The sequence below is a fragment of the Pseudomonas entomophila genome (genome assembly GCF_029193575.1).
Lineage (GTDB): Bacteria > Pseudomonadota > Gammaproteobacteria > Pseudomonadales > Pseudomonadaceae > Aquipseudomonas > Aquipseudomonas entomophila_G.
In genome coordinates, this window is record NZ_JARGCS010000015.1 from 1 (window position 1) to 56833 (window position 56833).

Sequence of the window (56833 nt, forward strand, 5' to 3'; positions counted from 1 at the left end):
GGATTCTCCGATCAAGTCAGCGCAGATCGTCTGACCTGTGCTGAAATAGCCCTCCGCCCAACTCTCACGCCCGAGCAAGCCTCCACCCCATGAGTCAGATGAGCTTTTCCGATTTCGAATACGCCGGTAAGCGCAAGCAAACCCGTCGTGAGCGTTTCCTGGCCGAGATGGAACAGGTCGTGCCGTGGAGCGGACTGGTCGCGTTGATCGAACCGCATTACCCAAAGGCAGGTGGCGGTCGCAAACCCTATCCATTGGAAACCATGCTGCGCATTCATCTACTGCAAAACTGGTTTTCACTGAGTGACCCGGCTATGGAAGAAGCGCTGTACGAGATCACTTCGATGCGCCAGTTTGCTCGACTGACGCTCAGCGCTCCAATCCCCGAAGACACGACGATCATGAATTTCCGGCACCTGCTGGAGAAGCACCAGTTGGCGGCAGGCATCCTGGAAACCATCAACGCCTACCTGCGAGACAAAGGCTTGTCGCTGCGCCAGGGCACAATCGTCGATGCCACGATCATCCACGCGCCCAGTTCGACCAAGAACAAGGAGGGCAAACGCGATCCGGAAATGCACCAGACGAAGAAGGGAAACCAGTACTTCTTCGGCATGAAAGCGCATATCGGAGCCGATGCTGAATCGGGTCTGGTACATCATGTCCATGGCACCGCCGCCAACGTGGCTGACGTGACGGAAGTTGCCCATCTGCTGCATGGTGACGAGAATGTTGTCTGTGCTGATGCGGGTTACACCGGCGTAGAGAAGCGGCCTGAACATGACGGTCGGCAGGTGATCTGGCAGATCGCAGCACGCCGCAGTACTTACAAGAAATTGAGTAAGCGCAGCGCCCTGTACAAGGCCAGGCGCAGGATTGAAAAGGTCAAAGCCCAGGCAAGGGCCAAGGTCGAACACCCATTTCGCGTCATCAAGCGGCAGTTCGGTTACGTGAAAACTCGTTTCCGCGGGTTGGCCAAGAACACGGCGCAACTGACCACGCTCTTTGCGTTGTCGAATCTGTGGATGGCCCGGCGGCAACTATTGAGCGTGACGGGAGAGGTGCGTCTGTGATGCAGAAAAACCAGAGGCGTCTCTGGTTTTTTGTGTAATGCGCGGCTGAAAAACCGGCTGAACCGACGCTGTCTGCGATCAGGGAGCGGATATCTGGTGACTTGTTCGGAGCATCCTTAGCGACACGCCCAAGGGCGCGACGCCCAGTGCGCAACTCTACAGCCTGGTCGAAACAGCCAAAGCCAACGGCAAGGAGCCTTATGCGTGGCTACGCGACGCACTGGAACGCCTGCCGCAGGCGTCCTCAGTGGAAGATTACGAAGCCCTGCGGCCTTGGAATGGCACGCCTTATCTGCATAGCGAAGCGCTCGCCCATCTTTGGATAGGTGGGGTTCATGGAGCGCTTACCCTTTTTCGTGATCAGGCCTGCAAATAAACAACATGTGTGTGGGTGTATTCGTACAAGCCGTGCTTGCCGTCGGCGCCGCCAATCCCTGATTTACGAACGCCTGCGTGAAAACCTTGCATGGCCTCGAAGTTCTCCCGGTTGACGTAAGTCTCGCCGAAATCGATCTCGCGAATCGCGTGCATGGCTTTGCTCAGGTCGCGTGTGTACAAGGATGACGTCAACCCGTATTCACAGTCGTTGGCCAACGCAATGGCTTCATCGAGGTCATCAACGATCTGGATGGGTAACACTGGCCCGAAGACTTCCTTGCGCATGATTTCCATGTCCGCACGGCAGCCTGCAAGTACGGTAGGTTGATAGTGAAAGCCCTGGCCAAGGTCTGCGAGGTTCCCGCCGGTAATGAGGGATGCGCCTTGTTCCCTGGCTTTCTTGACCTTGGCCGCGACGCTTTCCAGGCCCTGGCGATTGATCAACGGCCCCATCTCAACGGAGGCGTCTGCAAGTGGATCACCATAACGCGTCGCCGCCATCGCAGCGCTGATCTTCTCTATGAACTGATCGGCTACCTGACGCTCCACGTAGACGCGTTCCGCACAGTTGCAGACTTGGCCGGTGTTGATGATCCGCGAACCTCTGATCGCCTTGACGGCCAAATCCAGATCAGCATCAGCCAACACAATGGCAGGTGCTTTGCCCCCTAACTCAAGGTTGAGTTTGGTGATATTCGGCGCCGCTGCGCTCATGATCCGCGCGCCGGTTTCAACGCTGCCGGTGAAACTGATCAGGTTTACCTGCTCGTGCGCCGAGAGTGCTGCACCCACTTGACCGTCGCCGCTGACCACATTGAACACACCGGGAGGAAGGTCGACTTCAGCAACCAGCCGAGCGAACTCAAAGCAGTTGTTGGGCGTTTCTTCACTGGGTTTGATGACGATGGTATTGCCTGTGACCAAGGCTGGCGCCATCTTGCGAGCGATCAGAAAAAACGGGAAGTTCCACGGCAAGATACCGGCGACCACGCCCAGCGGCTTACGGAACATGAAGATATTTTCCCCAGGTCGGTCACTCGTGATGATCTCGCCCTCTATCCGTCTTGCCCACTCAGCCATGTAGTCGAGATAGTCGGCGGTGAAATTGACTTCAACCTCAGCAAGGCTCAAGGTCTTGCCTTGCTCCAGGGTGATGGTGCGGGCCAGGTGTGGAACGTTTTCTCGCAGTTTGTTGGCGATCTTGCGCAGGTAGCTTGCCCGCTCATTCGCGGGGCGGCGGGCCCAACCTGATTGCGCGGTCCGGGCTGCGGCCAGGGCGCGCTCAACCTGATCTGCATCTGAGGCAGGTACCTTGGCCAAAAGGGCACCGGTCGCCGGGTTCACCACCTCAAAATGTTCTGAGGACGACAAGAACTGGCCGTTGATGTAGTTCTGATAGACGGGTACTGAGGTCATGGTCTGTCTCCATCCTGATCAATAGGTTCTGGATTCGCTGCGCTGCTCGGTCTCACGGTACCGGGCAAGGTTGGTGAGGGCTGCTTGGCGCATCAGGCTGATGTCGATTGCGACAGCGATGAACTGGCAACCCCAACTTTGATATCGACGAGCGTCTTCTTCAGCCGGGGCCAGGATTCCGCTCACCTTGCCAGCGGCAAGGGTGGCGTCGATGGCATGCCTGATTTTTCCCTGCACCTCGGGATGGGAGGGATTACCAACGTGGCCCATACTGGTGGACAGGTCGGCCGGGCCGATGAAGATGGCATCGACACCGTCAACCGCTGCAATTTGCGCAACGTTATCGACTCCGGTGCGGGACTCTACCTGCACAATCAGGCAGAGCTCTTCATGGGCTGTGTTGATGTAGTCGGGTATGCCATCCCAGCGAGTCGCGCGGGTAAGTCCACCGCCTACGCCACGAATGCCATGTGGCGGATAACGGGTCGCCTTGACCAGCGCTTGCGCCTGCTCGGCAGTCTCGACCATCGGTATCATCAAGTTTTGTGTGCCGATATCCAGTAGTTGCTTGATCAACACGGGGTCGTGTCCAACTGCGCGCACGATGGGCGCGGTGGCGTAGGCGGCCACAGACTGCAACTGGGCCATGATCGATGGCACGCTATTTGGGGCGTGCTCACCGTCAATCAGCATCCAGTCATAACCGAAGCTTGCGGTGATTTCCGCAGCGTAGCCTGTGGCGAATCCCGCCCAGATGCCGTAGAGCGGTTCTTTTTTGGCTAGCGCAGCCTTGAAACTATTGCGGGGCAGTTTCATAGCAAACAATCCTGTCGAATTAGTAAGTCGCAATGACGGCCCGCCGAGATCGTTGGATCGGCGAGCGTCGACCCGATCAATGTTGATAAGGACGTTGCAGCTGGCATTCCGGATTCAAGGTCACGCCAAAGCCCGGCTGGTCGAGCCTCGAAAGACGCATACGGCCGTTCTCTGGCACTGGCTCACCCAGCAGTTGAGGATGGAACATGGGCACTACCTGGTCAGCCTTCGGCGCCATCATCAGGAATTCGGCGAACGGGCTATTGGTGCGCGTGGCGACGAAATGGTAGCTGTACACCGATGAACCGTGAGGCACGACCATTGCGCTGTGCGCGTCTGCCAGCGCCGAGATCTTGATCAGCTCGGTAATGCCTCCACACCAGCCGACATCGGGTTGGATAATGTCGCAGCAGCCCATCTCAAGCAGCATTCGAAAGCCCCAGCGAGTGGCTTCATGTTCACCCGTGGTCACCAGCATGCCGGTGGGTACGGCCTTCTTCAGGGCGGCGTAACCCCAGTAGTCGTCGGGCGACAGCGCCTCTTCGATCCATTTGAGGCCGAACTCTTGAGCACCATGGGCCAGCCGCGTTGCGTAGTTCAGATCCAGGCTCATCCAGCAATCGAGCATCAGCCAGAAATCCTTGCCGACCCGCTCGCGCATCACGGCCAGCTCTTCAAGATTCTTGCGAAGGCCTTCTTCGCCCTCGGCAGGGCCGTGATGCAGCGGCAACTTCCCACCGATGAAGCCCATCTTCTGCGCCAGATCCGGACGTGCGCCGGTGGCATAAAACTGGAGTTCATCACGCACTGCCCCACCGAGCAGCTGGTGCACTGGCTCCTGACGCACTTTCCCGAGCAAATCCCACAGCGCCAGGTCGACGCCCGAAATGGTGTTGATGACCAGACCCTTGCGGCCGTAGTACTGGGAGGCGAAGTACATCTGATCCCAGATACGTTCGATATCTGTGACTTTGGCGCCCTCAACGAAACGGGCCAGATGTTTTTCAACGATGTAGGCCGCTGGTTCGCCGCCGGTGGTCACGGCAAAGCCGATATTGCCATCAGAATCCTCGACCTCGACGACCAGAGTGCCGAGGACGTTGATGCCGAAACTGCGACGACTCTGGCGATACTCCGGGTACTTGCTCATTGGCGTGGCAATGTGATCGTCGATCCAGTGACCGTCGCCTTGATCGTGATAGTCAGCGCCACCCCCACGAAGGACAAAGGCACGAACATGTTTGATGGTTGGTGTGGCCATGGTTGATTCCTTTGGATCAGATCTGGACGGAGGGTTGCTTGCGAGGCGTGGCGACACGGGGAGGGCGAACGCCCATTACCAGCGCCGAAGAAACAAGGGTGGTGACGGCCAGCAAGTAGAGGCCCGCTGCGGGGGAGTGAAACGCGCCTTCAGCCCAGTTCTTGAGGATGGGGGCAATGAAACCGCCCAGCGCCCCAAATGAATTGATCAAGGCGATGGCTCCTGCAGCGGCAGATCCTGCGAGAAAACTGCCTGGAAACGTCCAGAAGACAGGCTGGACAGCAATGAAACCGGACGCGGCGAAGCACAGCGCCAGGATGCCAAGCAGGGGGCTTGCGAAGCTGACGGATGCTGCGATGCCTAGCCCGGAAACCACCAGTGTCAGGGCTGCCACTGCGCGTCGTCGGCCGGTACGATCGGCGATGGTCGGAACCTTCCAGGCGGCCAGAAGGGCGCATAGCCATGGCAGGGCGCTGACCAGGCCCACCATGAGCCCGACTTTAGTGCCCAGAAGGCTTGCCACCTGGCTTGGCAGGTAGAACACCACACCGTAGACGCTTGCCTGTATCAGCAGATAAATCAGGCACAAATACAGTACCGCAGGCTGTAAAAGCACCTTGAGGAGGCTCCCGTGCGACTGTTTTTGGCTATCCTCGGCATCCAGGGCGGCCTGAAGCTGGCTGCGCTCCTGAACGGTCAACCACTTCGCATCGCTCGGCCGATTGTCCAGGTAGAAGTAGGCCCAGACGCCCACCGCAGTAGCCATCAAGCCTTCGACGGCGAACAGCCACTGCCAGCCGTGGGTACTCAGGAAGCCGTCCAGCTCAAGCAGCAAACCAGAGAGGGGGCTGCCGAAGATAAAGGCCAGCGGCGCGCCGAAGTAGAAGAAACCCATGGCCTTGCCCCTGGCAGCGCTGGGGAACCAATAGGTCAGGTAAAGGATAACGCCTGGAAAGAAGCCGGCCTCCGCGACCCCCAGTAGAAAACGCAGTACGTAGAAACTGGTTTCGGTATATGCGAACACCATGGCCGCCGATATCAGGCCCCATGTCACCATGATCCGACACATCCACAACCGGGCACCGATCCTGTGCATGATCAGGTTGCTGGGGACTTCGAGTAATGCATATCCGGCAAAAAAGACGCCCGCGCCGAAGGCGAACGCAGCGTCGCCAATCCCGGTGTCGGCCTGGAACGCTTGCTTGGCAAAGCCCACGTTGGCCCTGTCCAAGAACGCCATGATGTACATCAGCAAGAGGAACGGCAGCAGCCGCCATGAAACCTTGGCCAGCAAGGACGGTGGGAGGGAGTTCACGTCAGTTTCCTCTTATTGGAATTATTGGGTTGACTATGTAAGTGCGATTCGGATGGGAAGGCCCGAACCTCAACAAGAATCAAACCGGGAAACGGCTGGCGAAGGGGCGCCCGGCTGCGTAGATCGGCGAGCGAGCAGAAGGGGCATGACGTCCACCTCGAGGGGTGTGAATTCTTGTTGCATCGACTGTACTGCGCGTCAGTGATGCGTGACTAATCGAATTAAGCTTATAGTTGATACCTTAAGGTAATCGATAGGAGTGGAGGTATGAGCGTCGAGCGATCGCCTCAGCAGCTGTTCAGCCGGTTGCGTTACAAGCATCTGCAGATGCTGGTCGTGCTTGGCTCGAGCCTGAACCTGCACCGGGCCTCACTGAGCATGAATATGTCTCAGCCTGCGGCGACACGTATGCTGCAGGAAATCGAGGGCATGTTTGATTGCGAGCTCTTCGAGCGACTGCCTCGGGGTATGCGGCCTACAGCGCTGGGTCGCGAACTTCTGCGCTTTGCGGAGGCGGCTCTCAGTGGTCTGGATCGGGCCGCCGCGGATTTGGCTGCGCGCAAGCTAGGCGGATACGGCTACCTGTCGATCGGTACGATCATGGGGGCCGCTCCGGATCTTGTGATGAATGCGGTGGCTGAAATCAAGGGACTTCACCCTCAGCTGCGCATTCGCATCATGGGTGACACGAGCGATCAAGTGGTGCAATTGCTGGAGCAAGGGCGTGTGGATATCGCAGTCACGCGGCGAAGTCCGAGCAATGATCGAGAGCACTACGTGTTCGAGCCCTTGGGCAACGAACGACTGATTGCCGTGGTTCACAACGGCCATCCTTTAGCCAAACGTCGCAAATTACAGTGGAAGGAGTTGGTGACGGATTGGCCGTGGATCCTTCAACCCGAAACCAGCCCTGCACGGATCGCAATCGAGCAGGCATTGCAGCGACTTGAATTGCCAATGCCAGCCGACATCATCGAGTGCAGTTCGGTTTATTCAATGCAGCAATTGGTACAACTCACGGACGCGCTGATGGTGCTCTCGGAGTCTGTAATGCGTGATTATCTGAAGATGGGACTGGTGAAGGCGCTGCCCGTCACGCTGGATGCACAGATGGCACCTTTCGGGTTGTTGCGTCGCAAGGATGAGCCGGTCAGTCGCGAGTTACAGCACTTCATCGAGCTGCTGAGAAAGCGTGCCGCCGATCCTCGGGCAGTTGAAAAGCTGGTTGGACAAGACGCACGCCCAAGTCACTCCGCAACGCGTGCTGGGTAAGGCCGTGCATTACCTGGCGAGTCACTGGAGCCGCTTGGAACGGTATGTCGAGGCCGGTCATTTGCCGGTGGGGTTCATGGATCGGATGCAGGGCATCCATGGCCGGGAGCCTCAGGAAAACTGCTTGCGGATCTTTAGGCGCAAGTGAGACTGCGCCTAAAGCCCCGCTCCTGGAAGGCAGCGGGGCTTTTCCACAGCCGTTTTCTTACTGCGCGATGGTCTTCACCGAAACCCCGCGCTCGATCGGCGTCGAGGTGCGCCCATACACATCCTCGAAGCGCTCGATGTCATCCTCGCCCAGGTAGCTGCCGGACTGCACCTCGATGATCTCCAGCGGGATCTTGCCCGGGTTGCGCAGGCGGTGGATCGAGGCGATGGGGATGTAGGTCGACTGGTTCTCGGTGAGCAGGAACACGTTCTCGTCGCAGGTCACCTCCGCCGTGCCGGACACCACGATCCAGTGCTCGGCGCGGTGGTGGTGCATCTGCAGCGACAGGCTGGCGCCAGGCTTGACGGTGATGTGCTTGACCTGGAAGCGCCCGCCCATGTCCACCGAGTCGTACGAGCCCCACGGGCGGTACACCTCCAGGTGGTTCTGGGTCTCGCTGCGGCCCTGCTGGTCGAGGGTGTTGACCAGTTGCTTGACGCCTTGGACCTTGTCCTTGTGGGCGATCATCATCGCGTCCTTGGTCTCGACCACCACGATGTTCTCCAGGCCGATCACCGACACCAGCTTGCCGTTGCCGTGGATCATGCAGTTGCGGCTGTCCTGTACCACCACGTCGCCCTTGGTGACGTTGCCGTCGGCGTCCTTCTCGTGCACTTCCCACAGCGACGACCAGCAGCCCACGTCGCTCCAGCCGGCGGAAAGCGGCACCACGCAGGCGCGCTGGGTCTTTTCCATCACCGCGTAGTCGATGGAGTTGTCCGGGCAGCAGGCGAAGGTGGCTTCGTCGATGCTCAGCACATCGGCGTCCTCGTCGCTGCGCTCCAGGGCCAGCAGGCAGGTGTCGTAGATGTCCGGGTCGTGCTTCTTCAACTCTTCGAGGAAGCGGCTGGCGCGGAACAGGAACATGCCGCTGTTCCAGAAGTAGCCGCCGGCGCGGACGAACTCGTTGGCGCGCTTTTCATCGGGCTTCTCGACGAACTGCGCGACCCGCGCCACGCCCTCGGGCAGCAGCGCGTCCTGGCTGGAGCGGATGTAGCCGTAGCCGGTCTCCGGCTTGGTCGCCGGCACGCCGAACAGCACCATCTCGCCGCGCTCGGCGGCCACGGTGGCCAAGGCCAGGGCGCGTTGCAGGGCCTTCTGGTCCTCGATCACGTGGTCGGCCGGCAGCACCAGCATCAGCTCGTCGCGGCCTTCGTTGACCAGCTTCATCGCGGCCATCGCCACCGCCGGGGCGGTGTTGCGGCCGAACGGCTCCATGAGGATCGCCTGGGTCTCCAGCTTCAGGCCGCTCAACTGCTCCTGGACGATGAACTTGTGGTCCTTGTTGCACACCACGATGGGGGTGTCCATGCCTTCGAACACCAGGCGTTGCAGGGTTTGCTGGAACAGCGTGTGCTCGCCGGTCAGGGCCAGGAACTGCTTGGGGAACTGCTTGCGCGACAGGGGCCACAGACGCGAACCGCTACCACCAGAAAGAATTACCGGGATCATGATGTTTCTCCAGAGTCGTTTAGAGGCAGGGGATCAGTGAGTGGCTACAGGACGGGTGACCCACACCGGCGACAGGCTGCTGCCGGAACCGGTCACGTACAGCACCGCGGCTTCGCCGCGTTCCAGGGCGACGGGTTTGACGTCGCTGACTTTCTTGTCTCCTTCGTAGAGCGCCAGGCTGACCTTCACCGGGTTGATCTCGCGCTCGCCACGGCCCTTGGCGGCCACCGGGGTGACCACTTCGGTCTTGCCGTCGGCGGTCTTCAGGGTCAGCGGTTTGTCGCTGAGGTTCTGCACCCGCACCAGGGCTTTCTGTTTGTTCTTGAACGGCGGTTCCTCGATCAGTTGCGGGTTGCCGCCGGCGTTGTTGACCAGGGTGTAGTACTTGTCCGAGGCCAGCTTGACCGGCACCGACTTGCCGCCGACCTGGGCGGTGTAGTCACCGCCGGGCAGGAAGCTGAAGTCGCTGCTGGCCTGGGCGCCGACCTGCTTGATCTGGGTGTTGCCGACGCTGGCGGCGGTCGGCGTGCCGGTGGCGTTGTACAGGCGCACGAAGGTCGAGCCCTTCGGCGCGCTCGGGCCGTACAGCGCCGCGTCGGCACCGGCCAGGGCCTGCAGCGAGAGCAGGCTCAGGCCGGCGGCGAGGGTGAAGGCTTTGGCAAAGGAAGGTTTGTTGGTCATGTGCATGTCCTCTATCAGTGATCCGTCCGATTGGACGACAGGGCCAGGTTTTCTTCGGTCTTGCGGGTGTTCTTCAGCTGCGCGATCCACTGCGGGTCGAAGGCGCTGAGGTCGTTCTTCATTGGCAGATATCGTTCGGGGAACTCCCACACCACCACCTGTGGCGGGTGGTCCTTGAAGGCGTCGCTTTGCAGGTACTTGAGCATCGGCAGCAGCGGGCCGTGGCCGTCTTCGGCGTAGTTGGCGACATCGCTGCGCAGGGCCTGCTGCAAGGCGCCGAGGAAGTTCCAGTGCGGGTTGGCGCTGTAGCTGGTGCCCACCAGCGCCACCGGGATCTGGCTGTCGGCGAACAGCGCGTCGCCGCTTTCGCCCTCGGCCTGGGCCGGGCGGGTGGTGCGTTGTTGCAGGGTGTCCGGGGGCGGCAGCAGGTTGCTGAACAGCGGGTCGAGCGGCAGGAAGTTGGTCAGGTCGCCCTTGTACGGCGCGCTGGCGCCGGCCTCGGTGATGTAGGCCTGGGGTTCGCCGCTGAGCAGGTTCTGTCGGCTCACCGCCTCGGCCAGGGCCTGGGCCACCGCTTCGGCGCCCATGGGCGTCCAGTGCGTGTCGGTGCGCAGGAACACCTGGCCGCGGGCCTTGGCCTGCTCCAGCGGGGCCAGCAGGTCGGGGGCGAACACGTTGGCCTGGCGGGCCTGTGCGTGGAATTGGTTGAACAGCTCGCCGTGCAGGCTGGCCGGTTGCTCCTTGCCCAGGTACTCGGGGTACAGCCGCGCCTTGGCCGGCACGATCGCCAGCACCAGCTGGGTGCCGTGGCGTTGCAGGGTGTCGCGCACCCCGCGCACCAAGGCGAGGTTTTCCTGCATCAGCTGTTCGGCGCCTGCGGTGGGCTTGAACTCCTCGTCGCTGAACAGCCACTGGTCGCGGCCCAGCACCACGCCGGGGCGGCCTTCGTCGAACAGCTTGAAGTCCAGCGCGGCCCACAGGTTGGTGCCGATGCGCTTGATCGGGAACTGCTCGTCGTAGTGGGTTTCGGCGGCCTTGGCCAGCTTGCCGTCGAGCAGGGTCATCTGCCCGGTGCGGTTGAAGCTGTCGAGCCCGCCCACGGACCATGCGCCCAGCCCGGTCAGCAGGCCGAGGAAGGTCATGGAGTAGGTGATGCGAAGTGTCCGGTTCATGGTCGGGGCCTCAGAACTGGAAGTAGAGGAACGGCGAGTAGCTTTGCGCCGAGAGCTTGAGCACCGAGGCGATGAACAGCAGCAGCACCAGCGCGCGGGTCATGATGCGTGCCCAGTCCAGGCCCACCGAGCCGTCGGCGTTGACCTGCACCGGGGTGCGCGGGGCTTGCTGCGGGGCGGCGTTGCGGTAGAAGTCGCGCAGGCCGAAGAACGCCAGGCTGGCGTAGGCCACGATCAGGGTCGCCACTTGCAGGCCGGTGAGGTTGGCGCGGTTGAGTTCCGACAGCTGCCAGTCGCCGAAGCTGAACATGGCGCCGTACATGCGTGCGGCCACGTGCAGGTTCTCGGCGCGGAAGATCACCCAGCCGACCACCACCAGCAGGAAGGTGAAGGCCCATTTCACCGGGTTGAAGCGCTGCGGGTTGGTGTCCAGGCCCAGCGCGCGCTCGATCGCCAGCCACATGCCGTGCCAGGCGCCCCAAATGATGTAGGTGAAGTTGGCGCCGTGCCACAGCCCGCCCAGCAGCATGGTCAGGAACAGGTTGCGGTAGGTGTTGAAGGTGCCTTTGCGGTTGCCGCCCAGGGTGATGTACAGGTAGTCGCGCAGCCAGGTCGACAGGCTGATGTGCCAGCGCCGCCAGAACTCGGTGATCGACTGGCTGATGTACGGCTGCTTGAAGTTCTCCATGAAGCGGAAGCCCATCATCAGACCTAAGCCGATGGCCATGTCGCTGTAGCCGGAGAAGTCGAAGTACAGCTGCGCGGTATAGGCCAGGGCGCCGAGCCAGGCATCGCCAGTGGTGGGGTTCTGCAGAGCGAAGCAGTGGTCGGCGACCACCGCCAGGGTGTCGGCGATGAACACTTTCTTGATGAAGCCCTGCATGAAGCGGGTGCAGCCTTCGGAGAACTTGTCCAGGGTGTGGGTGCGGTTGTTGAACTGGTCGACCAGGTCCTTGAAGCGCAGCACGGGGCCGGCGATCAGGTGCGGGAAGATCGCCACGAACGCGGCGAAGTCGATCAGGTTGCGGGTGGCCGGGGTGTCGCCGCGGTACACGTCGATGATGTAGCTGATCGACTCGAAGATGTAGAACGAGATACCGATCGGCAGCAGCACGTGGGTGAGGATGAACGGTTCCAGGCCGAACGAGGTGATGATCGCGTTGAGGCTGTCGACGCCGAAGTTGGCGTACTTGAAGTAGCCGAGGATCGCCAGGTCCACGCCCACGCCGAGCAGCAGCCAGCGCTGGGCGGGCTTGGTGCGCACGCCGGCGGCGCCGACTTTCAGGCCGATCCAGTAGTTCCACAAGGTGACCCCGGCGAACAGGGCGAGGAAGTCCACCCGCCACCAGGCGTAGAAGATGTAGCTGGCGACCAGCAGCAGCAGGTTGCGATAGCGTTGCCCGCTCAGGTAGTACAGGCCGAGGAAGATCGGCAAGAACAGGAACAGGAACACGTTGGACGAGAAGACCATCCCGGTTCTCCTTGTTGTGCACAGCATCCGGGGCACAGCGCCCCCCAAACCCCCCACGACAACGTGGAAGGTCACCTAGTCCCCCTGTAGGAGCGGGGCACGCCCGCTCCTACGGGGATCGCGTCACTTTTTGAGCTCAGCGCTCGGGTCGTAGACCCGGGTCATGTCACCGCCCATGCGGAAGCTGTTGAACGGCTGCATGCCGTGCTTCTTCTGCAAGGTGTCGCCCACGCATTGGTACAGCGCGCACCAGGGCTCGAGCCAGGCGTACTTGCTGTCGACCTTGAGGTCCTTGAGGTCTTGCTTGACCCCGGCGCGTTCGGCGAAGTGGACCGGGTCGCGAGCGCCGGCCAGCACGCCTTCGCCGAGGCGTTGCAGGGCGAAGTTGTTTTCCTTGCGCAGGTCCACGCCGTTGGCCTGGGCGAAGCTGGCGATCAGCGCCAGCGGCGGCAGGGCGTAGTTGTGGTAGGCCAGGGCGCGCTGGCGGCGCTTGATCTCGTTGGGCAAAAAGCCCTGGTCGTCGACCTGGTTGGCGCCGACCTTGTATTCCTTCACTGCCCAGTCGAACAGGTCGCGCCGGTCGGTGGCCACGGCGGTGGCCATCACCGACCAGGCGGCCCAGTAGCTGTGGTTGTTGATCTTCTCCAGCGGCAGGTCGCTCCAGTCGCGCACGACTTGCGAGGCCAGCTTGGCGAACCACTTCTCGATCAGCTCGGCCTCGGCCTGGTGCGCGGCCAGGGGGTGGGCGTTGGAGAACTTCAGGCGCAGCCACGAACCGCTCATGCTGCCCAGCGCCCATTTGCGCATCGACTTGCCGGTGTGGTTGAAGTCGGTGGACTCCAGCGCATCGGCGCGCGCCCAGGTGCCGAGCCAGGTCAGCACGCAGTCGAGCTGGGCCGGACGGCCGTCGCGCATGTACTGGCCGACCATCTTGCTGATGCCCTTCTCCAGGGTGGTGATGTCGGCGGTGGAGTCGCGGAAGGCTTTTTCAGAGGCGACGTTGAGCGTTGCCCGGGCCTTGTCCGAGCCTTCGTACTTGCTGCGAAACTGCAGCGCACCGGTGTAGGGCTTGGGCGCGGCTTCGCAACTGAAGTTGCCGTCGCCGGTCTTGAGTTTCTCGATGCCCTCGTAGTAACCCTGAGGCGGCACCAGTGCAGCCTGGGCGGCACCGCCGCACAGGGCCAGCGCGAGCAGGGCGGGGCGTAGGGTTCGTTTCAATGCAGTCATGTTCGCCTCACTGGCCGGCTTGCGCGGTGTTGCGCGCGTCGCTGGCGAAGTTGTTGCGTTTGCAGAGCTTGGCCTCGACCTTCTGGGTGCCGCTTTCCGGCCCCTGGACTTCCAGCGCCAGCAGGTTCTGGCTGGCCCAGTCCTCGTCCTCGCGCATCTGGAAGACGAAGCGCCCGTCGGTGTCGGAGGTCTCGGGTTTTTCGATCTTGATGTCCTCGTGGCGCCCGTTCAGGTACCAGAGGGTGGCTTGCAGCACCTTGACCGAGGTGTCCTCGAAGCGGATGTCGAGCTGGTGGTTGCGGTTGACCAGGTCCTTGATCACCCCGCCTGTGCCGTTGACCATCAGTTCGTTCTTGCCCGGCTTGAGCGTGGCGCTGGCGCTCATCTGCGCCGGGCGGCCATCGCAGCCATCGTCGAGCAGGGCGAGGATCTGCCGCCAGATGGTTTCCTGGTCCAGGCGGTACAGCGGCGAGAATTCCCAGATGAGGATCTTCGGCGGGTTGTTCTGGAACTCCTCGCTGCCCAGGTACTGGATCATCGAGCCTTCCAGGCCGCCGCCGGGGAAGGCGACGTTGAGCACGTCGGCGCCGATGTACTGTTCCAGGAAGCCCGAGAAGTTGTAGTTCTTGCCGCTGTGGCTGGTGCCGACCAGGGTGATCTGCGCGTTGCCCGCATCGCCGAACAGGTCGTCGCCGCCACTGGCGCCGCCCTTGGGCTCGGTGGCGAACTGGTCCATGTACTGCACCGCATAGCTGGTGCCGCACAGCTGGCCGGCGACGTTGTGCAGGGTGCCGGTCTTGCCCATGCGCCCGGACTTGTGGGTCTCGAATGCCTTGCGCGGCACACCCGCGAAAGCCGGCATGCGGTGCACGGTGTCGGCGACGATCTTCGCCGCGCGCTCGGCGCCGTAGGGCGTCCAGTGCTGGTCGCCGCGGAAGTAGAAGTCCTTGCCCTGGTCGGCGGCGGCCAGTTGCTCGTTGGTCAGCGGCGACAGGTCGGGCACGTTGTAGCCCATCTTCTCGAAGCGCTTGAGCATGGCCTGGTAGTTGCCCAGGGCCTTTTGGTAGTCGAAGGCGGCCTTTTCCTCGGGCTTGAGCATGTTGCGGTTCACCAGGCCGCGGGTCGGCTGGTACACCACCACCAGTTCCACGCCGCGCTTCTTGAAGGCGTCGTGCACTTGCCGCAGGCGCTTGTAGCCGCCCGGGGTGGTGTCGAACTCGGTGCGCAGGTCTTCGCGGGTGCGGAACAGCCAGTCGCCTTGGGCCTGCACCAGCGTGGTGAAGTTCTGCTGGTAGCGGGTGGTGTAGCGGCTGGCGTCGTGGGCCTCGGGGCACAGCTGGCAGCAAGGCTCGGCGCTGAAGCTCGGCGGCTGCGCGTCGTCGGCGCGCACGCCCTGGCTGATGGCCAGGAGGGCGGCGGACAAGCCGAGCAGTTTCATCAGGTGTGGGGTCATGGTCGGGGCTTCCTTAGTCGATCATTTCGGTCTGGCGTTCGACCGGGTCGATCAGTACGGCCTTCTGCTGGCGCACCAGCAGGTCGAGGATTTCGTCCTGGCGCTCGCCGAGCACGCCATTGAGGCTGATGCCGCTGGACTTGCGCGGGGCGAGCATGGAGACCTTGTACAGCTCGACCGACAGGGGCGAATCGATCGACAGCGGGCCGGAGCCATTGGCCGCCAGCTCGCCGCCGACCACGATCAGCGAGACCTTGGTGTCGAACGGGTCGAGGGCGATGTCGCGGTCGGTGTCGGAGAGGTCCTTGATGTGCCCGTACACCCCGACCAGGCCGTTGGCCATGGCGACGTTCTCGTACAGGCGGATGTTCACGCTGTTGCGCACGCGGATGCCGTGGCGGCGGTTGTTGATCAGCTTGTTGCCCCAGATCAGGTTGTCGCCGCTTTCGTACAGGGTGATGCCGTCGGTGTGGTTGCGGTAGATCTCGTTGTAGGCGATCAGGTTGTTGACGCTGTTGCGGTCGATCACCACCCCCGAGAGCTTGTTGTCGTAGCTCTTGTTGTTGATGATCCAGCTGTCGTTGACCTCGCGCGAGACGATGATCCCGTGCTTCTTCTTGGTGCCGTGCACGGTGTTGCCGGCGATGATCAGGCGGTGCGAGCGGTCGTGCGGGTCGATGCCGTAGACGATGTTGTCGCGGTAGGTCGAGTCCTTGATCACGAAGTCCTGGGTCTCGTAGCAGTAGAAGCCGTACCACATGTCGCTGAATTCCGAGCCGAGGATCCAGCCGCTGGGTTCAGGGCGGCCCATCTGCTTGGCCATGTTCGGGGTGTACTGGGAAATGCTCACGCCATACGACTTGGACTTGGCGTAGCCGAAGCTGGCCATTTTGCTATTGACGATGTAGGTCTCGGTGCCGCCCCAACTGAGCAGGAACGGGCGGAACTCGTCGGGCTTGCGGAAGGTGGCTGGGCCGTTGTCCTTCTCGCGCCAGCCGGTGACCTGGGTATCGGTGACGAACAGCTTGCCGTCGTTGACCAGGAACGACCCGCCTTCCTGGGACAGGCGCAGCTCCTTGACCTTGCCGTCGATCTCCAGCACGCCCTTGCGCCCGACCACGATCGGCAAGCGCGCCAGGTACACGCCAGGGGCGGTTTCGCGCAGGTACTGCTTGGGCACCTGCCTGGCCAGCTCGACCAGGCTCACGTGGCCGTCGTCGATGAAGATCGCCTGGGGAATGCCCTGCTGGCGACGCACCCACTCGGCGCCCTTGTTGTCGCCGCCGATGAACTCCTTGAGGGTCTCTTCCTGGAGCATGCGGCGCACGCTGACCTTGCCCTTGTGGGCGCGGTCGATCTTCTGCTGCACGGCCTCGGCGGTGTAGCCGGAGAGGTCGGGCAGCGTGGGCGGGTCCAGGTGCAGCGGCTCGACCGGCGCGCTGGACACGGTGTAGGTCTTGGCCTGCTGCAAGCCTTTGGCGATGGTCGGCTGCTCGGCGGCGACCGCCAGCCCGCCGGCCAGCAGCAGGGCGCTGGCGAGCAGGCTGTGGCGCAGGTTCGGATGAAGGTTCATGGCTGTCGTCTCCCGACCTCAGTAGCGCCAGATCACGTCGACGAAGGCGCGGTGCATGTACGAGTCGACCTCGCTGCCGTAGGCGTCGCCCGGCTTGAACACCCCGGCACGCAGGCGCACCAGCGCCGACGGCTCGTCGATCGACTGGCTCAGCGAGGCCGGTAGCAGGCCTTGCTTGAAGTACTTGGTGACGACCACGTCCATTTCCTGGCCGAGGTCTTTCTCACCGTTGATCAGCGGACGGTTCACGCCGTTGTCCTCGACCACCGCGTTGATGCCGCTGGAGCCGATGTTCTGGTTGCCATCGACACGCCAGAACTTGTGGTAGATGAAGCTCGCGTCGTAGTCCTCGCGCAGTTGCCAGGAGGCGAACAGGGTGGCCGCTTGCAGGTTGCCCAGCTCGCCACGGAAGGCTTCGCCGAAGCGGTGCACGCGCGAGCGGGTGCCGGTGAAGTTGGAGCGGTTGCTCTCAAGGCCGGTCTGTTCGAAGTTGTTCGAGCCGTCGCTGCCGCCGCCACCGCTGCCACGGGCATAGGCGGCGCCGACCTGCCACTGCGGGTTCAGGCGCAGGCGCACGCCGAGGTCGGTGGCCCAGGCATTGACGTCGCCGCTCTGCTTGCCGGTGGCGACCTGGTCGTTGCCCACCGCCTGGCTGCTCAGGCTGTCGCGGTCGCCGGTCAGCCAGGTCAGGCTGCCCCAGTAGTTGACGCTGTGCTCGTTGCGCCAGTTGTAGGCGTCGCTGTTGGCTTCCAGGCCCAGCCAGGTGAGGTCGCCGGTGCGGGTCTTGTCGAGCGGCTCGACGGTTTCGCCGGGGCTTTTCAGGCTGCCGCCGTCATGGCTGTGGTGGGCGCGCAGGCCAACCCAGTGCCCAGGCGTCCACTGGGTGGCGACGTTGCCGTAGACGTGGGTGCGGTCTTTGTCTTCGGGGGCCAGCTCGGTGAGGTCGGTGCGGTATTCGCTGAAGCGCTGGGCCACGCCCAGGTCGGCCTTGAGCAGGGTGGTGTCGAAGGTCCAGTTCAGCGCCTCGATGTTGGTGTCGCGCCACATGCCGTCGTCGCTGCGCAGGCGCTGGCGGCCGAAGCGCAGGTATTCGCCGGGGTAGGGCGTGAAGCCGTTGTAGCCGACCCAGAATTCGCGCAGGGCCAGGTAGCTTTTGTCGGGCTTGCGGCTGTCGTCGCCGTTGTCGATGGTGCTGCCGTCGTCGGACTGGCGCAGGGTGTCGGTCTCGATGATGTCGGTGGCGGCCACCGCCTGGCCCATGGCGTAGGCGTTCCACTGGCCGCGCTCGCCGTACACCCAGGGGCGCAGGTCCAGGCCCAGGCCGTTGACGTCGCCGCCGGAGCGGGTGCCCAGGTCGCGGTCGTCTTCGGACTGGCCGGTGACCTTGATGTCCAGGCCGAAGTTCTTCGCCGCGGTTTCCTGCGCCAGGGTCGGGCAGGCCCACAGCAGGGCGAAGCCCAGGCCGATGCCGGCTTTCACGAAGGGGTTGAGCGTCATAGCGAATCCTCGGCGTCTACGGCTTCTTCATCGTCTTGCAGGGCTTCCAGGGCCAGGCTGCCGCCGGCGCCCTGGGCCATGCCCGCGCGGGCCCGCTGTTCCTGCGCCAGCAGGCGCTGGGCCTGGCTGCGCTGTTCGGGCGTGAGTTGCTGGTCGAGCTGTTGCAGCAGCTCGGTGGACTGCGGCGTCGGGTTGACCTGCGCCAGTTGGGCGAACACCCAGGCGTTGCCGGGGTTCTGGCGGATGCCGTGGCCTTCGCTGTAGAGCTGGGCCAGGGCGTAGTCGGCGCTGAGCTGGCCGCCACGGGCGGCGCTGAGCAGGTGGTCGACGGCCTTCTGCGGCTCGACGTCGCCCAGGTAGCCACGGCGGTACAGCTGGCCGAGGTAGTAGTGGGCGCTGACCTCGCCGGCCTCGGCGGCGGCGCTTAGGTGCTGCTCGGCTTTCTCGGCGTCGGCAGGCAGGGTCTTGCCTTCGTAGTACAGGCGGCCCAGCAGCAGCTCGGCGCGTGGTTGTTCGGCTTCGCGGCCTTTGTCGATATAGGCCAGCAACTGCTCGGTGTCGCCCAGTTCGGGGAAGTCGTAGAGCAGTTGGGCCAGGCTCACCCAGGACGCCGGGTTGGCCGGGGCGATGGGTTCGAGCAGGGCCTTGGCGGTGTGCTCGTCGGTCTGGCCGAGGCTGCGGTCGGCCAGCACGCGGGCGACGCTGTCGACCCGGCTGGCCGGCACCGCGCCACGGGCATGGGCGGCCTTGAGCTGTTCGAGCAGGGCGGCCTGCTGGTCGGGCTGGGCGCGCTTCTGGTAGACGGTGGCCAGTTCGACGTAGCAGATGTCGGTGGTGGCCAGCGCGGCCTTGCAGATCTTCTCCACATCGCCCAGGTGCTGGTCGTAGGTGCCCTGGGTGCGGTACAGCAGCACCTGGGCCAAGCCCGCCTCGGGGCTGCCGGCGGCGCGCCACTGGTCGATCTGCTGCTGGGCATTGATGTTCGGGAAGCTCTGCGGGTACTGCAGGTAGAGCATCGCCAGGGGGATCAGGGTGTTGCCTTCACCTTGCTTGGCGGCGAGCTTGAGCAGCGTCTCGGCCTCTTCGCGCTCGGCCTGGGTGCTGTTCGGCTTGGCCACCAGCAGGCGGCCGAGGCGGGCCTGGGCACGGGGCGAGGTGGCGGCGGCGGCGCGGTAGGTGGCCTCGGCCTGTTGCAGCTTGGCCGGGTCGCGGGTGGCGACCTGGATGTCGGCCAGGCCCACCTGGGCGTCGCTGTAGCCAAGGTCGGCCAGGGCGCGGTAATTGGCCTCGGCGGTGGCGGTGTCGCCGCGTTTGAGGGCCTCGTTGGCCAGGCGCTGGTCGGGCAGGCCGGCGCAGCCGGCCAGGGTGATGGCCAGCGCCAACGCGCACCACGGCTGCGGGCGGGCGCTGTGCGCTCGATCTACAGGGTACCGGCCGACCTTGATCACGGGGTTCGCCGCGCCACCTGGATCAGGCGATGCCGACCCAGGGTTGGAAACGCAATGCAAAGGGTTCATCGTCCGCTCCCCCTCACAGCCCGCGAGCCACGGCCTTGTCGATCAGCCAGCTCAGCGACGGCCCACGGTCGCTCTTGACCGACGCCGGGCGCCCGGCCAGCTCTGCCGGCAGGCCGCCGTCAGGCTTGATCTGCACACGCAGGTCCGAGGCCAGGTTGTCGGTGTCCAGGCTCGTGCTGCTGACGATCTGCCCGGTGCGCACTTCGTCTTCGCCGGCGACCTGGAAGCTGACCCGGGTACCCGGCTTGACCTCGTCGAACTGGCGGTAGCTGAAGCGCGCCTCGACCATCGGGTGGGTGGTGCGCGGAATCAACTGGAACACCGCCTGGCCCTTGCTGGCGTACTGGCCATCGTCCACCAGTTGGCGGGCGACCACGCAATCGCAGGGGCTGGTGAGGGTGCCGGAGAGTTGCTTGCCGAACAGTTCCTCGACCTTGGCCGGCTCCAGTTGCGAGTCGTCCAGATGGCCCTTGAGCAGGTCGAGCATGCTGGTGTTGAAAGTCGCCAGCGGCGCGCCCTTGACCACCTGCGCGCCATGTTCCACCAAGGCCTGCACGCTGCCGTCGCGGGGCATGGTGACGTTGGTGGTGGGCACCGCCACCACGCCGGCCTCGGCATGGCTGACGAAGTACAGGCCGTACAGCGATTTGGCGACGAAACCAAAGGCAGCGATGCCGACCACGAACACGCCCAGGCTGACGGTCACCGCCTTCAAGCGGCCGAAGGCGGACAGGCCCGAGCCGCCGTCCTTCTGCTTGCGCGCCTTGGTGAAGTTGTCGCGCTGCAAGGTGCTGAGCACGTCGCCGACGCTGATCAACTCGCCGGACAAGTGGCTGGTGATGATGTGGCGCAGGGTGGCGATGTCGCGCGGCTCGAGGTTCTGGAACTGCGCGCCGGTGCGGCCGCTTTCCGGATTGTACGAGCGCACCTGGAACTCGATGTCCATCGACAGGCCCAGGTTGTCGACCACGAACTGCAAGCGCCCGCGCAGCACCTGGCCTACCGCCAGGCGTTGCTTGGCGTGAAAGCTCAGGCCACCGGCGGAGAGGTCGTCGACCTTCACCTCGTGGGTTTGGCGCTCGGCATCCAGGAAGCGCAGCTTGGCCGGGATGCGCACCCGGGCGTGTTGGCGCTGGGCTTCGGACTCATGCACGACGTTGACGTTCACGGCGGTATTCATGGTGGTTTGTTCCTGTTAGATCCGATCCGGTTGGGCTCACACGACCATGAACAGCACAGCCACGAAGATGCTGGCGGCCGAGAAGGTCATGGTCCGCGAGGACCAGGTGTTGAACCATTGTTGAAAGCTTTCGAGGTCACGCTTGAGGGCAGTGGGCTGGCGAGTCCAGGACTGTTTGTCGAGGCGGAAGAACACGTAGATCTTCATCACCGCGCCGACGATCTGGTTGTAATAGAGGATCAGCGGGTAGGCCGGGCCGACGCTGTGGCCCGAGCACAGCAGCATGATGGTGAGGATCAGGCGGGTGATGCCGATCCACAGCAGGTACACCAGCAGGAACTGCAGGCCGAACTTGAAGCTGGCGATCAGCGCCACGGTCAGCCCCAGCAGGCTGGTCCACATCGACACGCGCTGGTCGAGCAGCACGATGCTGGTGAACAGCCCCAGGCGCTTGAGGCCCAGGCCCAGGGCGCGGGAGTTCTGCCGCAGGTTGTTGCCGTACCAGCGGTACATCAGCTTGCGGCTGGCCTTGACGAAGCTCTTCTCCGGCGGATGCTCGACCGTGTTGATCGCGGCATCGGGCACGTAGAAGGTGTCGTAGCCCAGGCGCATCAGGCTGAACCAGCTGGACTTGTCGTCGCCGGTGAGGAACTTGAAGCGGCCCAGGCGCCAGTGCATCAGCGAGTCGCTTTCCACGTCGGCGATGAACTCGGGGTTGGTCACTACGCTGGCGCGGAACATCGACATGCGCCCGGTCATGGTCAGCACGCGCTTGGACAGGGCCATCGAGCACATGTTGATGTGGCGCTGGGCGAAGCGCAGCTTGTGCCACTCGCTCATCACGTAGCCGCCGCGCACTTCGCAGAATTCGTTGGTGGTCAGGCCACCGACGTTGGGGTAGAGCTTGAACCAGGGCACGGTCTTGGCCACGACGCCTTCGCCGAGCACGGTGTCGCCGTCGATCACCGCGACCACCGCGTTTTCGTCCGGCAGCATCCGCGAGATGGCGCGGAAACCGTAGGCCAGGCCGTCGCGCTTGCCGGTGCCGGCGATGCGCACGATGTCCAGGGTGACGTGGGCGGGCGGGTTGTACTTGGCCCACAGGCTTTTCACCAGCAACTCGTCGGACATCTCCACCAGCGAGCAAACCACGGTGGTGGGGTAGCCGCACTCGATGGCCTCGCGGATCACCGAGCTGTACACCTGGGCGGTGGTCAGCGCGTCGATGCGAAAGCTGGTGACCATCAGGTACACGTGTGACGGGGCCGCCGCCTGGCCGAGCTTGCGCACCTTGTTGCGCAGGTACGGGTAGACCAGGTACAGGAAGATCATGCCGCGGATGAAATGGGTGGCGCCCATCGAGTAGCGCCAGATGCCGACTGCGCCGACCAGGAAGATGAAGTGCTTCGACTGCGCGTCGAAGATATCGCTGGGCAGGGCCAGGGCGATCAGCATGAGCAGGCTCATGTAGAGCAGCCACCCGGCGCACTGCAACAGCACTGTCTGGAGCCTTTGCATGTTCAGCATCCGTCGCGAGAATCAAGGAATGCGGGGCCAACCGGCCCCGCGTCGGGCTGGCTTACCAGCAGATGCCTTCGGTGCGGTTGGCGGTGCTGGTCGGCTTGCTCATGAAGCCGACCAGGTCGATCACCTGCTTGCCTTCCGGGGCCTGCTGGGCGAGGGCGCGGAACTTCTCGTCGCGGTTGCCGAGGATGATGATGTCGGCGTCGTTCACCACCTGGTCGAAGTCGGCGCTGAGCAGCGACGAGACGTGCGGGATCTTCGACTCGATGTAGTCCTTGTTGGCGCCGTGCACGCGGGCGTACTGCACGTTCTGGTCGTAGATGTTCAACTGGTAGCCCTTGCCGATCAGGCGCTCGGCCAGCTCCACCAACGGGCTTTCCCGCAGGTCGTCGGTGCCGGCCTTGAACGACAGGCCGAGCAGCGCGACCTTGCGCTTGTCGTGGCTTTCGATGATGTCGAAGGCGTTCTGCACCTGCGATTCGTTGCTGCGCATCAGCGAGTCGAGCAGCGGCGCCTTCACGTCGAGGCTGGCGGCGCGGTAGGTGAGGGCGCGCACGTCCTTGGGCAGGCACGAGCCGCCGAAGGCGAAGCCGGGGCGCATGTAGTACTGCGACAGGTTCAGGGTCTTGTCCTGGCAGACCACGTCCATCACTTCGCGGCCATCGACGCCGACCGCCTTGGCGATGTTGCCGATCTCGTTGGCGAAGGTGACCTTGGTCGCGTGCCAGACGTTGCAGGTGTACTTGATCATCTCGGCCACTTCGACCGGCTTGCGGATGATCGGCGCGTCGAGTTCTTCGTAGATGGCCTGCAGCACGTCGCCGCTGGCGCTGTCGAGTTCGCCGATGACGGTCATCGGTGGGTGGTCGTAGTCCTTGATCGCGGTGCTTTCGCGCAGGAACTCGGGGTTGACCGCGACGCCGAAGTCGACGCCGGCCTTCTTGCCCGAGCAGTCTTCGAGGATCGGGATCACCACGTTCTTCACGGTGCCCGGCAGCACGGTGCTGCGCACCACGATGGTGTGGCGGCGGCTGGTGTCGCGCAGCACGTAGCCGATCTCGCGGCACACCGACTCGATGTACTCCAGCCCCAGGTCGCCGTTCTTCTTGCTCGGGGTGCCGACGCAGATCATCGACACGTCGCTGGCGCGGATCGCCTCGGCGAAGTCGGTGGTGCCGCGCAGGCGACCGTTGGCGATGCCTTGTTGCAGCAGCGCCTCAAGGCCTGGTTCGACGATGGGCGACTTGCCCTGGTTGATCAGGTCGATCTTGGTGGTGGACACGTCCACCCCGATCACTTCATGGCCCCGTGCCGACAGGCAACCTGCACAGACCGCACCCACGTAACCCAAACCAAAGATGCTGATACGCATCGCATTCACCTCGTGTGTTTATCACGCCGGCTCTTTCCGAAGAACCGGACCGGGTTGATTGATCTGCTCTTTTCGGGCGCACGGGTCCGTGGCGAATGCACACTTCACCGAGCGCAGGCATGAATGAATCCGGAGTACACAAAGTTGTGCACTCAAATGTGGCAGTGAGAAGCCAGTAATTAAAAGGCGTGCCCTGAAATGCAGCCGTCTTTAATGCAATACGCTACTTGGCGTGTTGCTGTGCTTGTTTTTTCAATTGGATAAATCCTTTGAAATCAACCACTAGGACGATTAGTAAGGGGCGCGTCTCTCCTGCTTGGACAGGCCGTTCGGGGTGGCCGAAGTGGCTGTCGAAGTTTAATAGGGCAGGCGGTGGATACCGGCCTGTTGTCATCTGTAAGTCATCTCTCACGTGACGCGCTCGAGAATCGTTACGGGTGCTATGAGCGACGGGCGCCGGTAGAAGTTCCGGGGTGGGTTTCGTTGGATGAAAGATTTCTAAATATTTTTTCAGCGGAAAAGTACTTTCAATTTGATGGCATCCACGCGTGCCATGCCGATATATAAAGGGCGGAAATGGGGTGAGATATTTTTTTGCCAGTATCGGAAAAATATTTTCAAAATTCGTCAAAAAATTACGAACGGTCTTATGGCGTTTAGAGATAACGGCAGGCTTGACTTTATTTTGGCGCCAACTATTTGGCTTTTTGTGTAGGCGTTTGCCTTCTCCCATGGACTACAAAAGCGAGGTGGAGATAACCACCTTGTTTGTAAGGTTTATGGCCTTGACGCCGTTAACTCTTGGGAGAGGCATACGCAGCGGCCCGAACCGATGGATCGGAAGGGCCGACCGGCTTGGGCTATGACCCGCTGCCTCTCGCGCCCTTCGCACCCGACAAGCGAAGGCGCCGCGGGCCAGCGTTGGGCTGGTCTGTTTCATCTCAAGCACAAGGAAGAAAGCATGCCGCTGAAAATGACTTCGCTTATTACCCTCGCCACCGTTGCATTGCTTGCCGCTGGTGTGGCGCAGGCCGGTCCACCGGTTCAAATAACGTTCAAGAACCTGAGTTCGGATACGGCCGTTCTTCAGCTCGTCACCTCCAATGAGTCCAGCACCTACCAGGTTGCCGATCCGAAGCCTGCGCAGCAGGTGGATGCGGGTACGAGTAGAGCGTTCGGCGTGCAACGCGTCATCAGCCCGGATGTTAACGCTGCCATGGTGCGTTACAACGTAGGGCGGAAAGTATGTGCTTTTAGTACCACTTTCCAGATGAGGATGATGCCGGGTGGAATAAAGAAGCCTGAGTGGAGCAAATCCGCCACACCGAGTGGTGGGGCGGCTTGTACCGCCACGATTACTTCGATAGGCGCCGACAATTCCTGGCGCGCCGAATTCACGATGAAGTGACGGTAAACGCATTGAGCAATTCTTCGCGTCGTCACCTGAACGTGGCGGTGTGTTTCGTGATTCGAATCGTCGCGCTGCGCGCGGCGATTCGTGCTGGGAAACGATGCTATGTATATAAAAACTCAGAGCGGTATTTTATCGGCTCCGGCCACTCGACTAGCGCCCGCTGAGTCGGATCTCGCCGCACGCTCGCTGCTGGATGAAGTTGATGCTTGTGTGGAGCCTGTTGAACAACTGTCGTCCCTTGCCAAGGCACTGAGCGATGCCGCTCAACGCGCGGCTGTGCGGGATGGCGCCATGAGCCGAGGCGAATTGGCGAAATTGGCCATGTCGATCAGAGACCGGATCAATGGCGGCAGTTATGCCTTCAGCCGAGAAGTCTATGACGCCCAGATTCCTGAGTCCGACGATCTTGAGCGATTGGAGAGGGCGCGGCAGGCCACGGACTTTTTGCACGCAAGGGCGCCAAACCCCTTCGCGGGCATGAGCCAGGAGCAGTTGAGTTTGATCGCCTATGACGAAGGCGGCGTATTTACTGTCAATGAGCGCAGGGCGGCGTTGCTCGAGTCGAATCGGCAGGATAACGAGTGGGCGTCGATGATCAGCGAAAAAATGTGGAATGAACACCAGAGGACCGGCAAGACCGTGGAAGGCCTCAAGGAGATCCTGCAGTACTACCGTTCGCTCCCGCCCATCATGGAAGCGCAGTATGGCAATTACGAAGCGGAGATCTTCACTCAGATCGCGCTTCAAGCGCTTCAGGACGTTGAGTGGCCTGAGTTCAACACTTCTCTGATCGACATGATGGCGAACGAATGGAAGTCCGGCGAGGAGCTGTTGGACTCCGCCAAGGCCATTCCCCCCACCGATCGCGACCCGGAAGGCAACGCCGGATGATCCCTAGCGTCTCGCTGCAGCACGTCACCCGAAACCTGGGTGGTCATGCCGTGCTGGCCGATGTCTCGCTGTCCATTCCGTCGGGCCAGACCTGCGCCATCACCGGCCCTTCCGGCGCGGGCAAGAGCACGCTGCTCAACCTGATCGGCCTGCTCGACCAACCCTGCCAGGGGCGGCTGCTGCTCGATGGGCGCGACATGACAGGGGCCAGCGCCGCGCAGCGCGCGGTCATGCGCAATGGCTGCCTGGGCTTCGTGTTCCAGGGCTTCAACCTGCTGCCGCGCCTGTCTGCGCTGGACAACGTCGCCTTGCCGCTGTGCTACCGGGGCGTCGACCCGGCCGAGGCCCGGCGCGCGGCGCGGCACCAACTCGCGGCCGTGGGGCTGGAAGCGCGCCAGGCCCAGCGCCCGGCCGAACTCTCCGGCGGCCAGCGCCAGCGCGTGGCGATCGCCCGTGCCCTGGTCACCGCGCCACGGCTGCTGCTGGCCGACGAGCCGACCGGCAACCTCGATGGCGCGACTGCCGCCGATATCCTGCAATTGCTCCAGCGTCTGAACCGGGAACAGGGCGTCACCGTGGTCATGGTCACCCACGACCCGGCCATGGCCCGGCGCATGGACAGGCGTATCCAGGTGCGTGACGGGCGGGTCAGCGATGTCGACTGAGCGCTACGGCCCACGTTGGCGCCAGCGCCTGGCCGAAAGCCTGGCCAGCCTGCGCCTGTTGGGGCGTCGCGCCTGGCTGGCGTTGCTGGGCATCGCGGTGGGCTGTGCGGCGGTGGTGGCACTGCTCACGATTGGCCACAGTGCGGCGATGCAAGCGCGACAGCTGTTCCAGGGCATGGGCAGCGAGCTGATGGTGGCCAACCTCACGGCGACGCCAGAGGGCCAGGGGTATTCCGCGACGATGCCGGCGCTGTCGTCTGTTCCGCCACCGGTTCGCCTGGCGGCGCCGCTGGCCATGGCGGCGGCCGATGTCAGCCTGGGTCGGCGCAGTGTGTCGGTGATGGTGGCGGGGAGTACGGTGGCGCTGGCCGAGGTGCTTGGGCTGGAGGCGGCGCAGGGGCGTTTGTTGTCCGTGCATGACGAGGGCAGCCCCCACGTGCTGCTTGGCGCGCAATTGGCGACGCGGCTGGGCGCGCAGGTCGCGGATCGCCTGCAGGTGGGGCGTTACCTGTTCCAGGTGGTGGGGCTGCTGGCCCCGCAAAGCTACAACCCGATGCTGCCGGTGGCTTTGGACGACGCGCTGTTGATGCCGCTGCCCGGCCTGCGGCGCTTGTCCTCCTCGGCGCAGCCCAGCGTGGTGCTCGCCCTGGGGCGGGATGCGGCGGCGATGCCCTGGGCCGCCGCCCTGCTGGAAGACTTTCTGCGGTCACGCTTGCCGGGCGTGCAGGTCGAGGTGCTGGTACCTCGGCAATTGCTGGACGGCATGGCCTATCAGTCGCGGCTGTTCACCTCGTTGCTGGCTGGGCTGGGCGGCATCGCCCTGTTGGTTGGCGGTGTCGGGGTGATGAACGTGATGCTGATGAACGTTGCCGAGCGGCGTCGCGAGATCGGTGTGCGCATGGCCTTGGGTGCGCGCCCCTGCGACATTGCCTGGGCGTTCCTGCTCGAAGCCGTGCTCTTGGCGGTCTGCGGCGCACTGCTGGGGGCGCTGCTGGGATTGCTGGCGGCCTGGGGGTTTATCTGGATGTCCGCATGGCCATTCCACCTGGACCCGTGGGCACTGCCGCTGGGGATGGGCAGCGCCCTGTGCATCGGCGTGTTCTTCGGCCTGCAACCGGCGTTGTCGGCCGCCCGCCTGCAACCGGTGGTGGCGCTGCGTGACGACTAGGCGCCGGTGGGTCGCAGGTTGGCTGTTCGCACCGCTGTCTTGCCTGGCCGGGCAGGACCTGGCGCCAGCGCGGCCGAGCCTCGATGCCGGCGTTTCTGCCAGGGCGTTCGCGGCGTCCCAGGCGCCGGAGGTGGCGCTCGAGCTGGCCGATGTCATCGCCCTGGCATTGCGTGACAACCGCGCTATCCGCAGTGCCTACCTCGAACGGGTCGCCCAGAAGTTCGACCTGCGGCTCGCGCGTGATCGCTTCGCCCCCCAGCTCACCCTCAAGGCGCGCTACCTGGGCAACCGCAACCACGACGACCGTTACCGCCACGCCGAACTCGCGCCCGGCGCGAGCCTGCTCACTGCCTATGGCACCCGCCTGAGCCTGGCCTGGGCCTATGACCATACCCGCGCCGACACCGCCGGCCCACGCTTTCGCGATGGCGCCGACCTGATGATCCGCCAACCGCTGCTGCGCGGGGCGGGGCCGGAGGTCGCGACAGCGCCCCTGCGTCTGGCGCAACTGACGGAGCAGACCAACCGCTTGGCGCTCAAGGACGCTGTGGCGCAGACCATCACCCAGGTCATTGGCCTGTATCGCGAGCTGCTGCGCGCCCAGGAGCAATTGCGCATCAGCCGCGATGCGCTGCGGCGTTCGCAGCGGCTGCTCGAGGTCAACCGATCGCTGATCGCCGCCGGGCGCATGGCGGCTTTCGAGATCGTCCAGGCCGAGGCCCAGGTAGCCAACCAGGAGTTGGCCCTGGAGGGCAGTCGCGACCGCTTGCACGCCAGCCGCCTGTCGCTGCTGCAGGCGCTGGCGCTGGACCTGGCCACGCCGTTGCGCGCCAGTGAGCGGCCCCAGGCGCTGCGCTTGCAGGTGAGCGCCGAACAGGCCCAGGCGCGCGCCGAGGTCTTGCAACCGGCGTACCTGATGCAGTTGATCGCCAGCCAGCAGGCCGATATCGACCTGCGCCTGGCGCATGACCAACAGCGCTGGGACCTGTCGCTGGTCGCCGGTGCCAGCCAGGCCCATGAGCGCCCGGGCGACAACCGGGCCTGGGAGCATTACCTGGGCCTGGAACTGGAGATCCCCATTGGCGACCTGAGCCGGCGGCAGTCGCTGGTGCGTGCCCAGGTCATGCAGGCCACCCAGCAATTGCGCTTGGCCGAGTCCCGGCAGCAACTGCGTCGGGAGGTGACCGATGCGGTGCGTGACATCGAGGTGCGCTGGCGCCAGTACGAGATTGCCGGGCGTGCGCTGGAGCTGTCGCGGCGCACCTTGCAGATCGAGCAGGAGAAACTGGCGCTCGGTCGCTCCAGCAACTTTCAGGTGTTGAGCTTCGAGAGCGACCTACGCCATGCGCAAAGCGCGCAGCTGGACGCGCTGATCGCCTATCTGCAGGCCCAGGCGGCGCTGGACCTGACCTTGGGGGTCACCCTGGAGCGTTGGGCGGTGGCGCTCAATGACTAGGCGCGGGGCACTGGCCGGGGCGCTGCTGGCGCTTGCCGGGGCGTCGCTGTCGTGGTGGTTCTGGCGGGCGCCTGAGGCGGTGCCGGCGCAAGCCCGCTGGCTGTCCGTGGCGCCTGGGCCGCTCGACCGCCAGTTGGGCCTGGTGGGGCGTATCGAGGCCATGCGCCAGGTCACGCTCGCTGCGCCATTCGAGGGCGTGGTCACGGCGCTGCCGGTACGCGACGGCGAACGGGTGCGCGCAGGCCAAGCGTTGCTCGTGCTCGATACCGCGCAGTTGGATATCCAGCTGCGTCAGGCCGAAGCCGAGCGGCTCAAGGCCAGCGCCGTGCTGCATGAGCTGCGCGGGTGGGCGACGGGCCCCGAGGTGGCGCGGGCCCGGCGTGCGCGGCTGGCGGCCAGGCACAGTGCGGCGGTTACCGAGGCCTCGCTGGCCGATACCCGGCGGTTGTTCAAGCGAGGCATCGTCGCTCGCCTGGAGGTGGAGGCGCTGGAGCAGCAGCTACGTGCCCAGCGGCAGGACCTGGCCAGTGCCGAGGATGAGCTGCGCCAGACCCTGGCCCGTGGGCAGGGCGAGCAGGTGGTGATCGCCGAGATGGAAGCGACCAATGCCCAGGCACGCCATGCGGCGTTGCTGGCACTGCGTGCGCGCCAGGTCGTGCTGGCGCCGTTCGCCGGCCTGGTGCTCAAGCCGGCGAGCCAGGCGCAGGGGCGACAGCAGCCGGTACAGGTGGGGGAAGCGGTAGGCCAGGGCATGCCGTTGCTGGAATTGCTGGACCTTGGCCAACTGCGGGTAGTGGCGGCGGTGGAGCAGATGGACCTGGCTGCGTTGCGCGAAGGAATGGCGGTACAGGTCAGCGGCGAAGGGTTCGCCGGGCAGGTGCTGCACGGGCGGGTCGAGGCGCTTGGGCTCCAGGCCAGGGAAGCGCAAGGCCAGGGGGCGTGGTTCGACCTGTTGGTCGCGCTCGACACCGACCCGGCGCCCCTGGGGCTTGGCGTGCGGCTGGGGATGAGCGTACAGGTGACAGTGTCGCTGGAGGGGGATCGACAGGCGCTGGTGCTGCCGCTCGAGGCCTTGCGCAGCGATGCGCAGGGTGGTCGGTACGTGGTGTTTCGTGCGGACGGGGAGCAGGCCGCGCGGTCAGTCCCGGTGGTGGTCGGGCAGGCCGTGCTGCAAGGCGTGGAGGTGCAGGGGCTCGAGGCAGGGCAGGTGTTGTTGCCTTGAGGGGCCAGCCGTGGCGGCCCCTCGCGGGGTCAGCCTTCAGCGTGATCGCGCAGGAACACCAGGTGGTCCGGCTTGGATTGCTCGGCACTGTAGTAGTAGCCCTGCACGTCGAACTGCTTGAGCCGCTCTGGCTCGCTGATTCGCTCCTGGATCACGAAGCGGCTCATCAGGCCGCGGGCCTTCTTGGCATAGAAGCTGATGATCTTGTACTGGCCGTTCTTCAGGTCCTTGAAGTCGACGTCGATCACCCGAGCCTTCAGCGCACTCTTCTTGACCGCGCTGAAGTACTCGTTGCTGGCCAGGTTCAGCAGCAGGTCGTCGCCTTGGTCGGCCAGCGCCTGGTTCAGCCACTCGCTGATGCGTGTGCCCCAGAAGGCATACAGGTCCTTGCCACGGGCGTTGGCCAGCTTGGTGCCCATTTCCAAACGGTAGGGCTGCATCAGGTCCAGCGGGCGCAGCAGGCCGTAAAGGCCGGAGAGCATGCGCAGGTGGTCCTGGGCGTAGCTGAAGTCGTCCTCGGACAGGCTTTCGGCATCCAGCCCGGTGTACACGTCGCCCTTGAACGCCAGCAGCGCCTGCTTGGCGTTGGCCGGGGTGAAATCTGGCGTCCAGCTGCCGAAGCGCGCGGCGTTCAGGCCGGCGAGCTTGTCGGACAGGTGCATCAGCTCGGCGATCTGCGCCGGTGACAGTTCGCGCAATTGGGTGATCAGCACCTGGGAGTCGTCCAGATACTGCGGCTGGGTGAACCGTGGGGTTACCGGCGGGGTGTCGTAGTCGAGGGTCTTGGCGGGGGAAATCACCGTCAGCATCGGGTCGGCTCCTGGAATCGTAGGGGGGATTCTACGGGGCGCGGGGGCCGAGGCCAAACTATGGCGACGATAGCCCCAGGGCATCGGCTATAGTGCGCGTCTGTTCATCCGGAGAACCGCCCGTGCGCATTGCCCTCGCCCTGCTGGCCGGCCTGTTCGGTCTCGCCGCCCAGGCCGCACCGCCCGCCAACGCCAGCCTCGACCGCAGCCTGTGGCCGGAGCAGCTGGACAGCCCGGCGCTGTTCGACGTGGCCTCGCGGGCCGAGATCCTGTCGTTCGCCCAGGTGCTGCATGAAAGCGAGATGCTCGATGAGCGGGCACTGGCGGCGCGGCTGCAGTTGCGCCAGGTCAACCTGGCCGTGGTGCGCGCGGTGCGGGCGCGCATGTGGCAGCGGTTGTGGGAAGGCTACCAGCAGGCGCAGCTCAGCTGCGAGGAGGACGCATCGTTCTGCTACCCGCTGGAGTCGATGGCTGAATTGCGCGCGCGGGCAGCCACGTTCGCGACCGATGTCGGCACGTTCTATACCGGTTGGCTTGAGCCCAGCCACCAGTTCCATGTGCGTTACCTGGACGAGCAACTGCGCAAGGCGGCGCTGTCGCCGCAGACCAGCAGCGAGGTCGAGCGCCTGTCCAGTCGCGAACGCAATGGCGATGAACTGAACGACCGCATGTTCCTGCTGACCTTCGCCGGTGGCCCCGCTGGCGACAGCACCGCGGGCCTGGCCGACTATCTGCGCCGACAGAAGCTTGCCGGCACTTTCTTCGTGCTCGGCGCGCGTTTGCAGCAGCGGCGTGATGCCGGGCGGCTGGATGAGCTGTATGGCGGGCAGTGCGTGGGGATCCAGGGTTGGGAGTACCGCTCCCACGCGCAGTGGCAGGGTTGGCAGGACTCGTTGCGGCGCAGCCAGGCGCTGGTGCAGGCGGCGTTGCCGGAACAGTACGTGCCGCTGTTCCGCCCACCCTACGGCCAGCGGCGCGCCGACGGCGAGGCGTTCATGGCCGCGCAGGGCTTGCAGGTGGCGCTCTGGGACATCGATGCCCAGGACGACGGCACGCTCAGTGCCGAGCAGTCGGCCCAGCGCGTGCTGACCCTGATGCTGCTGTGGCGCAAGGGGGTGATCCAGTTCCACGACGCCGTGCCCAAGGCGCAGCCCGCGGTGGAGTGGCTGTTGCAGCACACCGCGCAGAGTGGGATCGGTTGGGAAGATTGCCGGGAATATGCGCACCCCTTGTAGAGAAAACCTGGGGTCCAATACTGACTGTAGACCCCCATTCCCCCCACGCCAACCCCTGTTCGTCATTCGGAAAAATAAACTTCACCCAAGCGTAAAAAGACTTTTTTCCGTCACGGTTTTTGCGGTATGAAGAAGCCAGACAGCCGATTCCTGCAGCACAGGTGGCGTCATCCAGGCCCTCCTTGCCAGGTGCGCTCCCCGCCCGTAACAACGCGGATACGGGGAGAACGGCGGTCACTCTGCGGCGCAGCGGTACGCGTCGCGTGGCTTTCACATAAGGTGACCGAGTATGGATGACCAAGGACGCAACCCTTCCTCCAACCAGCCAATCCTGTATGTGCTCGATACCAACGTCCTGATTCACGACCCCAACGCTTTGCTCAACTTCGAGGAGCACCACGTCGCCATACCGATGACGGTGCTGGAGGAACTCGACAAGCTCAAGACCGGTAAACACACCATCGCCGCCGAATGCCGCCAGGCCATCCGCCTGATCGACCAGACCCTCGGTGATGCCTCGCCCAGCGACGTCGAGCAGGGCGTGCCGATCCAGCGTGGCAAGAGCGGGCCCAAGGGGTTCCTGTCCATCCTCATGAGCACGCGCAACGAACCCAACCGCGTGCTACCGGAAAACCTCGCCGACAACATCATCATCAACCAGTTGCTGGACCTGCGCGCCAAGCGCCCTGACCTGGACGTCGTGCTGGTCACCAAGGACATCAACATGCGCCTGAAGGCGCGCGCCTGTGGCATCGCGGCGGAAGACTACAGCACCGACCAGTTGGTCGATGACGTGTCGCTGCTTTCCAAGGGCTACCACTCGGTGACTGGTTCGTTCTGGGACCGCGTGAGCAAGGTCGACACCCGCCAGGAGCGCGGGCGTACCTGGCACCGGGTGCAACTGACCGACAACCTGCCGGCGGTCCACGTCAACGAGTTCATCATCGATGAGCAGGGTTTCGTTGGCTGGATCAAGGGCATCCGCAACGACGAGCTGCTGTTGCTCGACCTGCACCAGGAGCCGCTGCTGCACCAGGAAGCCTGGGGCTTGAAACCGCGTGACATCCACCAGAGCCTGGCGCTGTTCGCCTTGCTCGACCCGGACATCCACCTGGTCAACCTGACCGGCGCGGCGGGCTCGGGCAAGACCATCCTGGCGCTGGCCGCGGCCATCGAGCAGACCATGGTCAGCAAGCGCTACCGGCGCATCATCGCCACCCGCAGCGTGCAGGGGCTGGACCAGGAGATCGGCTTCCTGCCAGGCACCGAGGCGGAGAAGATGGAGCCCTGGCTGGGCGCCATCACCGACAACCTCGAAGCCTTGCACATGGATGACGAAAGCACCCATGGCAGCGTCGAATACATCCTCGAAAGAGTGCCGTTGCAGTTCAAGTCGCTGAACTACATTCGCGGTCGCAGCTTCCAGCAGAGCCTGATCCTGATCGACGAGTGCCAGAACCTCACCCCGCACCAGATGAAGACCATCATCACCCGTGCCGGGTCGGGGTCCAAGGTGGTCTGCCTGGGCAACCTGGCGCAGATCGACACCCCCTACCTGTCCGCCACCAGCTCGGGCCTGACCTACCTCACCGAGCGGTTCAAGGACTTCCCCCATGGCGTGCACATCACCCTGCAGGGTGTGCCGCGCTCGGTGCTGGCCGAGTACGCCGAGTCTCATCTGTAACCGCGTCGGCCCTATCGCGGGGCCAGCCCACTCCTACAGGAATCCCCCTGTGGAAGCGGGCTGGCCCCGCGATTATTTTCGCTACGGAAACCTGACCCACAGGTTTACACTCATGGCTCCCTTCCCAGGAGCAACGCAGTGCTGACTCATCTCGATTCCCAGGGGCGCGCCAACATGGTCGACGTCACCGAAAAGGCCGTGACCGCGCGCGAGGCGGTGGCCGAGGCGCGGGTGCGCATGTTGCCGCAGACCTTGCGGATGATCGTCGAGGGCGAACATCCCAAGGGCGACGTGTTCGCCGTGGCGCGCATCGCCGGCATCCAGGCGGCGAAGAAGACCAGCGACCTGATCCCCCTGTGCCACCCGCTGATGCTCACCAGCGTCAAGGTCGAGCTCGCTGGCGAGGGCGAGGACGTGGTGCGCATCGTCGCCCGCTGCAAACTGGCCGGGCAGACCGGGGTGGAGATGGAGGCGCTGACCGCCGCCAGCGTCGCGGCGTTGACGATCTACGACATGTGCAAGGCGGTGGACAAGGGCATGGTCATCGAGCAGGTGCGCCTGCTGGAGAAGACCGGTGGCAAGAGCGGCGATTTCAAGGCGGGTGCGCAATGAAGGTGAAGGTGGTGTATTTCGCCCGTTACCGGGAGCTGCTGGGCTGTGACGAAGAGCCGCTGCATGGCGCCTTCGCCACTGTCGATGATGTGCGCCAGGCCCTGGTGGCCAAGGGCGAGCCCTATGCGCTGCTGGCCGAGCAGAAGCTGATGTGCGCGCGCAACCAGGACCTTTGCCGTCTCGACGAGCCGGTGGAGGAGGGTGACGAGGTGGCGTTCTTCCCACCGGTGACCGGAGGTTGAGCATGGGCGTTCGCGTTCAGCAGCAGGCGTTCGATCCGGGCGCAGAGGTCAATGCGATGCACGCGGCCAATGTCGGTGTGGGCGCGGTGGTCGGCTTCGTCGGCTACGTGCGTGATTTCAACGACGGGCGCGAGGTGGCGGGGATGTTTCTGGAGCATTACCCGGGCATGACCGAGAAGGCCCTGGCGAAGATCGTGGTCGAGGCCGAGCAGCGCTGGCCCTTGCTCAAGGTCGAGGTGCTGCACCGTATCGGTGCGCTGGAGCCGGGCGAGCCGATCGTGTTCGTCGGCGTGGCCAGCGCGCACCGGCAGGCGGCGTTCGATGCCTGCAATTTCATCATGGATTACTTGAAGACCCGGGCGCCATTCTGGAAGAAGGAGAACACCCAGGAAGGGCCGCGCTGGGTGGAAGGCAAGCAGAGCGACCAGGACGCGGCGGGGCGCTGGTAGGCCGACGGGGGATGGCCGGGGCGAGGCCCCGGATCGCGGGGCGGCCCCTCACACCTCAGTGATGCTTGCGCGGCACCGGCTTCAACAGTTCATCCGGCGGCATCTCGCACTTGATCTTGCGCCCCAGCAGTTCCTCGATCGCCGGCAACTGGTACGAGTCGTCCTCGCCGGCAAAGCTGATCGACACCCCGCTGCTGCCCGCCCGGCCCGTGCGGCCGATACGGTGCACGTAGTCGTCCGGGTCTTCCGGCAGGGTGAAGTTGATCACATGGCTGATGCCATCGATATGGATGCCGCGGCCCGCCACGTCGGTGGCCACCAGCACGGTGATGCGCCCCTCGCGGAAGTTCTCCAAGGTGCGGATGCGCTTGTGCTGCGGCACGTCACCCGACAGCTGGGCGGCGTTGATGCCGTCGCGCACCAGTTTCTCCTCGATGCGCCGCACCTCGTCCTTGCGGTTGGCGAAGACCATCACCCGTTCCCATTTGTTCTGGGTCACCAGGTTGTACAGCAGCTTGTACTTGTCGCTGCCGGCCACGGCGTAGACATGCTGCTCGACCGTCTCGCTGGCCACGTTCTCCGGCTCGATCTCGACGATCGCCGGGTTGGTGGTCCACTGCTTGGCCAGGTTCATCACGTCTTCGGTGAAGGTGGCGGAGAACAGCAGGGTCTGGCGCTCGCTCTTCGGTGGCGTCTGGCGAATGATCTGCCGCACTTGCGGGATGAAGCCCATGTCGAGCATGCGGTCGGCTTCGTCCAGCACCAGCACCTCGACCATGTCCAGGTGCACCTCGCCGCGCTGGTGGAAGTCCAGCAGGCGCCCCGGGGTGGCGACCAGGATGTCGCAGTGGCGGGTTTCCAGGGCCTTGAGCTGCTTGTCGAAGTCCATGCCGCCGACGAAGCTCATGACATTCAGGCCGCTGTACTTGGTCAGGGCCATGGCGTCCTTGGCGATCTGCACCACCAGCTCGCGCGTGGGGGCGATGATCAGCGCCCGCGGCTCGCCCATGTAGCGCTCCTTGGGCGGCGGTACCTGCTGCAGCTGGGAAATGATCGAGATCAGGAACGCCGCGGTCTTGCCGGTGCCGGTCTGGGCCCGGCCGATGGCGTCCTGGCCACGCAGGGTGTGGCCCAGCACCTGGGCCTGGATCGGCGTGCAGTAGGGGAAACCGAGGTCCTGGATGGCGTGCATCAGCTCGTTGGAGAGCTTGAAGTCGTGGAAACGGGTCTTGCCTTCCTGGGGCTCGACCACGAAGTCTTCCGGCTTCCACAGGCTGGCCTGGGGCTTGGGCTTGCGTTCGCGACGCGGTTTGTCCTTGGCCGGTTGTTCGGCGCGCGGCTGGGCCGGGGCTTCGGCTTCGGCGGCAGGCGCGGGCTTGGGTTTGCGAGGCGGCCGGGCCTCGGACGGTGCCGGCACGGGGGCCGGCGCGGGGGCAATCACAGGGGCTGCGGGCTCGACGGCCTGAGGCGCGGCGTCTGCCTTGCCGAATATTTTCTTGAGTGCCTTGAGCACGATCGTCTCGTCAACTGGTTAAGGAATGTACGCCGGGCAGTGTAAAGCAAGATTCGGGCGCGGCGTAGTGCACTGTTCCGACAACTACAGCGAAACCCGCCACTAGCGCAGGTGGCGAACCAGCCAGTTGTAGATGTCGTTGATCTCCTGGGGCACCACCTCGTGCTCCATCGGGTATTCCTCCCAGGCCGCTTCCACGCCCCACTGTTTCAAGTGCTCGAACGCGGTGCGGCCCATCGCTGGGATCACCACCGGGTCGTGCACGCCGTGCAGGCACAGGGCAGGGGTGCGTTGCTGGCAGGCGCTGAGCTGGTGGCCTGGGTTGAAGGTCGGGGCGTAGGTCGACAGGGCCAGCACGCCGCCCAGGGCCTCTTGCCACTTTATATAGGCAGTGTGCAGCACCACCGCGCCGCCTTGGGAGAAGCCTGCCAGGAAGACCCGCGCCAGGTCGATGCCTTTGGCCCGCTCGGCCTCGATCAGCGCCACCACCTGCTCGGCGGACTCCTCCAGCTGAGCCTCGTCGATGGCCCGCGCCGGGGTCATGGCCTTGATGTCGTACCAACTGGGCATGGCGTAGCCGCCGTTGATCGTTACCGCGCGGGTGGGCGCCTGTGGCATGACGAAACGGGTACTGAGCAAGTGTTCCTGAAGTGCCTCGGCCACCGGTAGGAAGTCGTAACGGTCGGCGCCCAGGCCGTGCAACCAGATCACACAGGCGTCAGCGGTGTTCTGGGGTTCGAGAATCAGCGGGTTGCTCATGACTGCTCCGAAAAGGTGCGCGCGGAATAAAGGCGTGCGTTAAAAGAAGGCGATGGCAGGGTAATGCCACAAGAAGATGTCGCAACTCTACAACTTTACCTACTTGACGAATGCTTTAACGCTGTAGCCAGCGACTGTGGTACGCGCTTTGCTATGTGTCCAATCAGGCGAAGGGGCAAGCCCCGACGGTAACACCCTTCGTTGACCAGTAAGGCTGTCATAGAACAGCTCATTGCGCCAATTGACCCAAAAACAAGCCAACAAGGGTCGGATGCGCCTCATAAGGGTGCGGTGCAATTCCGGCTCGGTACAACAAGAGCGATTTGGAGGTTGTTGATGAAGATGTTGAAAACCACCCTGGCGGTGCTGACCGCTGCCGCCGCACTGGGCACCGTAGGTGTCGCACAGGCCGGCGCTACGCTTGATGCGGTGCAGAAGAAAGGATTCGTCCAGTGTGGCGTGAGTGACGGCTTGCCGGGCTTCTCCGTACCGGACGCCAAAGGCAACATCGTCGGCATCGACGCCGATGTCTGCCGTGCGGTCGCCGCCGCCGTGTTCGGCGATGCCACCAAGGTCAAGTTCAGCCAGCTGAACGCCAAGGAGCGCTTCACCGCGCTGCAGTCCGGCGAAGTCGACGTGCTGTCGCGTAACACCACCTGGACCAGCTCGCGTGACTCCGGCATGGGCCTGGTGTTCGCCGGCGTCACCTACTACGACGGCATCGGCTTCCTGGCCAACAAGAAGCTGGGCGTTTCCAGCGCCAAGGAGCTCGATGGCGCGACCATCTGCATCCAGGCCGGCACCACCACCGAGCTGAACGTCTCCGACTACTTCCGCGCCAACGGCCTGAAGTACACCCCGATCACCTTCGACACCTCCGACGAGAGCGCCAAGTCACTGGAGTCCGGCCGTTGCGACGTGCTGACCTCCGACAAGTCGCAGCTGTTCGCCCAGCGCTCCAAGCTGGCCGCGCCGACCGAGTACGTCGTACTGCCTGAAACCATCTCCAAGGAGCCTCTGGGCCCAGTGGTGCGCAAGGGTGACGAGGAGTGGTTCAGCATCGTCAAGTGGACCCTGTACGCCATGCTCAACGCCGAAGAGGCTGGCATCACCTCGAAGAACGTCGAGGCCGAAGCCAAGTCGACCAAGAACCCGGACGTCGCGCGTCTGCTGGGTGCCGACGGTGAATACGGCAAGGACCTGAAGCTGCCGAAGGACTGGGTGGTGCAGATCGTCAAGCAGGTCGGCAACTACGGTGAAGTGTTCGAGAAGAACCTCGGCAAGAGCACCCCGCTGCAGATCGACCGTGGCCTGAACGCCCTGTGGAACAACGGCGGCATCCAGTACGCACCGCCAGTGCGCTGATGCTTGCCCCCCGCGGCGGCATGCCGCCGCCGCGGGTCGTTCGAATCCCTTTTTTCCGGGGCACTTCATGCAAAATCAAATCGGCGCACGCAAAGGGTATTCCCTGAGCGATCCACGTGTGCGCGCGTGGTTGTTCCAGATCATCACGGTGGTCTTCGTGGTCGGCCTGGGCTGGTACCTGTTCCACAACACCCAGACCAACCTGCAACACCGGGGCATCACCTCCGGCTTCGACTTCCTCGAACGCAGCGCGGGCTTCGGCATCGCCCAGCACCTGATTCCCTACGTGGAATCGGACACCTACGCGCGGGTGTTCGTGATCGGCTTGCTCAACACCTTGCTGGTGACCTTCATCGGCATCGTCCTGGCGACCCTGCTCGGCTTCATCATCGGCGTGGCCCGGCTGTCGTCCAACTGGATGATCAACAAGCTGGCGACCGTGTACGTGGAGACCTTCCGCAACATTCCGCCACTGCTGCAAATCCTGTTCTGGTACTTCGCGGTGTTCCTGACCCTGCCCGGCCCACGGGGCAGCATCAACCTCGACGACACCTTCTTCATCAGCAACCGCGGCCTGAACATGCCCGGCGCCATCATTGCCGAAGGCTTCTGGCCGTTCGTGGCGGCCCTGGCGCTGGCGATCGGCGGCATCGTGCTGATGGTGCGCTTCGCCAACAAGCGCTTCGAGGAAACCGGCCAACCGTTCCACAAGTTCTGGGTGGGCCTGGCGATGTTCATTGGCATTCCCGGCGTCTGCGCGCTGCTGTTCGGCAGCCCGGTGCACTGGGAGGTGCCGCAGCTCAAGGGCTTCAACTTCGTCGGTGGCTGGGTGCTGATTCCCGAGCTGCTGGCCCTGACCCTGGCGCTGACCATCTACACGGCGGCGTTCATCGCCGAGATCGTGCGCTCGGGCATCAAGTCGGTGAGCCACGGCCAGACCGAAGCGGCCCGCTCGCTGGGCCTGCGCGAAGGCCCGACCCTGCGCAAGGTCATCATCCCCCAGGCCTTGCGGGTGATCATTCCGCCGCTGACCAGCCAATACCTGAACCTGGCGAAGAACTCCTCCCTGGCGGCCGGTATCGGCTACCCGGAAATGGTCTCGCTGTTCGCCGGTACCGTGCTCAACCAGACCGGCCAGGCCATCGAGGTGATCGCCATCACCATGAGTGTTTATCTCGCGATCAGCATCAGCATTTCCCTGCTGATGAACTGGTACAACAAGCGCATCGCGCTGATCGAGCGGTGAGGATTCGCGCATGACGTCCCATGTTTTCAAACCCGACATGCCGCCACCGGTGAAGACCGTTGGCGTGATCGCCTGGATGCGGGCGAACCTGTTCTCCAGCTGGCTCAACACCCTGTTGACGCTGTTCGCCCTGTACCTGGTGTGGCTGATCGTGCCGCCGCTGCTGCAATGGTCGATCTTCGACGCCAACTGGGTCGGCACCACCCGCGCCGACTGCACCAAGGACGGCGCTTGCTGGGTGTTCATCCAGCAGCGTTTCGGCCAGTTCATGTACGGCTACTACCCTAGCGAGCTGCGCTGGCGCGTGGACCTGACCGTGTGGCTCGCCGTGCTCGGCGCCGCGCCGTTGTTCATCAACCGCTTCCCGCGCAAGGCCGTGTACGGCCTGGGCTTCCTGGTGCTGTACCCGATCCTCGCCTACACCCTGCTGCACGGCGGCTACCTGGGCCTGGCCACGGTGCCGACCAGCCAGTGGGGCGGCCTGATGCTGACCCTGGTGATCGCCACCGTGGGCATCGTCGGCGCCTTGCCGCTGGGCATCCTGCTGGCGCTGGGGCGGCGTTCGAACATGCCGGCGGTGAAGGTGGTCTGCGTGACCTTCATCGAGTTCTGGCGTGGCGTGCCGCTGATCACCGTGCTGTTCATGTCCTCGGTGATGCTGCCGTTGTTCCTGCCCGAGGGCATGAGCTTCGACAAACTGTTGCGGGCGATGATCGGCGTGATCCTGTTCCAGTCGGCGTACATCGCCGAGGTGGTCCGTGGTGGCCTGCAGGCCATCCCCAAGGGCCAGTACGAAGCCGCCGCGGCCATGGGCCTGGGCTACTGGCGCGCGATGGGCCTGGTGATCCTGCCCCAGGCGCTGAAGCTGGTGATCCCCGGCATCGTCAACACCTTCATCGCGCTGTTCAAGGACACCAGCCTGGTGATCATCATCGGCCTGTTCGACCTGCTCAACAGCGTCAAGCAAGCCGCTGCCGACCCCAACTGGCTGGGCATGGCGACCGAGGGCTACGTGTTCGCCGCCCTGGTGTTCTGGATTTTCTGTTTCGGTATGTCCCGCTACTCCATGCACCTGGAGCGCAAGCTGGACACTGGCCACAAGCGTTAGGAGTTTCGAAATGAGTGAAGCGATCAAGCAGCCTGCCGGCCCCGAAGGCATCATCCAGATGCAGGGTGTGAACAAGTGGTACGGCCAGTTCCATGTGCTCAAGGACATCAACCTGAACGTGCGCCAAGGCGAGCGTATCGTGCTGTGCGGCCCTTCGGGCTCGGGCAAGTCGACCACCATCCGCTGCCTCAACCGCCTGGAGGAACACCAGCAGGGGCGCATCGTCGTCGATGGCGTGGAACTGACCAACGACCTCAAGCAGATCGAGGCGATCCGCCGCGAAGTGGGCATGGTGTTCCAGCACTTCAACCTGTTCCCGCACCTGACCATCCTGGAGAACTGCACCCTGGCGCCAATGTGGGTGCGCAAGATGCCCAAGCGCAAGGCCGAGGAAATCGCCATGCACTTCCTGGAGCGCGTGCGCATTCCGGAGCAGGCGCACAAGTACCCGGGGCAATTGTCCGGTGGTCAGCAACAGCGGGTGGCGATTGCCCGGGCGCTGTGCATGAAGCCGAAGATCATGCTGTTCGACGAGCCGACCTCGGCGCTGGACCCGGAGATGGTCAAGGAAGTGCTCGACACCATGGTGAGCCTGGCCGAAGACGGCATGACCATGCTGTGCGTGACCCACGAAATGGGCTTTGCCCGCACCGTGGCGAACCGGGTGATCTTCATGGACAAGGGCGAGATCGTCGAGCAGGCCTCGCCGGATGACTTCTTCGACCGGCCGCGCAGCGACCGGACCAAGTTGTTCCTGAGCCAGATCCTGCACTAAGGCTGAAAGCATCGCGGGGCAAGCCCGCACCTACAGGCTCGGCGCTGTTATGAACACGGCGCTGAACCTGGAGGAGCGGGCTTGCCCCGCGATTGCGTCAGGGAAGGCAACAATGCTGAGCGTGCCGACCCCGGTTTACTTCTCTTCTTTGGCCGTGACCGGCGCTGGCGGCGGGCGCAGCCCCACCTCGGCGATCAGCTTCAACTGCTGACCATTGCGCATCACCTCGATCGCCACCTTCTCGGTGGGTTTGATCCGCGCCACCTGGTTCATCGAGCGACGTCCATCACCGGCCGGTTCGCCATTGATGCTCATGATCACGTCGCCCAACTGCAACCCTGCGCGCTGCGCTGGGCCGTCGCGGAACACGCCGGCCACGACGATGCCCGGGCGCCCCTGCATGCCGAACGAATCCGCCAGCTCCTGGCTCAGCGGCTGTACTTCGATGCCCAGCCAGCCACGGATCACCTGGCCATGCTCGACGATCGACTTCATCACTTCCAGCGCCAGCTTCACCGGGATGGCGAAGCCGATGCCCTGGGAACCGCCGGATTTGGAGAAGATCGCGGTGTTGATGCCGATCAGGTTGCCATTGGCATCGACCAGCGCGCCGCCGGAGTTGCCGGGGTTGATCGCGGCATCGGTCTGGATGAAGTCTTCGTAGTTGTTCAGGCCCAACTGGTTGCGGCCGGTGGCGCTGATGATGCCCATGGTCACGGTCTGGCCGACGCCGAAGGGGTTGCCGATGGCCAGGGCGACGTCGCCGATGTGGATGGTGTCGGAGCGGCCAATGGTGATCGCCGGCAGGTTCTTCAGGTCGATCTTCAGCACCGCCAGGTCGGTTTCCGGGTCGCTGCCGATCACCCGTGCCAGGGTCTCGCGACCATCCTTGAGCGCCACGACGATCTGGTCGGCACCGCTGGTGACGTGGTTGTTGGTCAGCAGGTAGCCTTCCGGGCTCATGATCACCGCCGAGCCCAGGCTCGATTCCCAGCGCCGCTGCTTGGGCAGGTTGTCGCCGAAGAAGCGACGGAACTGCGGGTCTTCGAACAGCGGGTGGGCGCTCTTGTTCACCACCTTGGTGGTGTACAGGTTGGCCACTGCGGGCGCGGCGAGGGTCACGGCGTCGGCGTAGGACACCGGGCCCTGCATGATCCGCGTGGTCTGCGGTGCCTGCTGCAGGTTGACGTCCTGGCTGGGCAGGCCGACCCATTCAGGGAAGCGCTGGATGACCAGCAGAGCGATCAGTACGCCGGTAAGCAGGGGCCAGCCAAAGTAACGCAGAACCTTGAGCATCGAACGAATCCTGGGAATAGGGCGGGGGTCGTGTGGTGCAGGGCGCGAGCGCGCGCGATCATACACCTGAACAGGCGTGGTGTCCGCTTCGCGCGCCCCACAACCTTGCGCCGGTTCCCCCGAACCCGGCGACAGCCCATAATGGCGCTCATTATACGGGCCCTTGAGCCCCCGCAAGCGCCGATTTCGAGGAGATTTTCAATGGCCGTCGCCCTGAGCACCCTGGTCGAGGAAGCCGAGCGCTACTTGGCCAGCGCCAAGATCCAGGATTACTGCCCCAACGGCCTGCAGGTCGAGGGCCGTCCGCAGGTCAGCCGCATCGTCAGCGGCGTCACCGCCAGCCAGGCGCTGCTGGATGCCGCGGTCGAGGCCGACGCCGACCTGGTGCTGGTGCACCATGGCTATTTCTGGAAGGGCGAGAACCCGTGCATCACGGGCATCAAGCAGCGGCGCATCAAGACCCTGCTCAAGCACGACATCAGCCTGCTGGCGTTCCACTTGCCGTTGGACGTGCACCCGGAAGTGGGTAACAACGTGCAACTGGCGCGCCAACTGGAGATCACCGTCGAAGGCCCGCTCGACCCGGACAACCCGCGGGTGGTGGGGTTGATCGGCTCGTTGGCCGAGCCGATGTCGGCCAGCGACTTCGCCCGCCGTGTGCGCGAGGTGATGGGGCGCGAGCCGCTGGTGGTGGAAGGCGAGGGGATGATCCGCCGGGTCGGCTGGTGCACCGGCGGTGGGCAGGGCTACATCGATAATGCCATCGCGGCGGGGGTCGACCTGTTCATCAGTGGCGAGGCGTCGGAACAGACGTTCCACAGCGCGCGGGAGAACGGCGTGAGCTTCATCGCCGCCGGGCATCACGCCACCGAGCGGTATGGCGTGCAGGCGCTGGGCGACTACCTGGCCAAGCGGTTCGCCCTGGAACACCTGTTCATCGATTGCCCTAACCCGATTTAGTCAGGCGTGGCCCCATCGCGGGGCAAGCCCCCGCAGGTACGGCGCCGTTCCCAGGGCCGGATCGGTACCTGTGGAAGCGGGCTTGCCCCGCGATGGGGCCCTCAAACCCGCAGTCATATCATTAGACCGTTTCGATCTAGCCGCCCTCCTAAATAGAATCAGGCGCTGTGATAAAGTGGCTCGCTCGAACACGGCCCGCTGGCCGTCCATAAGATCGTTTTTCGTGAGTAGCCATGGTCGACAAACTGACGCACTTGAAACAGCTGGAGGCGGAGAGTATCCACATCATCCGCGAGGTGGCCGCCGAGTTCGACAACCCGGTGATGCTGTACTCGATCGGCAAGGACTCCGCCGTGATGCTGCACCTGGCGCGCAAGGCCTTCTTCCCAGGCAAGCTGCCGTTCCCGGTGATGCACGTCGACACCCAGTGGAAATTCCAGGAGATGTACCGCTTCCGCGACAAGATGGTCGAGGAAATGGGCCTGGAACTGATCACCCACGTCAACCCCGAAGGGGTGGCCCAGGGCATCAACCCGTTCACCCATGGCAGCTCCAAGCACACCGACATCATGAAGACCCAGGGCCTTAAGCAGGCGTTGGACAAGCATGGCTTCGACGCCGCCTTCGGTGGCGCGCGCCGCGATGAAGAGAAGTCCCGCGCCAAGGAGCGCGTCTACTCGTTCCGCGACAGCAAGCACCGCTGGGACCCGAAGAACCAGCGCCCCGAGCTGTGGAACGTCTACAACGGCAAGGTCAACAAGGGCGAGTCGATCCGCGTCTTCCCGCTGTCGAACTGGACCGAGCTGGACATCTGGCAGTACATCTACCTCGAAGGCATCCCGATCGTGCCGCTGTACTTCGCTGCCGAGCGCGAAGTCATCGAGAAGAACGGCACCCTGATCATGATCGACGACGCGCGCATCCTCGAGCACCTCAGCGACGAGGAGAAGGCGCGCATCGTCAAGAAGAAGGTGCGTTTCCGTACCCTGGGCTGCTACCCGTTGACGGGCGCTGTGGAGTCCGAAGCCGAAACGCTGACCGACATCATTCAGGAAATGCTTCTGACGCGTACTTCCGAGCGTCAGGGCCGAGTCATCGACCACGATGGCGCCGGTTCCATGGAAGACAAGAAACGTCAGGGCTACTTCTAACTTCAGGGTTACTCCATGTCGCACCAATCCGATTTGATCAGCGAAGACATCCTCGCTTATCTGGCTCAGCACGAGCGCAAAGAACTGCTGCGTTTCCTCACCTGCGGCAACGTGGATGACGGCAAGAGCACCCTGATCGGGCGCCTGCTGCACGACTCGAAGATGATCTACGAGGACCACCTCGAGGCCATCACCCGCGACTCGAAAAAGGTCGGCACCACCGGCGAGGAAGTCGACCTGGCGCTGCTGGTCGACGGCCTGCAGGCCGAGCGCGAGCAGGGCATCACCATCGATGTCGCCTACCGCTATTTCTCCACCGCCAAGCGCAAGTTCATCATCGCCGACACCCCGGGCCACGAGCAGTACACCCGCAACATGGCCACCGGCGCCTCGACCTGCGACCTGGCGATCATCCTGGTCGACGCCCGCTACGGCGTGCAGACCCAGACCCGCCGGCACAGCTACATCGCCTCGCTGCTGGGCATCAAGCACATCGTCGTCGCGGTCAACAAGATGGACCTCAAGGGCTTCGACGAGCAGGTCTTCGAGTCGATCAAGGCCGACTACCTGAAGTTCGCCGATGCCATCGACCTCAAGCCGTCGAGCCTGCACTTCGTGCCCATGTCGGCGCTCAAGGGCGACAACGTGGTCAACCGCAGCGAGCGTTCACCGTGGTACACGGGCCCGGCGTTGATGGAAATCCTCGAAACCGTGGAAGTGGCCGGCGACCGCAACTTCACCGACCTGCGCTTCCCGGTGCAGTACGTCAACCGCCCGAACCTGAACTTCCGCGGCTTCGCCGGCACTATCGCCAGCGGCGTGGTGCACAAGGGCGATGAGGTCGTGGTGCTGCCTTCGGGCAAGAGCAGCCGGGTCAAGTCGATCGTCACCTATGAGGGCGAGCTGGAAAACGCCGGCCCCGGCCAGGCGGTGACCCTGACCATGGAGGACGAGATCGACATCTCGCGTGGCGACCTGCTGGTGCATGCCGACAACGTTCCGCAGGTCGCCGACCAGTTCGACGCCATGCTGGTGTGGATGGCCGAGGAGCCGATGCTCCCGGGCAAGAAATACGACATCAAGCGCGCCACCAGCTACGTGCCGGGCTCGATCGCCAGCATCACCCACAAGGTCGATGTGAACACCCTGGAGCAGGGCGCCGCCAGCGCGCTGCAACTGAACGAGATCGGTCGCGTCAAGGTCGCCCTGGACGCCGCCATCGCCCTGGACGGCTATGACAGCAACCGCACCACCGGTGCGTTCATCGTCATCGACCGCCTGACCAACGGCACCGTCGGCGCCGGCATGATCATCGCCCCGCCGGTGCTGCCGCACGGCGGGACTGGCCAGCATGGCAAGCTGGCCCATGTGTCCACCGAGGAGCGCGCCCTGCGCTTCGGCCAGCAGCCGGCCACCGTGCTGTTCAGCGGCCTGTCGGGCGCGGGCAAGAGCACCCTGGCCTATGCCGTGGAGCGCAAGCTGTTCGACATGGGCCGTGCGGTGTACGTGCTCGATGGCCAGAACCTGCGCCACGACCTGAACAAGGGCCTGCCCCAGGACCGCGCCGGTCGCACCGAGAACTGGCGTCGCGCCGCCCATGTGGCGCGCCAGTTCAACGAAGCCGGCCTGCTGACCCTGGCGGCCTTCGTCGCCCCGGATGCCGAAGGCCGCGAACAGGCCAAGGCGCTGATCGGCAAGGAGCGCCTGGTCACGGTGTACGTCCAGGCTTCGCCACTGGCTTGCCGCGAGCGTGACCCGCAGGGCCTGTATGCCGCCGGTGGCGACAACATCCCGGGCGAGAGCTTCCCATATGACGTGCCGCTGGATGCGGACCTGGTGATCGATACCCAGTCGGTCAGCGTCGATGAAGGTGTGAAGCAGGTGCTGGATGTGCTGCGTCAGCGTGGCGCGATCTGACCTTTAACGCGCGATGAAAAGCCCCGCTTCGGCGGGGTTTTTCTTTTTTGCCGGGGCCGCTGTGCGGCCCATCGCGGGCTTGCCCCGCGATGGCTTGGAATGCTTACGCATCGCCACCTAGATATGCTTCTCCCCCACCGGAATCACCCGCCGCTCCTTGACCGCCTTGTACGAAAAACTCGAATAGATCTCCTTCACCCCTGGCAATGTTTGCAGCACCTCGCGGGCGAACTCGCCGAACGACTCCAGGTCGCGCGCCAAGATCTCCAGCAGGAAGTCATAGCGCCCGGAGATGTTGTGACAGGCGACGATCTCGGGAATCTCCATCAGCCGCTGCTCGAACGCCCGCGCCGCGTCCTTGTTGTGCGACTCCATCATGATGCTGACGAACGCCGTCACGCCGAACCCCAGCGACTTCGGTGAAAGGGTGGCCTGGTAGCCGGTGATGTAGCCGCCTTCCTCCAGCAATTTCACCCGCCGCCAGCACGGCGAGGTGGTCAGGGCGACCTGGTCGGCGAGTTCGGCGACGGTCAGGCGGGCATTGTCCTGCAGGGCGGCAAGCAGGGCGCGGTCGGTACGGTCGAGGGGCGTTGGCATGGTTTGCCCTTTGGCAGGTGGCGTTGTTGTTTTTGTTCCAAAACGGCGCCAGAACCTGGGTCAATTTGGAAAAAATTCAGGCGCGCTCAGGCATAAGCTTAGAACAAACAACAAGGAGGCTGTTGTCATGCGTGGCGCCAACGACAAGACCGGTTTTTCCACCCGGGCCATCCACCACGGCTACGACCCGCAGTCCCATGGCGGGGCGCTGGTGCCGCCGGTGTACCAGACCGCCACCTACGCCTTCCCCACGGTCGAGTACGGTGCCGCGTGTTTCGCCGGGGAGGCGGGAGGGCACTTCTACAGCCGCATCTCCAACCCGACCCTGGCCCTGCTGGAGCAACGCATGGCCGCGCTGGAAGGCGGTGAGGCGGGGTTGGCCCTGGCCTCGGGCATGGGTGCGATCACCTCGACACTGTGGACCCTACTACGCCCAGGCGATGAGCTGATCGTCGGCGACACCCTGTACGGCTGCACCTTCGCCTACCTGCACCACGGCATCGGCGAGTTCGGTGTGAAAGTGCGCCACGTCGACCTCAACGACCTGGCGGCGCTCAAGGCGGCGATCGGCAAGAAGACCCGGATGATCTACTTCGAAAGCCCGGCCAACCCCAACATGCACCTGGTCGACATCGCCGCCGTGGCCGGTGTGGCCCGTGGGCACGACCTGCACATCGTGGTCGACAACACCTACTGCACCCCCTACCTGCAACGCCCGCTGGAGCTGGGCGCCGACCTGGTGGTGCATTCGGCGACCAAGTACCTGAGTGGCCATGGCGATATCACGGCGGGGTTGGTGGTCGGGCGCAAGGCGTTGGTCGAGCGCATTCGCCTGGAAGGGCTGAAGGACATGACCGGCGCGGTGCTTTCGCCGCACGATGCGTCGCTGCTGATGCGCGGCATCAAGACCCTGGCGCTGCGCATGGACCGGCACTGCGCCAATGCCCAGCAGGTGGCGCAGTACCTGGCGCGCCAGGCGCAGGTGGAGGTCATTCACTACCCAGGGTTGCCGTCGTTCCCGCAGTACGCATTGGCGCAACGGCAGATGCGTTTGCCCGGCGGCATGATCGCCTTCGAGCTCAAGGGCGGCATCCAGGCCGGGCGGCGCTTCATGAATGCCTTGCAGCTGTTCAGCCGGGCGGTGAGCCTGGGGGATGCCGAGTCGCTGGCGCAACACCCGGCGAGCATGACTCATTCGAGCTATACGCCCGAGGAGCGGGCGCAGCATGGGATTTCCGAGGGGTTGGTGCGGTTGTCGGTGGGGCTGGAGGATGTCGATGACCTGCTGGCGGATGTGGCGCAGGCGTTGGCGGCCTGTGCCTGAGTCGCGCAGGCCCCGCTCATGCCTCGAAGATCGCCACCGCCCGCACGAACCCCGCCGATGCGCGCTTGATCTTGTACGGGAAGCACGCCACCTCGAACCCATGCGCCGGCAGGCTCTCCAGGTTGGCGAGCTTCTCCATCTGCCCATAGCCGATATCCCGCCCAGCCTTGTGCCCTTCCCAGATGATCGAACTGTCGCCGCTGGCGGCGAAGCGCGCGCGGGTGTGGCTGAACGGCGCGTCCCAACTCCAGGCATCAGTGCCCACCACGCGCACCCCACGCTCCAGCAGGTACAGCGTGGCCTCGCGGCCGATGCCGACGCCCGCGTCGAGGTAGCCCGGCTGGCCGAACAGCGCGCCGGCGCGGGTGTTCACCAGCACGATGTCCAGCGGTTGCAGGTCATGGCCGATGCGCGCCAGCTCCGCCTCCACCTGGCGGGCGCTGACCACGTCGCCGTCGGGCAGGTGGCGAAAATCCAGCTTCACCCCCGGGCGCAGGCACCACTCCAGGGGCAGTTCATCGATGCCGTAGGCCGGCTTGCCGCCGTCGGTGGTCGAGGCATAGTGCCACGGCGCGTCCATGTGCGTGCCGGCGTGGGTGGTCACCTGCAGGCGCTCGGCGGCCCAGGCCTCCTGGCCGGGCAGGTCGTCGAGGGACAGGCCCGGGAACATCGCCAGCAATTCCGGCGCGCCGCCCTGGTGGTCCATGTAGTCGATCTTCGGCAGCAGCATCGGTGGGTCGGTGTAGGGGTTGTTGTCCAGGGTCACCGAAAGGTCGACGAAACGCCGTTGGCGCAGGCTCATGGGCGGGCTCCTTGCGCGGTGGCGGCGACGATGCGTTGGTCGATGGCGCCGAACACGCTGTCGCCCTGGGCGTCGAGGGCCTCGATGCGAATGCGGTCGCCGAAGCGCATGAACGCGGTGCGTGCTTCGCCGTGCTCGATCATCTCGATCGCCCGGCGCTCGGAGATGCACGCCGAGCCTGCGCCACGGGCGAGGTTGGAGACCGTGCCGGAGCCGATGATGGTGCCGGCGCGCAGGCGACGGGTACGGGCGGCGTGGGCGATCAGGTCGGCGAAGCTGAAGGTCATTTCGGCGCCATTGGGCTGGCCGAAGCGCTGCTCGTTCCAGGTGACGCGCAGCGGCAGGCACACCCGCCCGTCGCGCCAGGCGTCGCCCAGCGCCTCGGGCGTCACCGCCAGGGGCGAGAAGCTCGATGAGGGCTTGGCATTGAAGAAGCCGAAACCGGTGCTCACTTCGTGCTGCAGGAAGCCGCGCAGGCTGACGTCGTTGACCAGCATCACCAGGCGCACGTGCTGCAAGGCCTCGCTGGCCGGGCAGCCCATCGGCACCTCGCCGACGATCACCGCGAACTCGCCCTCGAAGTCGATGCCGTGGCTTTCGTCGGGCAGGGGCACGTCGTCGCAGGGGCCGAGGAAATCGTCGCCGGCGCCCTGGTACATCAGCGGGATCGCCTCGTTGGCCAGCGGCGGCAGCTTGAACGCCTGCTGCATCAGGTGGGCGTGGTTGAGGAACGCCGAGCCATCGCACCACTGGTAGGCGCGCGGCAGGGGCGCGGCGACTTGGGCGGGGTCGAAGGCGAAGCGCCCCTGGGCGTCGTTGGCGTTCAGCGCCTGGTACTGGGCGCGCAGCACCGGCTCCGCCTCGGCCCAGTGCTCCAGGGCCTGTTGCAGCGTGGCGTAAGGCTCGGCGAGCACCGCGTGGCGCTGGTCGCGCGCGACCACCAGCAGCAGGCCGTCACGTTGGCCGTTCTTGAAGGTTGCGAGTTTCATCGGGCTTCCTTGGGTGAGGTTCAGTCAGTGCAGGGCGACGTCGTCGGCCACTTGCAGCGGTTCGAACAGGCGCATGCCGGCCAGGCGCGGGGCGAGCAGGGCGAGGAACGCGGTCAGCAGCAGACCCCAGCCCACCAGCAGCACGGCATCGACCCGGCCGCCACCGAGGCTGGTCAGCAGCACCACCAGCAGCGGGCTGGCGAACTGGCCGCCGAAGAAGCCGGCGTTGAACAGGCCGGTGCCCTTGCCGCGATGCTCGAAGCTCAGCCGCGACAGCGCCCAGCTCAGCACCGTTGGCAGCGCCAGGCCGCCGCCCAGGCCGTTGATCACCACGGCGATCACGGCGGTGTCGTAGTCGCGTGCGCCGGCCAGCAGCAGGATGCCGATGCCGGAGATGACGAACGCCACCGCCAGCAGCAGGCCCGGGCCGAAGCGCACCAGGCGGCGGAAGCACAGGGCGCCGAGGAACACCGCACTGTGGCCCAGGCCAATGGCCATGCCGATGCGCTGCGGCGAATCGATGCCGATGTGCTCGAGCAGGAAGCCGGTCTGCACCGGCACGATGAAGAAGCCCAGCGAGGTCAGCACGGTCATCGCGCAGATCACCGACAGCGAACGCCAGGGGAACGGCTGGCCGCTGGCGCTCTCCTGAGCGTTGGCCGCGACCTGGGTGTGCAGCGGTGCGCCGAGCGCCAGTTGCATCAGCGGGGCGAACAGCAGGCCGACCACGTACACCGCGAACGGCGCGCGCCAGCCCAGTTCACCGATGGTGCCGCCGAGCATGAAGAAGGCGGTGGCCGACAGCGAGGTGACGATGGTTTGCCACGACAGCAGTTGCAAGCGTTGGCGGCCTTCGAAATGATCGCCGATCAGCGCCGTGCAGCAGGTCATGATCGCCGCCTCGGCCAGGCCCAGGCCGGCGCGGCTGAGCAGGATCGCGCCCAGGTCGTCCAGCACCAGCGGCAGCGGGCCGCAGATACCGTAGAGCGCCATCGCCAGCACCAGCAGGCGCTTGCGCCCGATGCGGTCGGACAGCGCGCCGGCCAGTGGCGAGAACAGGGCGATCATCAGCGCCGGCAGGGTCAGCACGATCGGCACCAGCACGCCGACGTTGGGGCTGGCGGCGAAGTGCCCGGCGATGCGTGGCAGCACCGGGGCGATCAGCACGGCGCCGAGGATCGGCAGGCAGCTGCCGAACAGCAGCAGCAGGGCGGTGGCGAGCCGGCGTGGGGGTTGGGCTGAAGCGTTCATGGTGTCGGTGTGTCCTGTTGTTATTGTCGAATGTTCGCGGGCAGGCCGTGGTTCGCGGGCGGGCGGTCCGGCAGCAGGAAGTGCGCCAGGGCCGGCAGCAGCACCAGGGCGCCGACCATGTTCAGCAGGAACATGAACGCCAGCAGGATGCCCATGTCGGCCTGGAACTTGATGGCCGACAGGCCCCAGGTCGCCACGCCCACCGCCAGGGTCACGCCGGTCAGCATCACCACCTTGCCGGTGAACAGCAGGGCATGGTGGTAGGCGTCGGCCAGCGACGCGCCTTCCCGGCGCCGCGCCAGCAGCATGCTCATCACGTACAGCGCGTAGTCCACGCCGATGCCCACGCCCAGCGCGATCACCGGCAGGGTGGCGACCTTCACGCCGATCCCCAGCCAGACCATCAGCGCCTCGCAGAGGATCGAGGTGAGCACCAGCGGCAGGATCACGCACACCACCGCGGCGATCGAGCGGAAGGTCACCAGGCACAGCAGGATCACCGCGCCATACACCCAGAACAGCATGTCGTGGTTGGCCTGGCGCACCACGATGTTGGTGGCGGCCTCGATCCCGGCGTTGCCGGCCGCCAGCAGGAAGCGCGCGCTGTCGTCGTTGTTGGCGGCGGCGAAGGCCTCCACCTCGTTGACCAGGCGGGTCAGGGTCACGGCCTTGTGGTCGCTGAGGTAGGCGTACAAGGTCAGGGTATTGCAGCTTTGGTTGAACAGCTCGCGCGGGGCGCGACCGGTAATGGAGTTGAGCAGCGCCTGGTTGCGGGTGAGGTCGGCCCACTTCGGGTTGCCCTCGCTCATGCCCACCAGCAGGCTGCGGTTCAGGCTGGCCAGCGAGGCGGTGGATTCCACCCCCGGCAACTGGCGCAGGCGCCATTCCAGGGCGTCCAGGCGCATCAGCGCGGCGTAGTCCGAGCAGGTGCCGTCGGGGGTGCGCACGATCACCGCGAACACGTCGCTGCTGGCGCCGTAGTGGGCGACCATGAAGGCGTTGTCGCGGTTGTAGCGCGAGTCGGCGCGCAGCTCCGGCGCGCCGACGTCGAGGTCGCCGACTTGTAGGTGCAGGCTGGCCCAGTAGCCCAGGCCGCCCAGGGCCAGGCTGGCGAGCACCGTCGGCAGCGCCCAGCGGCGCTCGGTGAAGCGGTTGAGCACCGCCCACAGCCGCGGGCCCTGGCCACGTTCGGCGGCTTGCTCGCTGCGCAGGCTGCGCTGCGCGGCACGGGGGCTGACGCCGCAGTAGCTGAGCAGGATCGGCAGCAGGATCAGGTTGCTGAACACCAGCACGGCCACCCCCAGGCTGGCGATCAGCGCCAGGTCCTGGATCACCTTGATGTCGATCATCATCAGCACGCCGAAGCCCACCGCGTCGCACAGCAGGGCGGTGAGCCCGGCCAGGAACAGGCGGCGGAAAGTGAAGCGCGCCGCCACCTGGCGGTGCATGCCGCGGCCGATGTCCTGGAGGATGCCGTTCATCTTCTGCGCGCCATGGCTCATGCCGATGGCCAGCACCAGGAACGGCACCAGCACCGAATACGGGTCCAGCTCGAAGCCCAGCAGCGCCACCAGGCCCAACTGCCAGACCACCGCCACCAGCGAGCAGGCCATCACCAGCAGGGTGCTGCGCAGGCAGCGGGTGAAGGCGTAGAGCATCAGCGTGGCGATGACGATGGCCACCGCGAAGAACAGCAGCATCTGGCGCAGGCCGTCGATCAGGTCGCCGACCAGCTTGACGAAGCCGGTGATGTGAAGGGTCAGGCCCTGGGCCTGGAATTCGCCGCGCAGTTGCTCCAATTGCTGCGCCAAGGCGCTGTAGTCCAGCGGCTTGCCGTTGGCGTCGGTGTCCATCAGCGGCACGAAGATCAGGCTGGAGCGGCCGTTCACGGCGATGGTCTGGCCGACCTCGCCGGAGCGCAGGGCGTTGCGCTTGACCGTTTCCAGGCTGGCGGGCGAGCCGTCGTAGTCGTCGGGGATCACCCGACCGCCCTCGACGCCTTCCTCGGTCACGGCCATCCAGCGCATGTTCGGCGTCCACAGCGACTTCATGAACGGCCGGTCGACGCCGGGCAGCAGGAACACCTTGTCGTTCAGGCGAGCCAACAGGTCGAGGTAGCGGGCATCGTAGATGCTTTCGCCGGGCGCCTCGACAGCGATGCGCACGGCGTTGCCCAGGCCGGTGAGTTCCTGGCGGTTGGCCTGGTAGTTGGCGATGTACGGGTGCCCGGTGGGGATCATTTTCTCGAAGCTGGCGTTCAGTTGCAGGTGGCTGCTGGCCAGGCCCAGGCCGACGGTCAGCAGCAGGCACAGCCACAGCACCAGGGCGCGGTGGTTGAACAGCGCGCGCTCGATCAGCGAGCCGGAGGCGCGGTCGAAGCTGTCCAGGCTCTGGGCGGCGCCGGGCAGCGGGTCGGGGGGAAGCGGCAGGTGGGTCATGGCGCGGTTACCTGTTCTACACGTTCGATGCCACGGGCGCCTACCGCCACCCAGCGGCCATCGGCGGCCTGGGCCAGCGCGGCGGGGAGGTTGCCGAGCGGGCGGCCTTGCGGGCGCAGGGCGCCCTGTTCGTTGGCTTGCAGCAGGCGACCGCCCTGGTCGAGCAGCATCACGCCGTCGTTCCAGGCCGGGCGCGCGGCGACGATGCTGCTGGCGTAGTCGTTGCCCAGCGCCTGCCAGTGCTGGCCCTGGTCGCGGCTGCGCCAGGCGTTGCCCTTGAGCCCGGCGGCCAGCAGGGTGCCGTCGGGTTCGAGGGCGGCGCTGAAGAAGCTGCCCTCGTAAGGGCTGGGCAGGCGGCGCAAGTGCGCGCCGCCGTCGTCCGAACCCCACAACGTGCCTTGCTCGCCAGCGATGTACAGCTGCTGGCCCTGGCCGGTGATGGCGTACAGGTGGTTGCCCGCTGGGTTGTCCAGGCGGCCCATCCAGGACTGCCAGGTGGCGCCGCCATTCTCGGTGTGCAGCACCAGGCCGAAGGCGCCGACCAGGGTGCCTTCGCGCGCATTGGCGAAATACAGCGCCAGCCAGGGCTTGTCGGCGCCCTCGGCGACCAGGGCACGGGCCGCCTTGAGCCGGCGCTGGGCCGCGGGCGAGTCGTCATTGGCCGCGCTGGCGGCTTGCAACTCGCGCTCGGCGACGGCCTGGCCGTCCAACTGCACGGCCCAGCTGGCGCCGCCGTCGTTGCTGTGCAGCACCACGCCGGCATGGCCCACGGCCCAGCCCTGCTGGGCCGTGGGGAAGTCCACCGCAGTCAGGCTGACGCTGGTCGGCGAGGGCGCCTGGCGCCAGCTGCGGCCGTTGTCGTCGGAAAGCAGGATCAAGCCCTGCTCGCCGACCGCCACCAGGCGCTCACCCGCGCGGGTGACGTCGATCAGCACCGCGCGGGTCGGCGCGCTGACCGTGAGTGCCGGGCGGCGCAGGGCGTCGGCCACCGGGGCCTCGCTGGCCGGGGCGGCGAGCGCCACGGCCAGCAGGCCCAGGGCCAGCCAGGGAAGGCCACGGTTCATCAGCGCACACCCTCGGCGGCCAGGCCATCGGGGCTGAAGTCGCTGTCCGGGAACGGCTTGACCAGTTCGTTGTGCACGCGTTTCTCGGTGACCACGTTGTGCGCCATCCAGGCACCGGTCTGCAGGTCGTACTGGCCGTACAGGCCGCGCACCACGCCGGGCAGCTCGGGCATCACGTAGGGTAGCTGGAAGTAGGTGCGCCACAGTTGGCCGTTGGCGTCCCAACTGTCGCCGAGCATGGCCATCCAGGTGTCCTCGTCCACGTACAGGCGGCGCTTGGGCATGCTGTGGCGCTTGCCGGCCACCAGGTTGCCCTCGATCACCCACACCCGGTGCAGCTCCCAGCGCATGTGGTCGGGGTTGAGGAAGCGTTCGCCGAGGATGGCGTCGTCCTTGGCCGGTTGCAGGATCTTGTTGCTGTTGTAGGGGATGAGCATTTCCCGCTTGCCGACGATTTTCCAGTCATAGCGGTCCAGGGGGCCGGTGAACACCGAGACCTCGTCGAAGTTGGCCACGCCCGAGCTGGTTGGCGTCGGCGTGTCGTAGGACGACACCGGCAGCTTGCGCACGCGG

At 64.8% G+C, this 56833-nt stretch carries 48 protein-coding genes and 3 pseudogenes (1 of these 51 cut by a window edge); 23 read left to right on the plus strand and 28 right to left on the minus strand.

Features of this window, described 5'->3' with window-relative positions; translation table 11 throughout:
- Nucleotides 1–89 precede the first annotated feature (89 nt).
- Nucleotides 90–1073 carry an IS5 family transposase gene (locus P0Y43_RS07930; protein WP_275635279.1) on the plus strand — a complete coding sequence of 328 codons (984 nt, stop codon included), beginning with the start codon at nucleotides 90–92 and terminating at the stop codon, nucleotides 1071–1073.
- A 112-nt stretch (nucleotides 1074–1185) separates the two neighbouring features.
- Nucleotides 1186–1374, plus strand: a pseudogene (locus P0Y43_RS07935) (transposase domain-containing protein); the annotation flags it as partial.
- A 59-nt stretch (nucleotides 1375–1433) separates the two neighbouring features.
- Here the strand turns inward: P0Y43_RS07935 and aldA are convergent.
- The 4 genes from aldA to P0Y43_RS07955 form a co-directional block, all read right to left on the minus strand.
- Complete coding sequence (gene aldA / locus P0Y43_RS07940; RefSeq protein ID WP_275636754.1) at nucleotides 1434–2867, minus strand: aldehyde dehydrogenase; 1434 nt, start codon at nucleotides 2865–2867, stop codon at nucleotides 1434–1436.
- Nucleotides 2868–2885: 18 nt separating this feature from the next.
- On the minus strand, nucleotides 2886–3683 hold the full coding sequence (locus tag P0Y43_RS07945; RefSeq protein WP_275636755.1) for an HpcH/HpaI aldolase family protein: 798 nt from the start codon (nucleotides 3681–3683) through the stop codon (nucleotides 2886–2888).
- Between the two features lie 76 nt (nucleotides 3684–3759).
- Nucleotides 3760–4944: an L-rhamnonate dehydratase gene (gene rhmD / locus P0Y43_RS07950; RefSeq protein ID WP_275636756.1), complete on the minus strand. Its 1185-nt coding sequence runs from the start codon at nucleotides 4942–4944 to the stop codon at nucleotides 3760–3762.
- A gap of 16 nt (nucleotides 4945–4960) precedes the next feature.
- Nucleotides 4961–6259: an MFS transporter gene (locus P0Y43_RS07955; RefSeq protein ID WP_275636757.1), complete on the minus strand. Its 1299-nt coding sequence runs from the start codon at nucleotides 6257–6259 to the stop codon at nucleotides 4961–4963.
- Between the two features lie 267 nt (nucleotides 6260–6526).
- On the opposite strand from P0Y43_RS07955, the pseudogene P0Y43_RS07960 reads away from it, so the two are divergent.
- Together P0Y43_RS07960 and P0Y43_RS07965 are read left to right on the plus strand one after the other, a co-directional pair.
- Nucleotides 6527–7459 (plus strand): annotated as a pseudogene (locus P0Y43_RS07960) (LysR family transcriptional regulator); the annotation flags it as partial.
- A pseudogene (locus tag P0Y43_RS07965) lies at nucleotides 7458–7601 on the plus strand (IS66 family transposase); the annotation flags it as partial. The pseudogenes P0Y43_RS07960 and P0Y43_RS07965, both read left to right, overlap by 2 nt.
- A gap of 135 nt (nucleotides 7602–7736) precedes the next feature.
- On the opposite strand, the gene P0Y43_RS07970 reads toward P0Y43_RS07965, so the two are convergent.
- The 13 genes from P0Y43_RS07970 to P0Y43_RS08030 all read right to left on the minus strand — a co-directional run bounded on the left by P0Y43_RS07970 (nucleotide 7737) and on the right by P0Y43_RS08030 (nucleotide 24591).
- Nucleotides 7737–9191 carry a mannose-1-phosphate guanylyltransferase/mannose-6-phosphate isomerase gene (locus P0Y43_RS07970; RefSeq protein WP_275636758.1) on the minus strand — a complete coding sequence of 485 codons (1455 nt, stop codon included), beginning with the start codon at nucleotides 9189–9191 and terminating at the stop codon, nucleotides 7737–7739.
- A gap of 33 nt (nucleotides 9192–9224) precedes the next feature.
- Entirely contained in the window at nucleotides 9225–9878 is a 654-nt protein-coding gene (locus P0Y43_RS07975) for an alginate O-acetyltransferase AlgF (RefSeq protein WP_430540229.1), read from the minus strand.
- Between the two features lie 8 nt (nucleotides 9879–9886).
- Nucleotides 9887–11044, minus strand: coding sequence for an alginate O-acetyltransferase (locus P0Y43_RS07980; protein WP_275636760.1), 1158 nt, complete (start codon nucleotides 11042–11044; stop codon nucleotides 9887–9889).
- A 10-nt stretch (nucleotides 11045–11054) separates the two neighbouring features.
- Nucleotides 11055–12515: an MBOAT family O-acyltransferase gene (locus P0Y43_RS07985; protein ID WP_275636761.1), complete on the minus strand. Its 1461-nt coding sequence runs from the start codon at nucleotides 12513–12515 to the stop codon at nucleotides 11055–11057.
- Nucleotides 12516–12638: 123 nt separating this feature from the next.
- The gene (locus tag P0Y43_RS07990; RefSeq protein WP_275636762.1) at nucleotides 12639–13742 is read right to left on the minus strand and encodes a mannuronate-specific alginate lyase; all 1104 of its coding nucleotides are present in this window, start codon (nucleotides 13740–13742) and stop codon (nucleotides 12639–12641) included.
- A 7-nt stretch (nucleotides 13743–13749) separates the two neighbouring features.
- Nucleotides 13750–15195 (minus strand): alginate O-acetyltransferase, encoded by a 1446-nt coding sequence (locus P0Y43_RS07995; protein WP_275636763.1) that lies wholly within the window; start codon nucleotides 15193–15195, stop codon nucleotides 13750–13752.
- A 13-nt stretch (nucleotides 15196–15208) separates the two neighbouring features.
- Nucleotides 15209–16768, minus strand: a complete 1560-nt coding sequence (gene algG / locus P0Y43_RS08000) for a mannuronan 5-epimerase AlgG (protein ID WP_275636764.1) — start codon at nucleotides 16766–16768, stop codon at nucleotides 15209–15211.
- Nucleotides 16769–16786: 18 nt separating this feature from the next.
- Nucleotides 16787–18265 (minus strand): alginate export family protein, encoded by a 1479-nt coding sequence (locus P0Y43_RS08005; RefSeq protein WP_275636765.1) that lies wholly within the window; start codon nucleotides 18263–18265, stop codon nucleotides 16787–16789.
- Nucleotides 18262–19782: an alginate biosynthesis TPR repeat lipoprotein AlgK gene (gene algK / locus P0Y43_RS08010; RefSeq protein ID WP_430540230.1), complete on the minus strand. Its 1521-nt coding sequence runs from the start codon at nucleotides 19780–19782 to the stop codon at nucleotides 18262–18264. The genes P0Y43_RS08005 and algK overlap by 4 nt, the downstream gene beginning before the upstream one ends.
- Before the next feature lie 13 nt (nucleotides 19783–19795).
- Entirely contained in the window at nucleotides 19796–20962 is a 1167-nt protein-coding gene (locus P0Y43_RS08015) for an alginate biosynthesis protein Alg44 (RefSeq protein ID WP_275636767.1), read from the minus strand.
- Between the two features lie 36 nt (nucleotides 20963–20998).
- Nucleotides 20999–22480 (minus strand): glycosyltransferase family 2 protein, encoded by a 1482-nt coding sequence (locus P0Y43_RS08020; RefSeq protein WP_275636768.1) that lies wholly within the window; start codon nucleotides 22478–22480, stop codon nucleotides 20999–21001.
- 61 nt (nucleotides 22481–22541) lie between these two features.
- Nucleotides 22542–23858, minus strand: a complete 1317-nt coding sequence (locus P0Y43_RS08025; RefSeq protein ID WP_275636769.1) for a nucleotide sugar dehydrogenase — start codon at nucleotides 23856–23858, stop codon at nucleotides 22542–22544.
- A 223-nt stretch (nucleotides 23859–24081) separates the two neighbouring features.
- Nucleotides 24082–24591, minus strand: a complete 510-nt coding sequence (locus tag P0Y43_RS08030; protein WP_275636770.1) for a hypothetical protein — start codon at nucleotides 24589–24591, stop codon at nucleotides 24082–24084.
- Between the two features lie 228 nt (nucleotides 24592–24819).
- Between P0Y43_RS08030 and P0Y43_RS08035 the strand changes: the two genes are divergently transcribed.
- The 6 genes from P0Y43_RS08035 to P0Y43_RS08060 all read left to right on the plus strand — a co-directional run bounded on the left by P0Y43_RS08035 (nucleotide 24820) and on the right by P0Y43_RS08060 (nucleotide 30674).
- A complete protein-coding gene (locus P0Y43_RS08035) occupies nucleotides 24820–25266 on the plus strand; it encodes a hypothetical protein (RefSeq protein WP_275636771.1) in 447 nt (148 codons plus the stop codon).
- Between the two features lie 108 nt (nucleotides 25267–25374).
- Nucleotides 25375–26163 (plus strand): hypothetical protein, encoded by a 789-nt coding sequence (locus P0Y43_RS08040; RefSeq protein ID WP_275636772.1) that lies wholly within the window; start codon nucleotides 25375–25377, stop codon nucleotides 26161–26163.
- A complete protein-coding gene (locus P0Y43_RS08045; RefSeq protein WP_275636773.1) occupies nucleotides 26160–26828 on the plus strand; it encodes an ABC transporter ATP-binding protein in 669 nt (222 codons plus the stop codon). The genes P0Y43_RS08040 and P0Y43_RS08045 overlap by 4 nt, the downstream gene beginning before the upstream one ends.
- Entirely contained in the window at nucleotides 26818–27996 is a 1179-nt protein-coding gene (locus P0Y43_RS08050; protein ID WP_275636774.1) for an ABC transporter permease, read from the plus strand. The genes P0Y43_RS08045 and P0Y43_RS08050 overlap by 11 nt, the downstream gene beginning before the upstream one ends.
- Complete coding sequence (locus P0Y43_RS08055) at nucleotides 27986–29452, plus strand: TolC family protein (RefSeq protein WP_275636775.1); 1467 nt, start codon at nucleotides 27986–27988, stop codon at nucleotides 29450–29452. The genes P0Y43_RS08050 and P0Y43_RS08055 overlap by 11 nt, the downstream gene beginning before the upstream one ends.
- On the plus strand, nucleotides 29445–30674 hold the full coding sequence (locus P0Y43_RS08060) for an efflux RND transporter periplasmic adaptor subunit (protein ID WP_275636776.1): 1230 nt from the start codon (nucleotides 29445–29447) through the stop codon (nucleotides 30672–30674). The genes P0Y43_RS08055 and P0Y43_RS08060 overlap by 8 nt, the downstream gene beginning before the upstream one ends.
- A 29-nt stretch (nucleotides 30675–30703) precedes the next feature.
- Here P0Y43_RS08060 and yaaA read toward each other — a convergent pair whose 3' ends face one another.
- On the minus strand, nucleotides 30704–31483 hold the full coding sequence (gene yaaA, locus P0Y43_RS08065; RefSeq protein WP_275636777.1) for a peroxide stress protein YaaA: 780 nt from the start codon (nucleotides 31481–31483) through the stop codon (nucleotides 30704–30706).
- 122 nt (nucleotides 31484–31605) lie between these two features.
- Here yaaA and P0Y43_RS08070 point away from each other — a divergent pair, with 122 nt between their 5' ends.
- The 5 genes from P0Y43_RS08070 (at nucleotide 31606) to moaE (ending at nucleotide 35705) form a co-directional block, all read left to right on the plus strand.
- On the plus strand, nucleotides 31606–32718 hold the full coding sequence (locus P0Y43_RS08070) for a polysaccharide deacetylase family protein (protein ID WP_275636778.1): 1113 nt from the start codon (nucleotides 31606–31608) through the stop codon (nucleotides 32716–32718).
- Nucleotides 32719–33007: 289 nt separating this feature from the next.
- On the plus strand, nucleotides 33008–34402 hold the full coding sequence (locus tag P0Y43_RS08075) for a PhoH family protein (RefSeq protein ID WP_275636779.1): 1395 nt from the start codon (nucleotides 33008–33010) through the stop codon (nucleotides 34400–34402).
- Between the two features lie 138 nt (nucleotides 34403–34540).
- A complete protein-coding gene (gene moaC / locus P0Y43_RS08080; protein ID WP_275636780.1) occupies nucleotides 34541–35014 on the plus strand; it encodes a cyclic pyranopterin monophosphate synthase MoaC in 474 nt (157 codons plus the stop codon).
- Nucleotides 35011–35256, plus strand: a complete 246-nt coding sequence (gene moaD / locus P0Y43_RS08085; RefSeq protein WP_275636781.1) for a molybdopterin converting factor subunit 1 — start codon at nucleotides 35011–35013, stop codon at nucleotides 35254–35256. The genes moaC and moaD overlap by 4 nt, the downstream gene beginning before the upstream one ends.
- Before the next feature lie 2 nt (nucleotides 35257–35258).
- Nucleotides 35259–35705 (plus strand): molybdopterin synthase catalytic subunit MoaE, encoded by a 447-nt coding sequence (gene moaE / locus P0Y43_RS08090; protein ID WP_275636782.1) that lies wholly within the window; start codon nucleotides 35259–35261, stop codon nucleotides 35703–35705.
- A gap of 55 nt (nucleotides 35706–35760) precedes the next feature.
- Here the strand turns inward: moaE and rhlB are convergent, their stop codons facing one another.
- Nucleotides 35761–37218, minus strand: a complete 1458-nt coding sequence (gene rhlB / locus P0Y43_RS08095) for an ATP-dependent RNA helicase RhlB (protein ID WP_275636784.1) — start codon at nucleotides 37216–37218, stop codon at nucleotides 35761–35763.
- Between the two features lie 102 nt (nucleotides 37219–37320).
- On the minus strand, nucleotides 37321–37977 hold the full coding sequence (locus P0Y43_RS08100) for an alpha/beta hydrolase (protein WP_275636785.1): 657 nt from the start codon (nucleotides 37975–37977) through the stop codon (nucleotides 37321–37323).
- A 336-nt stretch (nucleotides 37978–38313) separates the two neighbouring features.
- Here P0Y43_RS08100 and P0Y43_RS08105 point away from each other — a divergent pair, with 336 nt between their 5' ends.
- The 4 genes from P0Y43_RS08105 (at nucleotide 38314) to P0Y43_RS08120 (ending at nucleotide 42471) form a co-directional block, all read left to right on the plus strand.
- Nucleotides 38314–39342: an amino acid ABC transporter substrate-binding protein gene (locus P0Y43_RS08105; protein WP_275636786.1), complete on the plus strand. Its 1029-nt coding sequence runs from the start codon at nucleotides 38314–38316 to the stop codon at nucleotides 39340–39342.
- A 67-nt stretch (nucleotides 39343–39409) separates the two neighbouring features.
- Nucleotides 39410–40588 carry an amino acid ABC transporter permease gene (locus tag P0Y43_RS08110; protein WP_275636787.1) on the plus strand — a complete coding sequence of 393 codons (1179 nt, stop codon included), beginning with the start codon at nucleotides 39410–39412 and terminating at the stop codon, nucleotides 40586–40588.
- A gap of 10 nt (nucleotides 40589–40598) precedes the next feature.
- Nucleotides 40599–41696: an amino acid ABC transporter permease gene (locus P0Y43_RS08115; RefSeq protein WP_275636788.1), complete on the plus strand. Its 1098-nt coding sequence runs from the start codon at nucleotides 40599–40601 to the stop codon at nucleotides 41694–41696.
- Nucleotides 41697–41706: 10 nt separating this feature from the next.
- Complete coding sequence (locus P0Y43_RS08120) at nucleotides 41707–42471, plus strand: amino acid ABC transporter ATP-binding protein (protein ID WP_275636789.1); 765 nt, start codon at nucleotides 41707–41709, stop codon at nucleotides 42469–42471.
- Between the two features lie 135 nt (nucleotides 42472–42606).
- Here P0Y43_RS08120 and algW read toward each other — a convergent pair whose 3' ends face one another.
- Nucleotides 42607–43767, minus strand: a complete 1161-nt coding sequence (gene algW / locus P0Y43_RS08125; protein ID WP_275636790.1) for a Do family serine endopeptidase AlgW — start codon at nucleotides 43765–43767, stop codon at nucleotides 42607–42609.
- 201 nt (nucleotides 43768–43968) lie between these two features.
- Between algW and P0Y43_RS08130 the strand changes: the two genes are divergently transcribed.
- The 3 genes from P0Y43_RS08130 (at nucleotide 43969) to cysN (ending at nucleotide 47795) form a co-directional block, all read left to right on the plus strand.
- Nucleotides 43969–44727, plus strand: a complete 759-nt coding sequence (locus P0Y43_RS08130) for a Nif3-like dinuclear metal center hexameric protein (protein WP_275636791.1) — start codon at nucleotides 43969–43971, stop codon at nucleotides 44725–44727.
- Nucleotides 44728–44960: 233 nt separating this feature from the next.
- The gene (gene cysD / locus P0Y43_RS08135; RefSeq protein WP_275636792.1) at nucleotides 44961–45878 is read left to right on the plus strand and encodes a sulfate adenylyltransferase subunit CysD; all 918 of its coding nucleotides are present in this window, start codon (nucleotides 44961–44963) and stop codon (nucleotides 45876–45878) included.
- A gap of 15 nt (nucleotides 45879–45893) precedes the next feature.
- Entirely contained in the window at nucleotides 45894–47795 is a 1902-nt protein-coding gene (gene cysN, locus P0Y43_RS08140) for a sulfate adenylyltransferase subunit CysN (RefSeq protein ID WP_275636793.1), read from the plus strand.
- A 117-nt stretch (nucleotides 47796–47912) separates the two neighbouring features.
- On the opposite strand, the gene P0Y43_RS08145 is transcribed toward cysN, so the two are convergent.
- Nucleotides 47913–48392: an Lrp/AsnC family transcriptional regulator gene (locus tag P0Y43_RS08145; protein ID WP_275636794.1), complete on the minus strand. Its 480-nt coding sequence runs from the start codon at nucleotides 48390–48392 to the stop codon at nucleotides 47913–47915.
- Between the two features lie 127 nt (nucleotides 48393–48519).
- Here P0Y43_RS08145 and P0Y43_RS08150 point away from each other — a divergent pair, with 127 nt between their 5' ends.
- Nucleotides 48520–49716, plus strand: coding sequence for a methionine gamma-lyase (locus P0Y43_RS08150; protein WP_275636795.1), 1197 nt, complete (start codon nucleotides 48520–48522; stop codon nucleotides 49714–49716).
- 16 nt (nucleotides 49717–49732) lie between these two features.
- On the opposite strand, the gene P0Y43_RS08155 is transcribed toward P0Y43_RS08150, so the two are convergent.
- The 6 genes in view from P0Y43_RS08155 to P0Y43_RS08180 are tightly spaced (at most 24 nt apart) and all read right to left on the minus strand, a layout consistent with a single transcriptional unit that may run on beyond the window.
- On the minus strand, nucleotides 49733–50518 hold the full coding sequence (locus tag P0Y43_RS08155; RefSeq protein WP_275636796.1) for a cyclase family protein: 786 nt from the start codon (nucleotides 50516–50518) through the stop codon (nucleotides 49733–49735).
- On the minus strand, nucleotides 50515–51507 hold the full coding sequence (locus tag P0Y43_RS08160; protein WP_275636797.1) for a fumarylacetoacetate hydrolase family protein: 993 nt from the start codon (nucleotides 51505–51507) through the stop codon (nucleotides 50515–50517). The genes P0Y43_RS08155 and P0Y43_RS08160 overlap by 4 nt, the downstream gene beginning before the upstream one ends.
- Before the next feature lie 24 nt (nucleotides 51508–51531).
- Nucleotides 51532–52758, minus strand: coding sequence for an MFS transporter (locus P0Y43_RS08165; protein ID WP_275636798.1), 1227 nt, complete (start codon nucleotides 52756–52758; stop codon nucleotides 51532–51534).
- A 20-nt stretch (nucleotides 52759–52778) separates the two neighbouring features.
- Entirely contained in the window at nucleotides 52779–55196 is a 2418-nt protein-coding gene (locus P0Y43_RS08170) for an efflux RND transporter permease subunit (protein WP_275636799.1), read from the minus strand.
- The gene (locus P0Y43_RS08175; protein ID WP_275636800.1) at nucleotides 55193–56260 is read right to left on the minus strand and encodes a WD40/YVTN/BNR-like repeat-containing protein; all 1068 of its coding nucleotides are present in this window, start codon (nucleotides 56258–56260) and stop codon (nucleotides 55193–55195) included. The genes P0Y43_RS08170 and P0Y43_RS08175 overlap by 4 nt, the downstream gene beginning before the upstream one ends.
- On the minus strand, nucleotides 56260–56833 hold the 3' end of the coding sequence (locus P0Y43_RS08180; RefSeq protein WP_275636801.1) for a DUF1329 domain-containing protein. It continues 782 nt past the right edge of the window; 574 of the gene's 1356 nt are visible here — the last part of the coding sequence; the start codon falls outside the window, past its right edge — the gene reads right to left on this strand; its stop codon occupies nucleotides 56260–56262. The genes P0Y43_RS08175 and P0Y43_RS08180 overlap by 1 nt, the downstream gene beginning before the upstream one ends.

Coding starts and splice junctions, on each gene's coding strand:
- P0Y43_RS07970 (WP_275636758.1), bottom strand. CDS start 9,191: ATGATCCCGGTAATTCTTTCTGGTGGTAGCGGTTCGCGTCTGTGGCCC.
- P0Y43_RS08060 (WP_275636776.1), top strand. CDS start 29,445: ATGACTAGGCGCGGGGCACTGGCCGGGGCGCTGCTGGCGCTTGCCGGG.
- P0Y43_RS07975 (WP_430540229.1), bottom strand. CDS start 9,878: ATGCACATGACCAACAAACCTTCCTTTGCCAAAGCCTTCACCCTCGCC.
- P0Y43_RS08120 (WP_275636789.1), top strand. CDS start 41,707: ATGAGTGAAGCGATCAAGCAGCCTGCCGGCCCCGAAGGCATCATCCAG.
- algG (WP_275636764.1), bottom strand. CDS start 16,768: ATGAACCTTCATCCGAACCTGCGCCACAGCCTGCTCGCCAGCGCCCTG.
- aldA (WP_275636754.1), bottom strand. CDS start 2,867: ATGACCTCAGTACCCGTCTATCAGAACTACATCAACGGCCAGTTCTTG.
- moaE (WP_275636782.1), top strand. CDS start 35,259: ATGGGCGTTCGCGTTCAGCAGCAGGCGTTCGATCCGGGCGCAGAGGTC.
- P0Y43_RS08025 (WP_275636769.1), bottom strand. CDS start 23,858: ATGCGTATCAGCATCTTTGGTTTGGGTTACGTGGGTGCGGTCTGTGCA.
- P0Y43_RS08035 (WP_275636771.1), top strand. CDS start 24,820: ATGCCGCTGAAAATGACTTCGCTTATTACCCTCGCCACCGTTGCATTG.
- yaaA (WP_275636777.1), bottom strand. CDS start 31,483: ATGCTGACGGTGATTTCCCCCGCCAAGACCCTCGACTACGACACCCCG.
- algW (WP_275636790.1), bottom strand. CDS start 43,767: ATGCTCAAGGTTCTGCGTTACTTTGGCTGGCCCCTGCTTACCGGCGTA.
- P0Y43_RS08005 (WP_275636765.1), bottom strand. CDS start 18,265: ATGACGCTCAACCCCTTCGTGAAAGCCGGCATCGGCCTGGGCTTCGCC.
- P0Y43_RS08145 (WP_275636794.1), bottom strand. CDS start 48,392: ATGCCAACGCCCCTCGACCGTACCGACCGCGCCCTGCTTGCCGCCCTG.
- P0Y43_RS08045 (WP_275636773.1), top strand. CDS start 26,160: ATGATCCCTAGCGTCTCGCTGCAGCACGTCACCCGAAACCTGGGTGGT.
- rhmD (WP_275636756.1), bottom strand. CDS start 4,944: ATGGCCACACCAACCATCAAACATGTTCGTGCCTTTGTCCTTCGTGGG.
- P0Y43_RS08160 (WP_275636797.1), bottom strand. CDS start 51,507: ATGAAACTCGCAACCTTCAAGAACGGCCAACGTGACGGCCTGCTGCTG.
- P0Y43_RS07980 (WP_275636760.1), bottom strand. CDS start 11,044: ATGAACCGGACACTTCGCATCACCTACTCCATGACCTTCCTCGGCCTG.
- P0Y43_RS08110 (WP_275636787.1), top strand. CDS start 39,410: ATGCAAAATCAAATCGGCGCACGCAAAGGGTATTCCCTGAGCGATCCA.
- P0Y43_RS08175 (WP_275636800.1), bottom strand. CDS start 56,260: ATGAACCGTGGCCTTCCCTGGCTGGCCCTGGGCCTGCTGGCCGTGGCG.
- cysN (WP_275636793.1), top strand. CDS start 45,894: ATGTCGCACCAATCCGATTTGATCAGCGAAGACATCCTCGCTTATCTG.
- P0Y43_RS08130 (WP_275636791.1), top strand. CDS start 43,969: ATGGCCGTCGCCCTGAGCACCCTGGTCGAGGAAGCCGAGCGCTACTTG.
- P0Y43_RS08105 (WP_275636786.1), top strand. CDS start 38,314: ATGAAGATGTTGAAAACCACCCTGGCGGTGCTGACCGCTGCCGCCGCA.
- P0Y43_RS08040 (WP_275636772.1), top strand. CDS start 25,375: ATGTATATAAAAACTCAGAGCGGTATTTTATCGGCTCCGGCCACTCGA.
- P0Y43_RS08100 (WP_275636785.1), bottom strand. CDS start 37,977: ATGAGCAACCCGCTGATTCTCGAACCCCAGAACACCGCTGACGCCTGT.
- P0Y43_RS07985 (WP_275636761.1), bottom strand. CDS start 12,515: ATGGTCTTCTCGTCCAACGTGTTCCTGTTCCTGTTCTTGCCGATCTTC.
- algK (WP_430540230.1), bottom strand. CDS start 19,782: ATGAACCCTTTGCATTGCGTTTCCAACCCTGGGTCGGCATCGCCTGAT.
- P0Y43_RS07995 (WP_275636763.1), bottom strand. CDS start 15,195: ATGACCCCACACCTGATGAAACTGCTCGGCTTGTCCGCCGCCCTCCTG.
- P0Y43_RS08015 (WP_275636767.1), bottom strand. CDS start 20,962: ATGAATACCGCCGTGAACGTCAACGTCGTGCATGAGTCCGAAGCCCAG.
- P0Y43_RS08075 (WP_275636779.1), top strand. CDS start 33,008: ATGGATGACCAAGGACGCAACCCTTCCTCCAACCAGCCAATCCTGTAT.
- P0Y43_RS08170 (WP_275636799.1), bottom strand. CDS start 55,196: ATGACCCACCTGCCGCTTCCCCCCGACCCGCTGCCCGGCGCCGCCCAG.
- P0Y43_RS08150 (WP_275636795.1), top strand. CDS start 48,520: ATGCGTGGCGCCAACGACAAGACCGGTTTTTCCACCCGGGCCATCCAC.
- P0Y43_RS08115 (WP_275636788.1), top strand. CDS start 40,599: ATGACGTCCCATGTTTTCAAACCCGACATGCCGCCACCGGTGAAGACC.
- P0Y43_RS07945 (WP_275636755.1), bottom strand. CDS start 3,683: ATGAAACTGCCCCGCAATAGTTTCAAGGCTGCGCTAGCCAAAAAAGAA.
- P0Y43_RS08050 (WP_275636774.1), top strand. CDS start 26,818: ATGTCGACTGAGCGCTACGGCCCACGTTGGCGCCAGCGCCTGGCCGAA.
- P0Y43_RS08030 (WP_275636770.1), bottom strand. CDS start 24,591: ATGGGAGAAGGCAAACGCCTACACAAAAAGCCAAATAGTTGGCGCCAA.
- P0Y43_RS08165 (WP_275636798.1), bottom strand. CDS start 52,758: ATGAACGCTTCAGCCCAACCCCCACGCCGGCTCGCCACCGCCCTGCTG.
- cysD (WP_275636792.1), top strand. CDS start 44,961: ATGGTCGACAAACTGACGCACTTGAAACAGCTGGAGGCGGAGAGTATC.
- P0Y43_RS07990 (WP_275636762.1), bottom strand. CDS start 13,742: ATGACTGCATTGAAACGAACCCTACGCCCCGCCCTGCTCGCGCTGGCC.
- moaD (WP_275636781.1), top strand. CDS start 35,011: ATGAAGGTGAAGGTGGTGTATTTCGCCCGTTACCGGGAGCTGCTGGGC.
- P0Y43_RS07930 (WP_275635279.1), top strand. CDS start 90: ATGAGTCAGATGAGCTTTTCCGATTTCGAATACGCCGGTAAGCGCAAG.
- P0Y43_RS08020 (WP_275636768.1), bottom strand. CDS start 22,480: ATGCAAAGGCTCCAGACAGTGCTGTTGCAGTGCGCCGGGTGGCTGCTC.
- P0Y43_RS08155 (WP_275636796.1), bottom strand. CDS start 50,518: ATGAGCCTGCGCCAACGGCGTTTCGTCGACCTTTCGGTGACCCTGGAC.